51 protein-coding genes (2 of these 51 running past the window's edge) are annotated in these 57,671 nt (G+C 37.9%); 21 read left to right on the top strand and 30 right to left on the bottom strand.

Features of this window, described 5'->3' with window-relative positions; translation table 11 throughout:
• The 5 genes from FRZ67_RS07440 to uvrA all read right to left on the bottom strand — a co-directional run.
• Positions 1-250, bottom strand: partial view of a hypothetical protein gene (locus tag FRZ67_RS07440; protein WP_147188939.1) — the 5' portion only. It extends 80 nt beyond the left edge of the window; 250 of the gene's 330 nt are visible here — the first part of the coding sequence; the start codon lies at positions 248-250; its stop codon lies beyond the left edge, outside the window.
• A gap of 10 nt (positions 251-260) precedes the next feature.
• Positions 261-683 (bottom strand): VOC family protein, encoded by a 423-nt coding sequence (locus tag FRZ67_RS07435; RefSeq protein ID WP_147188938.1) that lies wholly within the window; start codon positions 681-683, stop codon positions 261-263.
• A 97-nt stretch (positions 684-780) separates the two neighbouring features.
• A complete protein-coding gene (locus FRZ67_RS07430; RefSeq protein WP_147188937.1) occupies positions 781-1,266 on the bottom strand; it encodes a PH domain-containing protein in 486 nt (161 codons plus the stop codon).
• A 750-nt stretch (positions 1,267-2,016) separates the two neighbouring features.
• On the bottom strand, positions 2,017-2,544 hold the full coding sequence (locus FRZ67_RS07425; protein ID WP_147188936.1) for a DUF922 domain-containing protein: 528 nt from the start codon (positions 2,542-2,544) through the stop codon (positions 2,017-2,019).
• Between the two features lie 159 nt (positions 2,545-2,703).
• The gene (gene uvrA / locus FRZ67_RS07420) at positions 2,704-5,535 is read right to left on the bottom strand and encodes an excinuclease ABC subunit UvrA (protein WP_317131456.1); all 2,832 of its coding nucleotides are present in this window, start codon (positions 5,533-5,535) and stop codon (positions 2,704-2,706) included.
• Between the two features lie 225 nt (positions 5,536-5,760).
• On the opposite strand from uvrA, the gene FRZ67_RS07415 reads away from it, so the two are divergent.
• From FRZ67_RS07415 to FRZ67_RS07375, 9 genes are all read left to right on the top strand, one after another.
• The gene (locus FRZ67_RS07415) at positions 5,761-6,342 is read left to right on the top strand and encodes an RNA polymerase sigma factor (RefSeq protein ID WP_147188935.1); all 582 of its coding nucleotides are present in this window, start codon (positions 5,761-5,763) and stop codon (positions 6,340-6,342) included.
• A gap of 236 nt (positions 6,343-6,578) precedes the next feature.
• Entirely contained in the window at positions 6,579-7,151 is a 573-nt protein-coding gene (locus tag FRZ67_RS07410) for a helix-turn-helix domain-containing protein (RefSeq protein ID WP_147188934.1), read from the top strand.
• Between the two features lie 348 nt (positions 7,152-7,499).
• Entirely contained in the window at positions 7,500-10,829 is a 3,330-nt protein-coding gene (locus FRZ67_RS07405) for a SusC/RagA family TonB-linked outer membrane protein (RefSeq protein WP_147188933.1), read from the top strand.
• 171 nt (positions 10,830-11,000) lie between these two features.
• A complete protein-coding gene (locus FRZ67_RS07400) occupies positions 11,001-12,581 on the top strand; it encodes a SusD/RagB family nutrient-binding outer membrane lipoprotein (RefSeq protein ID WP_147188932.1) in 1,581 nt (526 codons plus the stop codon).
• Positions 12,582-12,847: 266 nt separating this feature from the next.
• Positions 12,848-13,921 carry an alkaline phosphatase family protein gene (locus FRZ67_RS07395; protein ID WP_147188931.1) on the top strand — a complete coding sequence of 358 codons (1,074 nt, stop codon included), beginning with the start codon at positions 12,848-12,850 and terminating at the stop codon, positions 13,919-13,921.
• A gap of 7 nt (positions 13,922-13,928) precedes the next feature.
• Complete coding sequence (locus FRZ67_RS07390; protein ID WP_147188930.1) at positions 13,929-14,501, top strand: HD domain-containing protein; 573 nt, start codon at positions 13,929-13,931, stop codon at positions 14,499-14,501.
• Positions 14,501-15,193 carry an HAD-IA family hydrolase gene (locus FRZ67_RS07385; RefSeq protein ID WP_147188929.1) on the top strand — a complete coding sequence of 231 codons (693 nt, stop codon included), beginning with the start codon at positions 14,501-14,503 and terminating at the stop codon, positions 15,191-15,193. The genes FRZ67_RS07390 and FRZ67_RS07385 overlap by 1 nt, the downstream gene beginning before the upstream one ends.
• Before the next feature lie 220 nt (positions 15,194-15,413).
• Complete coding sequence (locus FRZ67_RS07380; protein ID WP_147188928.1) at positions 15,414-16,718, top strand: DUF5690 family protein; 1,305 nt, start codon at positions 15,414-15,416, stop codon at positions 16,716-16,718.
• Positions 16,711-17,835 carry a TIGR03364 family FAD-dependent oxidoreductase gene (locus FRZ67_RS07375; RefSeq protein ID WP_147188927.1) on the top strand — a complete coding sequence of 375 codons (1,125 nt, stop codon included), beginning with the start codon at positions 16,711-16,713 and terminating at the stop codon, positions 17,833-17,835. Before FRZ67_RS07380 ends, FRZ67_RS07375 begins: the two co-directional genes overlap by 8 nt.
• A 2-nt stretch (positions 17,836-17,837) precedes the next feature.
• On the opposite strand, the gene rpiA is transcribed toward FRZ67_RS07375, so the two are convergent.
• Both rpiA and FRZ67_RS07365 read right to left on the bottom strand, forming a co-directional pair.
• A complete protein-coding gene (gene rpiA / locus FRZ67_RS07370; protein WP_147188926.1) occupies positions 17,838-18,524 on the bottom strand; it encodes a ribose-5-phosphate isomerase RpiA in 687 nt (228 codons plus the stop codon).
• 89 nt (positions 18,525-18,613) lie between these two features.
• Positions 18,614-19,885 carry an alpha-amylase family glycosyl hydrolase gene (locus tag FRZ67_RS07365; RefSeq protein WP_147188925.1) on the bottom strand — a complete coding sequence of 424 codons (1,272 nt, stop codon included), beginning with the start codon at positions 19,883-19,885 and terminating at the stop codon, positions 18,614-18,616.
• 182 nt (positions 19,886-20,067) lie between these two features.
• Between FRZ67_RS07365 and FRZ67_RS07360 the strand changes: the two genes are divergently transcribed.
• Both FRZ67_RS07360 and FRZ67_RS07355 read left to right on the top strand, forming a co-directional pair.
• Positions 20,068-20,985 carry a sugar phosphate isomerase/epimerase family protein gene (locus tag FRZ67_RS07360; protein WP_147188924.1) on the top strand — a complete coding sequence of 306 codons (918 nt, stop codon included), beginning with the start codon at positions 20,068-20,070 and terminating at the stop codon, positions 20,983-20,985.
• Positions 20,986-21,017: 32 nt separating this feature from the next.
• Complete coding sequence (locus tag FRZ67_RS07355; protein WP_147188923.1) at positions 21,018-21,785, top strand: SDR family NAD(P)-dependent oxidoreductase; 768 nt, start codon at positions 21,018-21,020, stop codon at positions 21,783-21,785.
• Between the two features lie 81 nt (positions 21,786-21,866).
• Here FRZ67_RS07355 and FRZ67_RS07350 read toward each other — a convergent pair whose 3' ends face one another.
• The gene (locus FRZ67_RS07350; RefSeq protein ID WP_147188922.1) at positions 21,867-23,405 is read right to left on the bottom strand and encodes an OmpP1/FadL family transporter; all 1,539 of its coding nucleotides are present in this window, start codon (positions 23,403-23,405) and stop codon (positions 21,867-21,869) included.
• 83 nt (positions 23,406-23,488) lie between these two features.
• Positions 23,489-24,145: a hypothetical protein gene (locus FRZ67_RS07345; RefSeq protein ID WP_147188921.1), complete on the bottom strand. Its 657-nt coding sequence runs from the start codon at positions 24,143-24,145 to the stop codon at positions 23,489-23,491.
• Positions 24,146-24,481: 336 nt separating this feature from the next.
• Between FRZ67_RS07345 and proS the strand changes: the two genes are divergently transcribed.
• The 3 genes from proS to FRZ67_RS07330 all read left to right on the top strand — a co-directional run bounded on the left by proS (position 24,482) and on the right by FRZ67_RS07330 (position 26,796).
• A complete protein-coding gene (gene proS / locus FRZ67_RS07340) occupies positions 24,482-25,957 on the top strand; it encodes a proline--tRNA ligase (protein WP_147188920.1) in 1,476 nt (491 codons plus the stop codon).
• Between the two features lie 108 nt (positions 25,958-26,065).
• A complete protein-coding gene (locus FRZ67_RS07335) occupies positions 26,066-26,377 on the top strand; it encodes a CD225/dispanin family protein (protein ID WP_147188919.1) in 312 nt (103 codons plus the stop codon).
• 2 nt (positions 26,378-26,379) lie between these two features.
• Complete coding sequence (locus FRZ67_RS07330) at positions 26,380-26,796, top strand: DUF2752 domain-containing protein (RefSeq protein WP_147188918.1); 417 nt, start codon at positions 26,380-26,382, stop codon at positions 26,794-26,796.
• Positions 26,797-26,995: 199 nt separating this feature from the next.
• On the opposite strand, the gene ilvA is transcribed toward FRZ67_RS07330, so the two are convergent.
• The 14 genes from ilvA to FRZ67_RS07260 form a co-directional block, all read right to left on the bottom strand.
• Positions 26,996-28,252 carry a threonine ammonia-lyase gene (ilvA, locus tag FRZ67_RS07325; RefSeq protein ID WP_147188917.1) on the bottom strand — a complete coding sequence of 419 codons (1,257 nt, stop codon included), beginning with the start codon at positions 28,250-28,252 and terminating at the stop codon, positions 26,996-26,998.
• A 3-nt stretch (positions 28,253-28,255) separates the two neighbouring features.
• On the bottom strand, positions 28,256-28,834 hold the full coding sequence (locus tag FRZ67_RS07320; RefSeq protein WP_147188916.1) for an O-methyltransferase: 579 nt from the start codon (positions 28,832-28,834) through the stop codon (positions 28,256-28,258).
• A 136-nt stretch (positions 28,835-28,970) separates the two neighbouring features.
• Complete coding sequence (ilvC, locus tag FRZ67_RS07315) at positions 28,971-30,020, bottom strand: ketol-acid reductoisomerase (RefSeq protein WP_147188915.1); 1,050 nt, start codon at positions 30,018-30,020, stop codon at positions 28,971-28,973.
• Between the two features lie 225 nt (positions 30,021-30,245).
• A complete protein-coding gene (gene ilvN / locus FRZ67_RS07310) occupies positions 30,246-30,833 on the bottom strand; it encodes an acetolactate synthase small subunit (protein WP_147188914.1) in 588 nt (195 codons plus the stop codon).
• A gap of 116 nt (positions 30,834-30,949) precedes the next feature.
• Complete coding sequence (gene ilvB, locus FRZ67_RS07305) at positions 30,950-32,692, bottom strand: biosynthetic-type acetolactate synthase large subunit (protein ID WP_147188913.1); 1,743 nt, start codon at positions 32,690-32,692, stop codon at positions 30,950-30,952.
• A gap of 103 nt (positions 32,693-32,795) precedes the next feature.
• Entirely contained in the window at positions 32,796-33,287 is a 492-nt protein-coding gene (locus FRZ67_RS07300) for a DinB family protein (protein ID WP_147188912.1), read from the bottom strand.
• Between the two features lie 5 nt (positions 33,288-33,292).
• Positions 33,293-33,850, bottom strand: a complete 558-nt coding sequence (locus FRZ67_RS07295) for an ORF6N domain-containing protein (protein ID WP_147188911.1) — start codon at positions 33,848-33,850, stop codon at positions 33,293-33,295.
• An 82-nt stretch (positions 33,851-33,932) separates the two neighbouring features.
• Positions 33,933-35,618, bottom strand: coding sequence for a dihydroxy-acid dehydratase (gene ilvD / locus FRZ67_RS07290; protein ID WP_147188910.1), 1,686 nt, complete (start codon positions 35,616-35,618; stop codon positions 33,933-33,935).
• Between the two features lie 81 nt (positions 35,619-35,699).
• Positions 35,700-36,602 carry a branched-chain amino acid transaminase gene (locus FRZ67_RS07285; RefSeq protein ID WP_147188909.1) on the bottom strand — a complete coding sequence of 301 codons (903 nt, stop codon included), beginning with the start codon at positions 36,600-36,602 and terminating at the stop codon, positions 35,700-35,702.
• Positions 36,603-36,933: 331 nt separating this feature from the next.
• On the bottom strand, positions 36,934-38,049 hold the full coding sequence (leuB, locus tag FRZ67_RS07280; RefSeq protein ID WP_147188908.1) for a 3-isopropylmalate dehydrogenase: 1,116 nt from the start codon (positions 38,047-38,049) through the stop codon (positions 36,934-36,936).
• Positions 38,050-38,073: 24 nt separating this feature from the next.
• Complete coding sequence (locus FRZ67_RS07275; protein WP_147188907.1) at positions 38,074-38,481, bottom strand: GxxExxY protein; 408 nt, start codon at positions 38,479-38,481, stop codon at positions 38,074-38,076.
• A complete protein-coding gene (locus FRZ67_RS07270; protein WP_147188906.1) occupies positions 38,469-39,944 on the bottom strand; it encodes an ATP-binding cassette domain-containing protein in 1,476 nt (491 codons plus the stop codon). Before FRZ67_RS07270 ends, FRZ67_RS07275 begins: the two co-directional genes overlap by 13 nt.
• Positions 39,945-40,631 carry a class I SAM-dependent methyltransferase gene (locus tag FRZ67_RS07265; protein ID WP_147188905.1) on the bottom strand — a complete coding sequence of 229 codons (687 nt, stop codon included), beginning with the start codon at positions 40,629-40,631 and terminating at the stop codon, positions 39,945-39,947. It abuts the gene before it with no gap.
• Between the two features lie 159 nt (positions 40,632-40,790).
• A complete protein-coding gene (locus tag FRZ67_RS07260) occupies positions 40,791-41,960 on the bottom strand; it encodes a 2-isopropylmalate synthase (RefSeq protein WP_147188904.1) in 1,170 nt (389 codons plus the stop codon).
• 200 nt (positions 41,961-42,160) lie between these two features.
• Between FRZ67_RS07260 and FRZ67_RS07255 the strand changes: the two genes are divergently transcribed.
• Positions 42,161-43,723, top strand: a complete 1,563-nt coding sequence (locus FRZ67_RS07255) for a hypothetical protein (protein ID WP_147188903.1) — start codon at positions 42,161-42,163, stop codon at positions 43,721-43,723.
• A gap of 201 nt (positions 43,724-43,924) precedes the next feature.
• Here the strand turns inward: FRZ67_RS07255 and FRZ67_RS07250 are convergent, their stop codons facing one another.
• From FRZ67_RS07250 to FRZ67_RS07240, 3 genes are all read right to left on the bottom strand, one after another.
• Positions 43,925-44,419 (bottom strand): GNAT family N-acetyltransferase, encoded by a 495-nt coding sequence (locus tag FRZ67_RS07250; protein WP_147188902.1) that lies wholly within the window; start codon positions 44,417-44,419, stop codon positions 43,925-43,927.
• The gene (locus FRZ67_RS07245) at positions 44,419-46,308 is read right to left on the bottom strand and encodes an Nramp family divalent metal transporter (RefSeq protein ID WP_147188901.1); all 1,890 of its coding nucleotides are present in this window, start codon (positions 46,306-46,308) and stop codon (positions 44,419-44,421) included. The genes FRZ67_RS07250 and FRZ67_RS07245 overlap by 1 nt, the downstream gene beginning before the upstream one ends.
• 97 nt (positions 46,309-46,405) lie before the next feature.
• On the bottom strand, positions 46,406-47,071 hold the full coding sequence (locus FRZ67_RS07240; protein ID WP_147188900.1) for a metal-dependent transcriptional regulator: 666 nt from the start codon (positions 47,069-47,071) through the stop codon (positions 46,406-46,408).
• An 80-nt stretch (positions 47,072-47,151) separates the two neighbouring features.
• Between FRZ67_RS07240 and FRZ67_RS07235 the strand changes: the two genes are divergently transcribed.
• The 3 genes from FRZ67_RS07235 (at position 47,152) to FRZ67_RS07225 (ending at position 51,058) form a co-directional block, all read left to right on the top strand.
• The gene (locus FRZ67_RS07235) at positions 47,152-48,120 is read left to right on the top strand and encodes a hypothetical protein (RefSeq protein WP_147188899.1); all 969 of its coding nucleotides are present in this window, start codon (positions 47,152-47,154) and stop codon (positions 48,118-48,120) included.
• Positions 48,121-48,125: 5 nt separating this feature from the next.
• The gene (locus FRZ67_RS07230) at positions 48,126-49,022 is read left to right on the top strand and encodes a cyclase family protein (protein WP_147188898.1); all 897 of its coding nucleotides are present in this window, start codon (positions 48,126-48,128) and stop codon (positions 49,020-49,022) included.
• A gap of 215 nt (positions 49,023-49,237) precedes the next feature.
• Positions 49,238-51,058, top strand: a complete 1,821-nt coding sequence (locus tag FRZ67_RS07225) for a serine hydrolase (RefSeq protein WP_147188897.1) — start codon at positions 49,238-49,240, stop codon at positions 51,056-51,058.
• A gap of 234 nt (positions 51,059-51,292) precedes the next feature.
• Here the strand turns inward: FRZ67_RS07225 and FRZ67_RS07220 are convergent, their stop codons facing one another.
• The 4 genes from FRZ67_RS07220 to FRZ67_RS07205 all read right to left on the bottom strand — a co-directional run bounded on the left by FRZ67_RS07220 (position 51,293) and on the right by FRZ67_RS07205 (position 54,400).
• Positions 51,293-52,408 (bottom strand): acyltransferase family protein, encoded by a 1,116-nt coding sequence (locus tag FRZ67_RS07220; RefSeq protein WP_147188896.1) that lies wholly within the window; start codon positions 52,406-52,408, stop codon positions 51,293-51,295.
• A 181-nt stretch (positions 52,409-52,589) separates the two neighbouring features.
• Positions 52,590-52,940, bottom strand: a complete 351-nt coding sequence (locus FRZ67_RS07215; RefSeq protein ID WP_147188895.1) for a hypothetical protein — start codon at positions 52,938-52,940, stop codon at positions 52,590-52,592.
• A 28-nt stretch (positions 52,941-52,968) separates the two neighbouring features.
• Positions 52,969-53,820: a DUF4440 domain-containing protein gene (locus FRZ67_RS07210; protein ID WP_147188894.1), complete on the bottom strand. Its 852-nt coding sequence runs from the start codon at positions 53,818-53,820 to the stop codon at positions 52,969-52,971.
• 52 nt (positions 53,821-53,872) lie between these two features.
• Positions 53,873-54,400 carry an ester cyclase gene (locus FRZ67_RS07205; RefSeq protein ID WP_147188893.1) on the bottom strand — a complete coding sequence of 176 codons (528 nt, stop codon included), beginning with the start codon at positions 54,398-54,400 and terminating at the stop codon, positions 53,873-53,875.
• A gap of 920 nt (positions 54,401-55,320) precedes the next feature.
• Between FRZ67_RS07205 and FRZ67_RS07200 the strand changes: the two genes are divergently transcribed.
• From FRZ67_RS07200 to FRZ67_RS07190, 3 genes are all read left to right on the top strand, one after another.
• A complete protein-coding gene (locus FRZ67_RS07200) occupies positions 55,321-56,313 on the top strand; it encodes a polysaccharide deacetylase family protein (RefSeq protein WP_147188892.1) in 993 nt (330 codons plus the stop codon).
• A complete protein-coding gene (locus FRZ67_RS07195; protein WP_147188891.1) occupies positions 56,303-57,088 on the top strand; it encodes a class I SAM-dependent methyltransferase in 786 nt (261 codons plus the stop codon). Before FRZ67_RS07200 ends, FRZ67_RS07195 begins: the two co-directional genes overlap by 11 nt.
• Positions 57,089-57,159: 71 nt before the next feature.
• Positions 57,160-57,671, top strand: the 5' portion of a protein-coding gene (locus FRZ67_RS07190) for an FkbM family methyltransferase (protein ID WP_147188890.1). 247 nt of this gene lie beyond the right edge of the window; only the first 512 of its 759 coding nucleotides appear in the window; the start codon lies at positions 57,160-57,162; its stop codon lies beyond the right edge, outside the window.

Here is a 57,671-nt window from a genome sequence, read left to right as displayed (position 1 = left end):
CTTTTTTCTTTGGTAGGTAATACGCATGAATGTACAGGAAAGGAATTATGAAAGCAGACAGCACAAGCATAGCAACAGTTCTTCCAAAGTAAACGGAGAGTGCAATTACAATAACCAGCGTAAGAATGTATTTACCTATCCTGCGCCATTTGGGTGTTTGTTCTTCAAACTGGCCAAAGAGAATATTGCCCGCTGCATATATAATGCTAACGATGGCTATCTCAAACCATAATGTATCTGTGTGCCACATGCTGTTGATTTTATAATTTCAGATTATCGTTTTCATCAAGCTCCCAAAAAGGATTATGTGCAACTTCAATTACATAACCATCAAGGTCTTTAAAGTAACCACTATAACCGCCCCAGAATACTTTTTGTGCAGGTTTAATAATTGTTGCACCAAGTGTTTCAACTTTTGCCAAAACCTCATCTACCTCTTTTTCTGATTTGGTGTTATAGGCAAGCGTTAAGCCTGAAAATGTTGTTGGCTGGTATTCTACTGTTACATCTGCGGCAAGTTCTTTCCTGGGGTATAATGCAAGTGTTATTCCGCCTAAAGGAAATAATGCAAGATCGTCGATGCTTTTTTCAGATTTTTTCCAGCCAAACCCTTTTTCATAAAAGTGCAATGACTTTTCAAAATCATCAACGCCAAGCGTTATTAAATTTAGTTTCTGTCTCATAGTATTGCAGTTATTGGTGAAGTGATGTTTTTATTGAAGGTACATTTTGTTGTAGTAATTATTTTCGGTTGGTGGGGAAGACAAAGCAATAGAAACACTATTCACTAAATTCTTTTACGAATTTCTCTGGTTCATCTGGTGTGAGGATAATTTTTTTGTTGGCTGTGGTTGTGACTAAAACAGGTTTATCACGGCGGGTTGCATACCACGTCATACGGCCTAAAGAAAAATTTGCAAAGTTTCCATAATATCCAAATAGCCCGCCGTTGCCAAATGTGCGCAATGAACCTGCAATTTTATTCTTATCAATTAATTCTACGCTTTTAATGTCGGCTCTTTTTATATGAACATTCGAAAGTGGTCTGCGAACGATAATTTCTTCAGTAGTAACAATATAATTAACAGGCGTGAATGCAAATGCCAAAAAATAAATAAGCAGGCAGGCTGTTGTTGTGTAAATTGGAATGGCACTTCCTTCATCCTTGATGATTGCGAATTGCCCGATTATAATAAAGGCAAATAAAACAGTTACAGCAATTGTTATAATTATAGCAGTCTTATCTAAAGAAGTTTTATAAGTCATCGTTTAAAATTTTAGGGTGCTGCAAAATGCTTGTAGCTAACGCAAAGATTAATATTATTAAACGCAATGCCAAACGTAGAAATGGTTCGTGTGACACGAACCATGGCGGACGAGAATGTTTAGTCGGAATGTTTTGGTTTTAATTTAGAGCCCATGTACAACAACTGCTTCTTTTCTAAAATGGCAATTGTATCTCTATAATTTGATTTAGCAAATAGCAATGCACTATTCCATGTTGCCTTTGAATGTTCTATCAAGGGTTTTGCTTGTATTGAATCATCCTTGTTGTATCTGTATTTAAAAAAAATAGTATCCCCGAAGATTGAGTAAATGCCTGTGGCAGTATCAGACTTTAAATGGCTATGAAATAAAGTGCTAAAACTACTGTCGGAATTTAACGTAATGGAATAATTCCAATACGTTAAACCGCCTGAATATTATTTATAAAAAGATTTACTTGAACTACAACTAATAATAATTGAGCAAAGGGAAATTAAAAGGGTTGTTTTCATTGTTCTGTTTCTTATTTATATACTCACAAAGATTTAAGATATTCTACGCAACGCCAAATTTTCCTCCCCTCACTTCATCACAATCTCTTTCAGCAGATCCCTTTCTTTCTTTACATCTTCCAGTTCTTTTTGCAGTTTGGTTATTTATTTTTGTAATTTTTTTTTCTATCGGTTTTCTCCGCACAGACCGAAATTATTGAGTTATATTATTTCGATTGGAGGGTGGCACAGTGCCAGATTATTTGAATTCATTCAGATCATTAAGTTCCGTTGCGATCATTTCACTCCATTCAAGTTGTTTGGCTTTATTTATAGAGTGATCTGTTTCTTTATCGTAGCGTGCATCAAATGCTTTCTTCTCTTCCCATACTTTATTGAAAATTGCTTCGAGGTCTTTATTAACGCTTACAGGGTTAAACGAATAAGCTTTGAATGCTTTCTTTAGTTTTCTTGTAAACAATTCGTTTATATCAAAATGGCCTTGTTCATGTTTAAGTAATATAGTATCATCTCTGAATTTTAACCAAGATTTTGACCTTGTAAATAATGATGCGATCTTAAAAGAGAGTGAATCGTCTTTGTAAATAAAGCTGTATGATATACTGCAATCGCTTAACGCGCCAAATTCGGAAGCTTCGTCTGGTTTGGCCCTGAAATCCTGCCATGTTAATTTGTAAGAAGGCCGCCAGTTAATGGTATCCTGGCAAAAAATTTTATGTGGCAGGATTGAAAAAATGATTGAGATAATTATAAAAGCTTTTTTCATTTCGGTTGAATGTTGTACAATTTCAAAATTAAAAGTTGTTTGATCTTTTTTGATAATAGCATTGTTACAGTACAAGAGTGCGACGCAACAGAAGCATCATAGAGGTTCTGCAGACGGGTTCATAAAAATGTTTTTTACTTTATAAATACTCTTTAACTGTTACAGGAATTTTGCCGTATAGCTTTCTTTTACTTTCTTAAGATCGGCGGGCTTGCCGGCAAACACAAGATTGCCACCTGCATCTCCGGCTTCAGGACCAAGATCAATTACCCAATCTGCATTCTTTATAACATCTGTGTTGTGTTCTATAACGATGATGGAATGACCCTGCTCTATCAGCGCATTGAAGGAAGTAAGGAGCTTATTGATGTCGTGAAAGTGCAGTCCTGTTGTTGGCTCATCGAAAATGAACAGCACATTGCCGCTTGCTTTGCCTTTGCCAAGAAAAGATGCCAGCTTTACACGCTGTGCCTCGCCGCCGCTAAGCGTATCGCTGCTCTGGCCAAGCTTTACATAACCAAGACCAACATCCTGCAATGGCTGTAATGCTTTTGTCAATGTTTTTTCTTCTTTGAAGAATTCTATGGATTCATCAACGCTTAGTTCCAGCACATCAAAAATGCTTTTGTTTTTGTACTGGACTTCTAAAACTTCTTCTTTGAATTTTTTTCCACCACATACTTCGCAGGTGAGGTGCACATCTGCAAGAAACTGCATTTCAACCACCTGTTCACCTTCTCCTTTACAAGTATCGCATCGGCCACCATCTACATTGAAAGAAAAATGTTTGGGCTGAAAACCACGAATTCTGGAAAGCGGTTGATTGGCATAGAGGTCGCGTATCTGGTCGTATGCTTTTATATAAGTAACAGGATTGCTGCGGGATGATTTACCAATGGGATTTTGATCAACGAGTTCTACCTGCGTAATGTAATCAACATCGCCGGTAAGTGCTTTGTGAAAACCAACTTTGTCTGCAAACTCACCTTTTATTTTTTTAAGTGCCGGGTATAAAATTTGTTTTACCAATGTTGTTTTACCACTGCCGCTAACGCCGCTAACCACGCAAAGCATATTTAATGGAAATTCAACTGTGATATCTTTTAAATTGTTATGCCTTGCATTTTCAACACGCAGGTAACGTAAATATTTCCTGCTCACTTTTGGAATGCTTACCTGCAGCTCACCTTTGAGATATTTACCGGTAAGACTTTCGGGATTACTGATGATCTCATTATAATTGCCTGCTGCAATTACTTCGCCACCCAGATGAGAGGCGAGTGGCCCCATATCTATAATATGGTCTGCTTCACGCATCATCATTTCATCATGTTCCACTACTACAACCGTGTTGCCAGCATCACGTAATTGTTTTAATACATTGATGAGCCTTTCTGTATCTCTTGAATGCAACCCAATAGAAGGCTCATCTAATATATATAAGGAGTTAGTGAGGTTACTTCCAAGACTGCGCGTTAGTTGTATGCGTTGACTTTCACCACCGCTTAAGGAATTGGCCAAACGGTTTAAGGTGAGATAACCAAGACCAACATCGATCAATGTTTGCAAACGCTGATGTAGTTCTATCAATATTCTTTTAGCAATCTGTTTGTCATGATCGTTTAACTGTAATTTATTGAACCATTGCTTTAGGTCTTTGGTTTGCATCTGGCACAATTCACCAATATGTTTGCCGCCTACTTTTACATAGAGCGCTTCTTTGCGTAAACGAAAGCCATGGCAATCCGGGCAATTGGTACGACCCCGATAGCGGCTGAGCAAAACCCTGTATTGTACCTTATAAAGATTTTGCTCCACTTCTTTAAAAAAAGCATGAATACCATAAACATTTCCTTTGCCGTTCCATAAAAGCTCGTATTGTGCAGGGGTAAGATCGGCAATAGGTTTATGAATGGGGAAGTCAATGGATTTGGCGCCCTTTACAAATTGCTCTCTCCACCATCCAAGCTTTTCACCCTTCCATGGAGCAACTCCGGAATCGTACACACTCAGTCTTCTGTCTGGTATTACCAGGTCTTCATCTATACCCAGCACCTGGCTAAAGCCCTCGCAGGTGGGGCAGGCACCAAAAGGATTATTAAAAGAAAATAAATTAGGTACAGGCTCTTCGAATTGTATTCCATCGAGTTCAAACTTATTACTGAAGTGTAGTAACTCAACACCATTTACCTGTACATACATCTCACCTTCGCCTTCATAAAATGCTGTACCAATAGAATCAGAAATGCGGTGCAGGTCGTCTTCATCAAAGTTCCTGGTTACTATACGGTCAATTAAAATATAGGGTTGTAATTTTTTTGTATTTACTTTTTCATTAAGTGCTTTGTCATTTAGTTCCAGTAGTTCTTCAATTTTAACAGCCTGGTCATTGATGAATAGGCGTGAGAAACCTTTTTGTATAAGAATATTCAGGTCTTCCCTTATTTCTCTTTTGGCGTGCTGTTTAAAAGCAACAAGTATAATTACTTTTGAACCAACCAATAATAATTTGATAGCCTTAAGTACATCGGCAACATCATCTTTCTTAACTTCCCTGCCACTAACCGGAGAAATAGTTCTGCCAGCACGTGCATAAAGCAGGCGCAGATAATCATATATTTCTGTCATACTTCCAACCGTGCTTCGTGGTGTCCTTGTAATAACTTTTTGCTCAATAGCAATAGCCGGGCATAGACCTTTTATATAATCAACATCAGGCTTTACCATACGGCTCATAAACTGCCTTGCATAAGCACTAAGGCTTTCAGCGTATCTTCGCTGGCCTTCTGCAAATAAAGTATCTATAGTAAGTGATGATTTACCACTACCCGAAACACCAGTAACAACTATAAATTTATTTCTGGGGAATGAGACAGAAATATCCTTAAGGTTATGTACCCTTGCACCTTTAATAAAAATATCGTTTGCCGATTTGCTATGTTTATGCATTTTCACTTTCGCCGGTTTCTTTGCTATAATTCTATCAGACATAAATTTTATTTGAATTTAATATATCAAAGCACTATTTAATTATAGTAATTCACAAATTTTTTACAAATTGCATACAATTAAAATCAATATTCTATATATCTTCACAAAACCACACAATCTCATCCGCCTATTGTCAAATTTATACTCATCGCCACTTACTGTCCAAGAAAAACCGAAACAAACGTACTTTAAGCGGCATGCTTGAAATCCAAAAGCATATTTATTATGAGAAAGTTTAACGAATTCACCGACACCGAACTGGTACTATCTTTTCAAGATGGCAATTCCTATGCCCTTGAAGCCCTTATCAACCGCTATAAGGACAAATTGTTCAGTTCAATTCAGTTTATTGTGAAAGACAAATTTCTGGCAGAGGATCTCTTCCAGGAAACTTTTTTACGCATCATTGATACATTGCGCAGCAAACGTTACAATGAAGAAGGTAAGTTTCTTCCTTGGGCCATGCGTATTGCGCACAACCTTTGTGTAGATTATTTCCGCAAGGTTAAACGTACGCCAACTATTGTTACCGGCGATAACAAAGATGTATTCGATGTTATTGTAGTAGTAAACGAAAATGCGGAGCAAAAGATCATTAAGAAACAAGGTTATGATCGCATGCATCAAATGCTTTCTGCATTACCAGAAGAACAACGCGAAGTAATTGTACTGCGCCATTTTGGTGATATGAGTTTTAAAGATATAGCAGCAGTTACCAACTGCAGCATTAATACTGCACTCGGCAGAATGCGTTATGGATTAATAAACCTGCGCAAGATGATGCTCGAAAAACAAGTAAGCTTATAATAATAGGTATCTTATTGTCATTCTGTAGTGCGAATATGCACCACCGCTTGTCATAGCATATAAGTATTTCAGAATGACAGCCTATGTCTAACGTAAGGCCTCCCTTTAGGGAGGCCTTCATTTTTGATTAACGATTTAATAACCTGCCTGCCTGGGAATGGGAATTATTTTCGTTTCAAATAGTACGATGGATTTTATTTATCTTGTTCCTCTAATGAATATCCAAAAAATTTCTCATGAGTAACGACCTTATTCTTCAAATAAGTAACCGTATAAAAGAAAAAAGAAAAGGCAAGAAAATAACCTTGCAGCAACTGGCCGAAGAGGTGGGAGTAACAAAAGGCCTTATATCTCAAATAGAAAACAACCGCACTGTTCCTTCTTTGACTGTATTACTTAGTATCATTAAATCATTGCATGTAGACCTGAATGATTTTTTTGATAAGCTTGATACCACAGAACCCAATGAGCCGCTTATTATAAAAGCCTCGGCACAACAGTCTATCGAAAAGGAATATACTAAGGGCTCATTTTATTATCGTATAACATCTTTCAAACTACATGGCAAACTGGTAGATGTTGTTTTATACCGTCAGGAAAAAGATGCACGTAAAGGGTATGTGTCTACACAGGCTCATGAATTTGACTATATGATCAAGGGTAAAATGCAATACACAATCGACGGTAAAAAATATATACTTGAAACAGGTGATTCTTTTTATTATAATGCCCGCAAACAGCACCACACAAAATGTTTGAGCAATGAGCCTTATGAAATGTTGGTTATATATTTTTTTGATGAAGAATAATTTATGTGCCCGTCTGCTGAATAGCGGTTTAGCTTTTGTTCCGGTGTGCACCCGTGCAATTGAGTGGTGAATAACAGCAATTTCTTATTCACCATTTACAATTGATCATTAACGTTCCGAACGTACAAGAGAGTGACACAACAACCGATGCCATAAAGATTATTGCCGGCTAAAAAAATCTTTTCTCTTTATTTTACGAAACAATTTTAAAGTTTAGTATTACTGCACATTAAGTAATTGTTAACGCACAAAAAGTTTACAATTGCTTTACTATTTGTTAACCAACTTTCTTGGGAAACAGTATGCATACACAGGTAGTTTTGCCGCATCAATAACCAAATTAACGTTATGAAGCAGCATTTTAACCAGGTACAAAAGAGATGGATTATTGGATGTTTGTCTCTTTTTTTATTGCTGCATGTTCATGCACAGAGCATGCAGTTGAAAGGCCATATTACAGATGCAGCAGCCAAAAAGCCTGTCGCATCTGCAACTGTTGAAAACACTACAACAAAAAAATCTGTGCTTACGGATACGGAAGGTAATTTTTCTATTGCAGCAAATAAGAATGACCAGCTTTCTGTTTCTTATGTAGGTTATCAAACAAAAAAAATTACAGTAAATGACGATGCTTTTTTGAGTATTGAAATAATTTCAAACGAAAACCAGCTTACAGATGTTGTGGTAACAGCTTTAGGTGTAAAGAAAGAAATTAAACGTTTGGGTTATTCTATACAGGAAGTAAAAGGAGAAGATCTTATTAAAGCCAGAGATCAAAATCCAATAACCGGTTTAACTGGTAAGGTTGCCGGGTTATCAGTTGGTGCTTCCGCAGAATTGTTAAGAAAGCCAACCGTTATTTTACGTGGCAATGAGCTTTCTTTATATGTTGTAGATGGGGTGCCCATTAGTTCAGACACATGGAATATAAGCCCTGACGATATTGAATCATATACTGTACTAAAAGGCCCCGCTGCAGCTGCATTATATGGTAGCCGTGCACAATATGGCGCTATACTTATCACAACCAAGAAAGGATTAAAAACAAAGGGATTTACGGTTGAATTGAATTCAACAAATTCGATTGACCAGGGGTTTCTTGCTTTTCCAAGATTGCAGGATGAATACGGTCCTGGTGAAAACCAGTTATACGCTTTTGGAAATGGTAAAGGTGGTGGTTTATTTGATAATGACTATGATGTGTGGGGTCCACGTTTTGATGGACGTCTTCTTCCGCAGTACGATGGCAAATACGATCCTAATACAACTTATACCACTACTTACCCCGGAGGATTGACGTGGACGGGTAATATAGAGCCTACACCATGGATTGCACGTGGCAAGAATAACCTGGGAAATTTTTTAAGAACAGGTTTTCAGACAACGAATAACATTGCTTTAAACGCAACAGGAGATAATTATAGTCTTCGTTTTTCTTTGTCACATTCCTACCAGCAGAGCATGATTCCAAATATGGAGTTGAATATTACCAACTTCAACATGTTTGGATCATACAATGTAAGTAAACGATTAAAGATAGATGCCAATCTTAATTTCAACAGGCAGTACACGCCAAACTATCCTGATGTGGATTATGGCCCTAACAGTTTATTATATAATGTTGCTGTATGGACTGGTGCGGACTGGGATGTGAATGCACCGGATATTCGCGGTGAATGGCAAACCGGGAAAGTGGGTACACAATCTGTATTCGCGGAATACCAGCGTTATCATAATCCATGGTTTATGGTGAATGAATGGCTTCGCGGACATTACAAAAGTGATATTTATGGCTATGTATCGGGTAATTACAAAATTGACGATCATTTAAATGTAAACCTGCGTACCCAAATATCAACTTATGATTTGTTGAGAACAGAAAAAATGCCTTTTTCTGCTCACCCATACGGTCGTGAAGGAAACATGGGCGATTACAGGGAAGATAGGCGAAATCTTTTTGAAAGCAACTCTGATATCCAGTTAAACTATAATTATACTGTCGCAAAATTCCTGAATCTTTCAGGCCTGGTAGGAGGTAATGCAAGATTGTTTAATTATAATTCTAGCTGGACATCTACTGATTATCTTAATATCCCCAATGTATACAGTTTTAGTAATTCGTTGAATCCAATACAGGCAAGCAGTTTTAATGCTGATATGCGTGTGTATAGTGCATACTATTCTTTAGATGCATCCCTTGGTAAATATGCAACAATCTCCGTTACAGGTCGTGTTGATAAATCATCGGCATTACCTAAAGGAAATAACAGCTATTTCTATCCAAGTATTTCTGCGTCATCAGTTATTTCAGATTACGTAAAGATGCCGGATGTAATTTCTTTCTTAAAAGTAAGAGCTTCTTATGCGGCCGTACATGGCGATGCCACTTCATCAACCGTTGGTACTGCTCCGTTTAATTCTATTACCGCTTTTGGAACAAGCCCATCAGGAAACTCATTGTATGATTATCCACTGGATTATGGCAACAATTATTTGTCTCCTTACGGCGGACCAGATTATTCCCTCGTTGCATTATATAATACCAGTAAGCCGTACAATAATCAAACCGCTGCCTATTATTCAGGAAACCTTTACGACCCTAATATCAAAACCTTTAACCGCGTAAGTTATGAAGCTGGTATAGATGTTAAATTCCTGAAAAACCGTTTAGGTTTTTCAGCAACAGGTTTTCAATATATTGATGGACCAAGAATTCTTCAGAACCCTATTTCATCTGCAACGGGTTATAATTATTATTACCTGAATGCTTTAAAGACCAAGAAAACAGGTTATGAATTATCATTATCCGGTACACCCATCAAAACAAAGAGTGGTATTAACTGGAATGTGCTTGTCAACTGGAGCACTTTTCAGGATAAGTATGATGAATTACCACCAGGACAAGCAACCTATAATACCTTCTTCCATGCAGGTGACCGTGTGGACGCATTTTACAGCAGTGCATTTGTAAAAACAACAGACGGCAAAATAGTATTTGATGCAGCTGGCAAACCATTGGTAAATCCTGTGTCTCAATTCCTCGGGTACTTAAATGCGGATTTTCAGTGGAGCATCTATAACAATATTAGCTGGAAAAATCTTTCTATCGGTTTTCAATTTGATGGTAGTGTAGGTGGTGTTACCACAGATTATATGCACAACAAAACAATGCGTGGTGGCAGAAATATTGAAACAGTACAAGGTGCATTCGGTGAAGCAAGGCTTTCTGATGATGGACATGCAGGGGATGCTTCTTACCCGGGTATTTATGTTGGTGATGGGGTTGCTGTAAGTAATGGAGTTGCTATCAACTACAATTCAGAAACAGGCGAAATATTAAATTATAAGGATCTTCAATTTGCGCCTAACACGCAGGTTACATTGGTACAGGATTACATAAGTAAGTATTACAATGTATCTGAAGCGAACCTAATGAGCAAATCTTATGCAAAACTGCGTGAGGTAACTATTACTTATAACTTCCCGCAACAGTGGATACAAAGAAGTTTTATCAACAAATTAAGTGTTTCATTAATTGGCCGCAACCTGCTGTATTTCTACGCAGATAAACGTTTTAAAGATGTAGACCTTGACCAGTATAATTATAGCACTGGCGGTACGGGTTTACAATCTCCCACTACACGCAGATATGGTTTAAATATCAATGTGGTGTTTTAATATGGGCCGGGCTAATGAACAGGCATTAAGCTCCTGTTGCGTCGCACACTTCAGCGTTAAGATCAACACTGTGCAGTAAGTACAAGTGAGTGACACAACAAAGATGCTATGTAAAACAAGAGCCGGTAAACAAAAAATAAACTTCGATTCATTTATAAAATGAACAAACAAATGAAAAAATATTCAGGCATACTGGTTGTAGCTGTAATGGCAGCAACGTTAATGACCAGTTGTAAAAAAAGTTTTGATGAGTTATATCAAAACCCCAATAAACCAACTTCGGTGCCCTCTTCTTTATTAATGAATGGCATATTAAATGACCTTTATGATGGGCCTGCCGGCATGTATGAACGCTGGAGCCAATATTATTGCATCAACTATGATTATTATGGAAATAACCGCTACGATTTTGAATCTGGTGCAGATTATTATGCCACTTTAAAGAATGTGATCAAAATGGAACAGGAAGCGCAGAATGCAGGTCTTGCAACTGTCAATCCATATAGTGCAATGGCAAAATTTTTCAAAGCTTACTTCTTTACAAAGATGAGTCTTGAAATGGGTGATATACCTATGACACAGGCATTGCAGGGCCTTGACAATTTAACTCCTTCTTACGATGCGCAGAAAGATGTTTTTAAGCAATCATTTGCATGGCTTGATAGCGCCAATACAGAATTGGCCTCTTTAATTGAAGCAGGCGAATCTATATCGGGTGATATTTATTTTGGTAATGATCTTTCCAAATGGCAAAAAACAGTAAATACCTTTCGGTTGCGTTTATTGATCGAATTAAGCAAAAAAGCAGATGACGCAGATCTTAATATAAAATCTCAATTTGCAGCTATCACAGGCGATCCTGTTAAGTATCCTGTAATGGAAAGTGCAGAAGATAACCTGCAGTTTATTTATACACATCCTACGAATGACTATCCCAACAGTCCCGATAGCTATGGTTTTGATGGGTTGCGATATAATATGTCTTCAACCTATCTTGGCTTGCTGACTGCATTTAAAGACCCCAGGGTATTTATTGTTTCAGAACCCGCTACAGCATTGGTAGATGCGGGTACCAGCCCAACAAGCTTCGATGCATTTGTTGGTGCTAATCCTGGTGAGGATCTGGGTATCATGTTTAATAAAGCAGGCAATGGGCAATATTCCCAGTTAAATCGCTGGCGTTATTATCAAACCTATACTGCAGAACCATCTGTGCAAATTGGTTACGCTGAAATGTGTTTCAATATAGCAGAAGCAATTAACCGCGGCTGGATCAGTTCGGGGAAATTAGGCGGTGCAGAAGATTATTATAAAGCTGGTATCAAAGCTTCTATGGCTTTTTATGATATTCCTGAAAACGGCGATATGACAACACATGTTTATGAATCAGGCAGCCCGGGTGGTGCAGATGTTAAATACAGCACTTATACTGTCAGCGTAAATTTTGATAATTATTATGCGCAGCCTTTAATTAAATATGCTTCAGGAGAAACAGGTTTGAAACAGATTCTGCAGCAACGATACCTGGCATTGTTTCGCCACTCAGGTTTGGAATCATATTATGCATGGCGCAGAACAGGTGTGCCAACCTTTACAACAGGCCCCGGTACAGGCAATAGTTCGAGGATCGCATTACGTTTTCAATATCCTTATGATGAGCGAACTTCAAATGCCACTAATTACGAAAGCGCATTACAAAACCAATATGGTGGCAATGATGATATCAATGCGCAGATGTGGCTGATAAAATAATTGAATGTCCACTTAAACCATGGCAAAGCCGAAAGGCTTTGCCTCTTTTCATTAACTTTCGTTTTGTTTTTATGTTCCCGGCTTTAGTAAAAATATTAAGCTTTGGTTGTGTCACTCACTTGTACGTTCAGATAGGTATGGACTATCAGGCATCAGCATTCAGTTGCAACTGTATTTAGCTGAAACCTGATCTTCAGTACAGGAGTGCGACGCAAGGAACGATGAGTAATAAAAAAAAGTTTGGCTCAAAAAAATAACTGACACAAATGAAGAAAATATTTTCAATAGTATTTTTTATTGTTATCGTGCTGCATTCTTTTGCCCAGCATAAAACAGAAAATGTGGTCATCGTTACTCTCGATGGTATGCGCTGGCAGGAAGTGTTTAAAGGGGTTGATTCTGCTATCATCGTCAACAAAAAATTTACCAGCGATTCCGGGCAGATAACAAAAAATTTCTGGAGTAATGATATAAATGAACGTCGCGCAAAACTGTTTCCATTTCTTTGGAACACTGTTGCACAGCATGGTCAACTGTATGGCAACCGCACAAAAGGCAGTGAAGTAAACAATGCAAATCCCTATAAATTCTCATATCCCGGCTACAATGAAATTTTTACAGGCTATCCTGATACGGCTGTAAATTCCAACGATAAGATTCCAAATAAGAATGAAAATGTGTTGGAGTTTATCAACAAACAAAAAGGTTATACAGGCAAGGTTGCAGCATTTGCAACCTGGGATTGTTTTCCATACATACTCAATAAATGGCGCAGTAATATTTATGTAAATGCAGGTGTGGACACATTTAATTTTTCATCGCCTTCTTTTCAGTTGTTGAATGATCTGCAATTTCTTTCAGCCAAGCCGATTGATGTTCGTTTGGATGTCAATACTTACCTCGCAGCAAAAACATATCTCAAAGAAAACAAACCAAAAGTGCTGTATGTTGCTTTCGATGAAACGGATGATTTTGCACACTCGGGTATGTATGATCAATATTTGAAAAGTGCACATGCAGAAGATGCCATGATTGCTGATCTTTGGAATACTTTGCAGTCAATGCCTGAATATAAAAACAAAACAACATTGATTGTTACCTGTGATCATGGTCGGGGTGATGCTATAAAAGAACAATGGACCTCTCATGGTAAAGACATAGCAGATGCAGGCCAGATATGGATTGCAGCGATGGGCCCTGATACAAAGCCAACCGGCGAAGCAACTAACACGGAGCTGTTATACCAAAGACAAATTGCAACAAGCATTGCAGCATTGCTTGGGCTTAATTTTACACCTGCGCATCCAGTAATGCAGCCTATTGGTACTATACTTAAATAATTGTTACATGAGTAAAGCAGATATGGTTACGAATGAGATTATGCACCTTTTTGAGAATTACGGTAACGAAGATTATGATGGTGAACCCGTATCGCAAACATCACACATGATACAATGTGCCATGCAGGCAATGGAAGAATGTGGTGATATGGAATTGATATTAGGCGCATTCTTGCATGACGTTGGCCATTTATTACGTCATGAACAAAACACAGATGCAATGGGTGGATATGGTGTGGTAAATCACGAAGGGCTTGGTGGAGAATACTTACGTCGTAAAGGTTTTGCGGAGCGTGTTTGCGCAATGGTAGAAAAACATGTTGATGCAAAACGTTATCTTGTTGCAACAGATCCCTCCTATAAGGATAAATTATCAGAAGCGAGTTTGCAAACATTGAATATGTGGCAGGGCGGCCCCATGAGTGAAACAGAAATTATTTTGTTTAAACAACATCCTTATTTTGATGATATTATTAAAGTGCGTTTATGGGATGAATGTGCAAAGAATCATGAAATGATCATGCTGCCACTCAATCATTTCCGTCATTTGATTCATGAATATTTAAAAGAAAGAAGTTAATGTATAAAAATATTCAGCTTGTAGTATTTGACATTGCAGGCACTACCGTAAGAGACAATGGTGAGATTGCTGCGGCATTTCATGATGCGATGAAAGAAAGAGGTTATGATATTCCACATGAAAAAATCTATCCGCTGATGGGGTATAAAAAACCTGAGGCAATAAGAATGATGCTGGAAGAATACGAATCAGATGTGGCGGGCATTACAGCAGAATACATCAATATTATTCATGACCGGTTTATTGAACTGATGGTACAATATTATTATAATGCACCACAGTTAGAACCATTGCCACATGCAGAAGAAATATTTGCCTGGCTAAAAGCGCATGATATAAAGGTTGGTCTTGATACAGGGTTCTCTACGCACATCACCAATGTTATTATCGAAAGATTGCGTTGGCTAAAAGATGGTAAAATTGATTATGTAGTTTGCAGTAACGAAGTGCCAGCAGGCAGACCACAGCCATACATGATTCAAAAAATGATGCAGGCTGCAGGCGTAGCAGATCCAAAACATGTTATTAAAATCGGAGATACTGAAGTAGATGTGAATGAAGGAAAGAATGCAGGTTGTTTATATTCAATAGGAATAACAACAGGTGCTTTTACAGGAGAAGCATTATTACCTTATCACCCCGATTTTATTATTGATGATTTGAAAGAGTTGATAGGGATCATTGAAAAATAATTTTGTTACAGGCTTTCGGTTTTCATGGCACCGGTTGTTGCGTCGCAATCACTTCATCGTTCGGAACTTTATTGAGCAATGTTTACAAGTTTACCCGTTGTTCAAATGCAGAGAACTCGTGAACATTTTAACTCGTAAACCGCTGAAACTTTTGCTTGTGTACAAGCGTGCGACGCAACAAAAGCTAAATAGTAATTCCACCGCTAAGTACATATAATAGATGTTTATATCGCAACCACTTAAAAGGAAATTAGAGAAAGCCCCTGTATGGGCACTATCTGGCTATGCAGCGCTTGTTTCTTTTTGTGTGTACTTCTGTATGTATGCTTTTCGCAAACCCTTTACTGCTGCTGGTTTTAGCGGGATAGAATATTTGAATATTGATTATAAAGTTTGGCTGGTTACTGCACAGGTTATTGGTTATATGCTGAGTAAATTTTATGGCATTCGTTTTATTTCATCCATGACAGGGGAGAAGCGGGCTGTAACTATTATCAAACTTATTATTACGGCATGGATGTCTTTATTACTATTTGCAATAGTTCCTGCGCCATATAATATTATTTTTCTTTTGCTTAATGGTTTTCCATTAGGTATGGTATGGGGCCTTGTATTTAGTTTTCTTGAAGGAAGAAGAGCCACGGAATTTATGGGTGCAGTATTATCTATTAGTTTTATATTTTCTTCCGGTGTTGTAAAAACAGTAGGTAAATCTATTTTACTTGATTGGCATATAACTGAGATGTGGATGCCTTTTATAACGGGTGGATTATTTGTTTTGCCCATGCTTTTGTTTGTATGGCTTTTGAATCATGTGCCACCACCAACGGAAAAAGATATTGCACTGCGAAGTGTGAGGCCTCCTATGACTAAAGAAGAACGCAAAGCTTTTCTTACAATGTTTATGCCGGGTATAGTTACCATTGTTATCACTTATGTTCTATTAACAATACTCAGGGACTTCAGGGATAATTTTGCAAATGAACTCTACACTGAATTAGGATATGGTAATAATGCTTCTATTTTTACTATTACAGAAATACCTGTTTCGCTGATCGTATTGTTATGCATGAGCCTGCTGATATTAGTGAAGAATAATTTTAAAGCTTTTATGATCAACCATTACCTCGTTATTGGTGGTTATGCTTTAGCATTATTATTTACTTTTTTGTTTATGGGTCATTATGTAGGTCCCATTACATGGATGACAATGATTGGGACAGGATTATACCTGAGTTATGTTCCATTCAATGCTTTGTATTTTGAACGTATGATTGCTACATACAGAATGAAAAGTAATATTGGTTTCCTGATGTATATAGCAGATGCGTTTGGTTATTTAGGGAGTGTGGCGATCTTGTTTGCAAAAGAATTTATCGGTGTGCAACTTTCCTGGACAAGTTTTTTTACGCATGCAGTAATATTTATTTCTGTTGTTGGCATTGCCGGAACAGCAGTTGCTGCTATTTATTTTAAACGAAAATTTTTATCTGTTCAATCAATAGCTCCTACTTTTTATGGCTAAGAAAAATGCGATTGTAATTGGTGCCGGTATTGTTGGTCTTGCCATGGCAAGAAGCCTTGCTGAAAATGGGTTTGCTGTAACTGTCTTTGAAAGAAACGAAAAAGCAGTTGGTGCATCGGTAAGAAATTTTGGTATGGTGTGGCCCATCGGTCAGCCTGTTGGTAAATTGTATGAAAGAGCATTACGTTCAAAAGCAATCTGGAAAAAGGTTTGCACCGAAGCGGGTTTGTGGCACAATGAAGTAGGCAGTTTGCATCTTGCTTATAACGATCTTGAATGGAAAGTGCTGCAGGAAATAGCAGAAGCCGAGAAAGCACACAGACCAATTGCTGCAATCACTGCTAATCAGGCATTGCAAAAAAGTGAAGCAGTAAATCCTTTCGAATTAAAAGGCGCTTTATGGAATGAAGATGAGATGATCGTTGAATCAAGAGTGGCTATTGAAAAATTACCTGCTTATATAACAGAGAAGTATGGAATTGTTTTTTATTTTAATACAGCAATAAATGAGATCAATTATCCTTCAGTAAAATCAGGCAAACAAACATGGCAGGCTGACCTTATTTATGTCTGCAGCGGTCCTGATCTTGAAACTTTATATCCTGAAGTATTTGCTGCGAATTATTTTACGAAAAGCAAATTGCAGATGATGCGTTTGATCATGCAGCCTGGTGGCTGGCGCATCGGCCCATCATTATGCGGTGGCTTATCTCTTATCCATTACAAAGGTTTTCAATCAGCAGCATCATTACCTGCATTGAAAGAATATTATGAAACAACTATGCCTGATTATATCAAATGGGGAATTCATGTAATGGTGTCTCAAAATGCGGAAGGTGAATTGACAATAGGGGATAGCCATGAATATGGATTGGTATTTGATCCTTTTGATAAAGTATTTATCAATAAACTGATCATTGATTATATGCAAAAATTTGCTGTGTTCAAAGACTGGAGCATAATCCAGAGCTGGCATGGCATTTATCCCAAACGTACCAATGGGGAAGTTGAGTTTATTCATTCTCCTGAAAATGGTGTAACCATTGTAAATGGACTTGGTGGCAATGGAATGACATTAAGTTTTGGGTTGGCAGAAGAAGTGGTTACTGCTATTTAAAATCAGCTTTTGTTTATTTCTTTTATACTGCCATCCTTATATGCAATAACAGCACTGGTTGCTATATTTATAAATAAGCCATTTTCTGCAACACCCGCAATATTGTTTATCTGGTGGTGCAATTGTGCGGCATCTTTTATTTGCTGAAAATAGCAATCAAGTATATAATGTCCATGATCTGAGACAAATATTTTATCATCCTTTTTCCTGAGTACGATTCTTTCACAACCCAGTTGCTGTAGATGTTTCATCGTGTGCTTCCAGCCAAAATCAATTACTTCTACAGGTAAAGGAAATTTACCAAGTGTTTGCACGTATTTGCTTTCATCTGCTATAACGATCATTCTTTTTGAGGCGGCTGCTACAATTTTTTCCTGCAGTAATGCGCCGCCACCGCCTTTTATCAATTGCAGTTGCGGATCAATTTCATCAGCGCCATCAACAGTAATATCAAGTTGGTCAACATTATTCAAATCAACTAAAGGAATATTTAATTCCGTGGCCAGTTCCTGGGTTTGTTTTGAAGTAGGAACTCCCTTTATAATTAATCCTTCCTGTATTTTCTTTGCCAATGCCTGTATAAAAAAATATACGGTAGAGCCTGTGCCAATGCCAATCGTCATTCCAGGCTCTATTAATGTGGCGGCATATTCACCGGCCTTTTTTTTGGCAATATTTTGATCGCTCATTTTATTTTGGTTTATAAAAATATTTGTTGCAGTACAAGTGTGCGACGCAACGAAAGCCTGATGCTTATTCAATTGCTTGGTTCAAAAAATTAAATAGTTGTGGCATACACCATATACTCCCATGCCTGCAATTCAAATTTTTCTGTATTGTTTATGGTATGTTGTATGCCGGAAAAAAGATTGTAATAATCTCCAAAAAGAAGATCATGTTTTATATTACATATCACTTTATCATTGGGAGAAAGATTGAGTATTACAAATACTTTTGATTCATTGTTAACAAGCAAATAAGCAAGTACTTTGTCATCAACACCTGTTTGTAAAGTGAACAATTGAGCATGATTGTGTAAAGCAGCATTTACATACAAGAGATGAAATAATTTTTTATAAAAATCATGCAGTAAAATTTTGGGTTGCCATTCTATACAATCTTTTTCGAAAAATTTTAAACGTTTATGATTGGGCAATTCCTGCCCGCTATAGACCAAAGGAGTTCCCGGCCATGTAACGGTAAACACAGCCATTGCTTTAGCCGCAGCACCATACTTTTCATACTCTGTACCGTTCCAGCTATTCTCATCATGATTTGAGGTGAAAAATAATTTGTTGGCGCCTTTTGGGTATTGAGAATATTTAAGCAGCACATCTCTTTTTGTTTGCAGCGGTAAACTTTTCTTCACTATCTCTTCTGTAATGCGCATCCACTCCCATGCATAAGTAACATCAAACACTTTGTGATACTCCATTACATCGCATTCTGCAAGCCAGAACAATTGTTTCAGTGCATCGCATTGCAATCTTGCATCAACCCAAAAATCAAGCGGCACAAGATGCGCCATATCGCAGCGAAAACCATCAATATCACATTCAGTAACCCAATAACGCATTGCATCAATTAAAGCATTGCGCATGTCATTATTTTTGTAATCAAGATCAATTACATCTTCCCATCCATTAGGATCGTAGAATCTTCCAAGCTCATCATGCAAATACCATTCAGGATGCTCTTTTGTCCAATGATGATCCCATCCCGTATGATTTGCCACCCAATCAATAATCAATTTCATGCCTGCATTATGTGCTGCATGCACAAGATTTTTAAAATCATCAAGCGTGCCATATTCACGATTGATAGCAGTATAACTGCTGCATGCATAATAACTGCCCAGTGTGCCTTGTCTTTTTTCCAAACTAATTGGTGTTACCGGCATTAACCATAAAATTTTCACACCCATATCCTGTAATCTTGGTAAGTGTTTTGCAAATGCCGCAAAAGTTCCTTCAGGTGTATACTGTCTTATGTTCACTTCATAAATATTGCTGCCATACATCCAATCCACGCGGTTAAATAAGTCTGCCATACTCAACAAATAATTTTATTGCCTTACAAGATAAAGAATCAATAGTTTTAAATGATAATAAGTTTAATTCTTTAAAGTTTTTATGAACCGGATTGTAGAATAACTATTAAACTTTCGTTGCGTCGCACTCTTGTACATCCTTATCTTTATGCAGCAATGAAATAACCACCAAATAATTTGCCATGAGACCATATTCAAGAAGGAAATTTATAGGAACCGCTGCAAGTATTGCCGGCGCTGCATTTGCAGGCCCTTTGATGAGCTTTAAAAAGCAAACGCCATTACTTTCTTTTTCTACATTGGGCTGTCCGGACTGGAGTTTTGATGAGATAATAAATTTTGCGGCTGCCAATAATTATAATGGCATTGAAATACGCGGCATTAGGAAAGAGTTGGATCTTACCAAATGCAATGAGTTTAGTACTAAAGAAAATATTGCCGCATCAAAACAAAAACTAAAAGATAAAGGGCTTGCTTTTGTTTGTCTTGGCTCATCTGCAACCATGCATTATAAAGAAGAGAAAGAAAGACAAAAAAATCTTGACGATGGAAAAAAATTCATTGATCTCGCTAATGAATTGGGTTGTCCTTACGTAAGGGTTTTTCCAAACAATTTACCTAAAGAACAGGATAAAAATGAAACCCTGGAATTGATAACACAAGGACTACTTACACTTGGTGATTATGCAAAGAACAGTAATGTAACTGTACTTATGGAAACGCATGGTGATCTTACAAAAACGGAAGATATTGTAAAGGTTATTACCCCTGCTGCAGGTAAACATGTTGGTCTTGTTTGGGATGTTGCGAATATGTGGAATGCAACAAAAGAGTCTCCTTCAAATGTATACCCGCAATTAAAAAAATATATCCATCATACACATATTAAAGACAGCCTTACTGTTGATGGTAAAATAAATTATAAATTCCTGGGTAAAGGTGAAGTACCCATCTTCGAGGCAATAGATTTGTTGCATAAAGGTGGATATAAAGGTTACTACAGTTTTGAATGGGAGAAATTGTGGCACCCGGAAATTGAGGCGCCGGAACTTGCTTTTGCAGATTACAGCAAGGCCATGCAACAACATTTTGGGAAATAAATTAACACGATTGCTTTACATAAAACTCAATTATGCCTTCAACATTATTTAGAGGAAAGGTTGCCATAGTTACCGGCGCAGGCCAGGGGATAGGTTTTGAGATATGCAGGCAACTTGCATTCCAGGGCGCATCTGTATTATTGAATGATATAGATGAAGCATTAACTGCTGAAGCTGCGGTAAAAATAAAGACAGAAACGGGCAATTGCATTGCCCTGCATGGCGATGCCGGTGATGTGAAATTTATACAGCAAATGGTAGATACTGCCATAAATGAATTTGGTAAGCTGGATATTGTTATAGCCAATGCTGGCATTACGCTCTTTGCCGACTTTTTTGAATACACACCTGACTCTTTTTACAAAGTAATGCAGTTAAATCTTGGTGGCAGTTTCTTCCTGGCACAAGCGGCAGCCAGGCAAATGAAGACGCAACAAACAGGAGGAAGTATATTATTTATGAGTTCTGTTGTAGGTCATCAGGCGCATAAAAATTTAGCAGCTTATGCCATTACAAAAGCAGGCCTGGAAATGCTGGCAAAGAATCTAGTGATAGAATTATCTCCTTACAGTATAACTGTAAATGCAATTGCACCGGGCGCAACACTTACAGAAAGGACGTTGCATGATAAAGATTATGAAGCAACATGGAAGCGTATTACACCGCTTGGCAAACCCGCTACAACAAAAGATATTGCTGATGCCGCCTTATTCATGGTGTCGGATAATGCAAAACATATCACGGGTCAAAGTTTGGTAATTGATGGTGGCTGGACGAGTGTTAGCCCATCGCCGTATTAGTTGCAAAATGATTTAAAAGTACAAGCGTGCGACGCAACAGGTGATACACTATGGAATACAAAAGCCCGGCTCAAAATATTTTTAAAATTTAAAGCCAATAGTGGCAAGAATATTTGCACGATTGTTTTTCGTTTCTGCAAAAACGTTTGCTTTATCATTTAAACGGTATGGAAAGTTCACATCTTTATTAAGGGTTTCTGATAGTGTAAGATCAATAAAGAAGCCACGGTTGCGATAGCCTATACCACCGGAAGCCATGATACGGTTAGCTTTTAGCGTTTTGTCTGCGTAAGGGCTGCCATAATAAGCGCCACCAAGTCTTATAGCCCACGGATCAAATTTTAATTCTCCACCCACGCGCACATTGATGTTTCCCTTATAATAATCTTTTATCACATCATTAAGCGCTTTATAATAATCAATACCTGACTGGTCGCCGGAATTATCTGATGAAACAGAATAACGCACACCACGATAATTTACATATTCAAGATCTGCAGTTATAAAACCTCTTTGCTTTTTTGTTTCTTCTACAGGGTTCAGTACAAAACTAATGCTGCCGATAGCACGGTAAGGTGTAGTAACCTGGTAACTTACTTCGCCGGCATTACCACTGTTTAATTCATCGCTGGTAACTTTTCGTTCGCCTGCATATGCTTCTGTGTTAGTGGTCATTTCTGATCTTATCTTATCGGTAAGTACCATTATAGAAGGTGTGTGAAAAGCAAAGCCCAGCCTGAAACTGTTACTGCTTTTATAAATAAGACCAAGTTTTGCATTTACACCTGCCCCGCTTGTTTCATAATGTTCTTTGTAATTAAAGAAAGAAAAATTATTGTTGGTGTTACCGCTTATATCGGTTTCACTAAAACTAAGGTCCCGTGTGTAATACATTATAGGAACATTCAGGCTAATGCCAAGGTATAACCTGTCCTGCACATTACTTGCAAAAGACAGGGAAACTTCGTGAAGACCACCTTTTGTGTCTTCATCTCTCTCCTGAGCAACGCCGCTTGCAATAGGTACCAGGCTTTTAAAACCGGTAAGTTGTCCGTTTGTATTTACAGTATCTACAAGATAGGTTCTGTACGCGAGTGAGGATCCAAAAATGTAATTGCTTGCAGCGGCATAATCATTTGCGCCATCTCTTACCAATTCTTCGAGGTATTTTTCTGAATAAGAGCTGTAGTTGTTATATCCCTTATAATGTGTGTGATTATTGTAAGTGGCCAGTTGTGTTAGTGAAATAGAAAAAGCCGTACTTACAATAGCTCCTTTATAACGGCTGGGCATACCAAAAATAACGCCGCTTGTGCCATAGGCAAATGCATTTCTTGTTTCCTTGCTTTGACTGTCGAGAAAATTGATCTTGTTATTGTTGAGATTAATACCCGGAGAAAATACAAACTCTCTTGTTTTAAACAGGCCAAGGCCCGCAGGATTAATATGATTGGTTGATATATCACCACCCAACGAAGCCATTGCCCCGCCAATGGCAATATTTCTTGCAGTACCATTTGGCGTAAACCAGCCAAAACGTAATGCATCATCAGGTTGCTGGGCAACTATTATTTTCGACAAACAAATAGTAACTAAAAGAAGAAAAGAAATTTTTTTCATGTTGTCGGGTTATGATACAGCATTATCTGTAACACCACAAACGGATGTTCTCTGTTGATTTATTGAATCTCAAAATTTGAGTGTTATCTTGGAGGTCTTGGGCTTGATGAACTGCTTCCGCTGCTGTTAAAGCCGCCACTGCGCCCACCTGCACTACCGCTTGGCGTAGTACCTGTACTAAATGATCTGGTCGGGTTAGTGCTGTTAAAATTGTTATTGCTGTTGTTATAATTGTTGGTACTAAATGCACTTTTTAACAAGCTGCCAAAGCTTTGCCTGTTTGGATTGTAATAGTTGGTATTTCTGTATGCAGAAAGATTGCTTTTAGAAGTATTTCCGTAATAGGCTTTTGGCGTTTTATAATAAACAACAGTATAGACCGGGTTATACCAGGCACCCCATGGTCTTAGATAATAAGGGTTCCAAACGCTTACACCATAATAAGGGTTTATCATCACCTCACGGGAAGGGAAACAACTATAGCCAAAATCATAACGACTGTCATTCCAGTAACTATAATCATCTATACCGTTCCACTGGTAGCGGTTACGCACTTTCATGCGCAGGTAATTGTCATCACTGTTAGAAGAATAATCTTCATACCTGTCTTCGTCAACACGATCCACTGCTGTCTTTGCCGGAGAATAATATACATCATCGGGCGTACGGCTGGCTTTATAAGCAGCACAACCACTTAAGAGCAGTACAACAGCTATACCTAGGAGTATAAAACTTTTCATATAACAGGTTTTATAGAAATAATAGGTGAAGTTATTACTTTTGCCGCGCTTTTTCCTCTATTAAAATTACGCTTGTTTGTTTATGATGTTGGCTTTGCAATGTTAAGGTTACACTAAAAACGAACAGGTGTTTGTTGTGGATTAGAAGTAGTTTTGTTGCCCGGCTGAAGAAAAAGCATAACGCTTTAGTTGCGTCGCACACTTGTACGCTTTTTTCTTCGGTCGGCTGTCGACAGATATTAAGAATGTACAAGTGAGTGACACAACAGGCGATGAATAACGGATTTGACGCCAGTCACATAAAAATTAAACTTTAAACAATCATAAAGGAAGATAATGGCAAAAGAAATTACAACAAGAGCGCAGGATTACTCGCAATGGTACAACGATGTTGTTTTAAAATCAGACCTTGCAGATTACAGTGCTGTACGTGGTTGCATGGTTATAAAACCGCATGGTTTTGCACTGTGGGAAAAAATGCGTGATACGCTCGACAGAATGTTTAAAGATACCGGACATGTGAATGCATACTTTCCATTATTTATACCAAAAAGTTTTTTAAGCAAAGAAGCTGCGCATGTAGAAGGTTTTGCAAAAGAATGTGCCGTGGTTACACATTATCGTTTAAAGAACGATCCTGATGGCGGAGGAGTAGTGGTAGATCCTGATGCAAAGCTGGAAGAAGAATTAATTGTTCGCCCAACTTCTGAAACCATTATCTGGAATACATATAAAACATGGATTCAAAGTTATCGTGATCTCCCACTGCTCATTAATCAATGGGCAAATGTGGTGCGTTGGGAAATGCGCACGAGATTATTCTTACGCACAGCAGAATTTCTGTGGCAGGAAGGTCATACGGCACACGCTACCAAACAGGAAGCGGTTGATGAGACAATTCAAATGCTGAATATCTATGCAACGTTTGCAGAAGAATATATGGCATTACCTGTAGTGAAAGGAGTAAAAACAGAAAGCGAACGTTTTGCGGGTGCAGAAGATACCTATTGTATAGAAGCATTGATGCAGGATGGAAAAGCATTACAGGCTGGTACATCGCATTTTTTAGGTCAGAATTTTGCTAAGGCGTTCGATGTAAAATTCAGTGATAAAGAAAACAAACTTGATTATGTATGGGCTACAAGCTGGGGTGTAAGTACCCGTCTGATCGGTGCACTCGTTATGGCGCATAGTGATGATGAAGGTTTGGTACTACCACCAAGAATTGCTCCGTTGCAGGTAGTGATTGTTCCAATCTTTAAAGGGGAAGAACAATTGTCCATGATCTCTGAAAAAGTTGCTCCAATAGTAAAAGAATTGAAAGGCCTGGGCATATCTGTTAAGTATGATAATTCAGACAATGCAAGACCGGGCTGGAAATTTGCAGAATATGAGAAGAAAGGTGTTCCTGTGCGTATTGCCATTGGTGCAAGAGATTTAGAGAATAATGTTGTTGAAGTTGCAAGAAGAGATACAAAAGAAAAGCAAACGGTCTCATTGAATGGAATTGCTGCACATGTAAATAAATTGCTGGAAGATATTCAGCAAAACATTTATGACAAAGCAAAGGCTTATCAGCAGGCTCATATAACAAATGCAGACAACTGGGATGAGTTTGTAAAACTGCTTGATGAGAAAGGCGGTTTTGTTGCAGCGCATTGGGATGGTACTGCAGCAACAGAAGAAAAGATAAAGGAGCTTACCAAAGCAACCATACGTTGTATTCCTTTGGAGAATAAAATGGAAGATGGCAAATGTATCCTTACAGGTAATGCATCAACCCAAAGAGTTTTATTTGCGAGGGCGTATTAATTCGCAGGTATGAAATAAAAAAATGCCACGAATTTTTTTTGTGGCATTTTTTTGTTGTTGAAAAAAACTTTTATATTACCCTGTTATTTAAACCCAAAACAAACTACTATGGAAAATTTTTCACAGCAACCGTACTATCAGCAGCAACCTGTAAATCCTCCAAAGAACTGGCTTGTGGAATCTATTCTCGTAACTATTTTTTGTTGCTTACCCTTTGGCATTGCAGGTATAGTCTTCGCTTCCCAGGTAAATTCTAAATTTGCGGCAGGTGATTATGCCGGCGCAGAGCAAGCTTCAAAAGAAGCTGCAAAATGGACTAAAGTTGCTTTCATCATCGGCATCGTACAGGCGATATTGTCAATCTTGTGGGTAATGTTTTGGGGTGGCATGGCATTTCTTGGCATAAGGCACGATATGTAAAAATGTATATTGTAAGAGTAATATCAAATTATGTAAGTCTTGTTATCGCAGCAGCGGTGGCTTTATCGCTGCTGTATTTTTTTGTATATCCAGCTTACCAGCAATATTTTCCTAAATGCATTTTTTACCTTACTACCGGTTTGCATTGTCCCGGTTGTGGTTCGCAAAGAGCAATGGTGGCGTTATTGCACGGCGATGTTCTTACTGCCATGCACGATAATTTGTTGGCTGTTATATTCCTGCCTTTTTTACTATACGCACTCTTTGTTTTCTTTTACAATAAGTTCAATTCCCGGAAAAAACTGCAAAAAATATTCTACACTTCTTTAGCCGCTAAAATTGTATTGATAATTGTTTTAGTTTTTGCGGTTGTAAGAAATATTCCTTTTTATCCATTTACATTATTGGCTCCTTTGTAAAAGCTATTTTTTTTGCCGGCCTGTAATGCTGCCATCATCGTCTCTTGCGTCGCACACTTGTACTAAAAAATCTTAGCGCAGCATTTCACGAACAGCCAGCGCTATAAGACAGTGCAGGGTTTTAATCTCTATGCGGTTGATTATGTTGTAAAGCCTGTAGAACTTATGATGTTTTTAACAGGTAAAAATGCTTTATAAATTACACGAGATAACTAAAGAGTGTATCATCTTTATTCAGTTCGGTATAATCAATATTATATTGCTGCATTTTATTCATCAGCTCTTCATAATCGTGTCTTGATCGCAATTCTATTCCAACTAATGCAGGTCCGCTTTCTTTGTTTGTCTTTTGCATAAATTCAAAACGGGTTATATCATCTGTAGCACCAAGTACATTATTTACAAATTCTTTTAGTGCACCGGGCCGTTGTGCAAAGCGTATCAGGAAATAGTGTTTCAATCCTTCATACTGTAAAGAGCGCTCTTTTATTTCCGGCATGCGATCAATATCATTGTTGCCACCGCTGACAATACACACAACTGTTTTGCCTTTTATTTTCCAGGCATAATCATCTAAAGCAGCGATGGACATAGCTCCTGCAGGTTCTGCAACAATTGCATCCTGATTATATAGTTGAAGAATGGCAGTACAAATTTTTCCTTCGGGCACAAGATGCATGTCGTCTAATACATCTTTACAAATATTGTAAGTTAAATCCCCGGCACGCTTTACTGCAGCACCATCTACAAAGCGGTCTATTTCATCAAGGGTAACAGGATGACCAGCTTTGAATGCGGCAAGCATACTTGGTGCTCCTTCCGGTTCAAGACCTATAAGTTTTGTTTGTAGCGAGTGTATTTTGAAATAAGTTCCCACACCCGCACTTAAACCGCCACCACCAACCGGAACGAATACATAGTCTATGTCTTGTAATTCTTCAAGAATTTCAACTGCAACAGTTCCCTGACCTTCAATGATCTTATAATCATCAAAAGGAGGAATGAAAGTCATACCATTTTCTTCTGTATATTTTTTTGCAGCAATTGCACAATCGTCAAAGGTATCGCCGATAAGTTTTATCTCTATATTCTCTTCACCAAACATTTTTGTTTGTGTAATCTTTTGTTTTGGGGTTATTACAGGCATGAATACAACTCCTTTTATATTCATTTTTCTACAGCTATATGCAAAACCTTGTGCATGATTACCTGCACTTGCACAAACAACGCCTCTGTATAATTGCTCCTGAACTAAAGTACTGATCATATTATAAGCACCACGTAGTTTATAGGAGCGTACGATCTGCTGATCTTCTCTTTTTAAATAAATATTTGCATTGTATTTACGGGATAGATTTTGATTGTATTGCAGTGGTGTTTTAATAACAACATCTTTCAACCTTTCTGCGGCAGCCTTGCTATCTATAACAATAATTGTATTGCTGGTTTCTTTCATTGCTCAATTTATTTTAGCAACTATGATAAGGCCGGTTGACCAATTCATTTTTGTTAATCGTATACCTTTTTTTGCTTCCAGCTCACTGATAAGTCTTTCTACATTTTCTTCATGCCCTGCGGGCCAATTTGGTTGTGGCAACATATCATCTATAATATAAAAACCACCGCGTTTTACTAAAGCTAATGTTTCTTCAAATGCTTCGTATTTTCCTGGCCAAGCATCTGCAAAAATGAGATCGAACTTTTCCTGTTGATTATTTTTTATCCATGTAATTCCATCTTCACACATAATTATTACCCGATCATCTGCATCAAAATGCTTTTTTGCAATAACCTGATAGGCTTCATTGGTATCAATTGAAATAACTTTTGAATTTTCATCCATAGCATCAACGATCCACGCAAGTGAAAGCCCTGTTCCTGTACCAAGCTCTAAAAATTTCCCGTTTGGTTTTGATGTAACAAGTGTGCTTAATATACTTCCTGTCTGCAGATCAGAAGACATATTGAAATTTATTTTTTCGGATTCTTCTTTTATTGCAGTGTAATTTTTTGGAAGTACAATTTGCTGATCGTTCATGAAAATATTTTTAAAAAGAAGGCGCAAAGATCTTTATGCTTTGCGCCTTTGCTATAAACTGTTAAATAATTTGTTGCAGTACAAGGGTGCGACGCAACGAAAGTTCAATGCATGCACAAATGCCTGGTACAAAAAATTATTTCTGATTTTCCGGACGAAGCGAGCGAACAGTTTTACCTGCCTGCCACATTTCGCTTTCGCGTAGTTCCTTCAATTCTTCTTCCAGCTTTACGCGATAATCTGGTTTGCTGTTGCTGTCGATCGAGCGTTGAGATTCTTTGCCGGTTGCAACGCTGGTGTACAATTCATTGAACACAGGCAATGTAGCATCGCGGAATTTTTTCCACCAGTCAAGCGCACCACGCTGTGCAGTTGTGGAACAGTTTGCATACATCCAGTCCATTCCATTTTCTGCAACGAGTGGCATTAAGCTTTGGGTAAGTTCTTCAACAGTTTCGTTGAACGCTTCAGAAGGTGAATGACCTCTTTCGCGTAACACCTGGTATTGCGCAGCAAATACGCCTTGTATGCAACCCATCAATGTGCCGCGCTCACCCGTAAGATCGCTGTACACTTCTTTTTTGAAATCTGTTTCAAATAAATAACCACTTCCTACCGCAATACCCAGCGCAATTACACGCTCTTTTGCTTTGCCTGTTGCATCCTGGAAGATGGCATAAGAGCTATTCAAACCACGACCTTGTAAAAACATTCTGCGCAAAGATGTACCTGAACCTTTTGGCGCAACCAGAAACACATCAACATCTGCAGGAGGAATAATTCCTGTTTGCTCTTTAAATGTTATACCAAATCCATGAGAAAAATATAATGCTTTACCCGCAGTCAAGTGTTTTTTAACTGTGGGCCACAATTCAATTTGTGCAGCATCACTCAACAGGTAACAAATAATTGTTCCGCGTTGCAATGCTTCTTCAATTTCAAACAATGTTTCGCCCGGCACAAAACCATCTGCAACTGCTTTGTCCCATGTCTTTGAATTCTTACGCTGACCAACAATCACGTTAATGCCGTTATCACGCTGGTTCAGTGCCTGACCTGGTCCCTGCACGCCATAACCAATTACTGCTATTGTTTCATTCTTTAAAACTTCCTGCGCTTTTGCAAGTGGAAATTCTTCACGTGTTACTACGTTTTCTTCCACTCCGCCGAAATTTAACTTTGCCATCTTTTTAATTTGAAAATTTGATGATTTGAAAATTTGAAAATTTTTGGTTGCTCTTTTTGTTTTATGTACTAAACTTTTTTGCTACTATTAAACATTTGTTGCGTCGCACTCTTGTACTTTCTGATCTTGTCTGAACAGGAATTTGGGATGATCCGGAGGATTATTAAATAGATGTATTTAAATCCTCAAAATCATTTAACATACCCCAATCAGGGTTCTTGCAATTTACATCGTAAACACTTCTTCCTGTTTGCCCAGAAACACATTTTCGATTACTTTTTCACCCGCATCTTTAGCTTCAAACTCTTTCAGTTTTTCGTGGAAACCCGCACTGTTCTTAATGATAGCAACTCTTGCACTGCGTACGAATTCAATTAAGCCGTAGGGTTCAAGCGCTTTCATTAAGCTGTCTATTTCTTCGCGGTGACCGGAAGTTTCGAATACTGTATAATCATGACGGATCACAACTGCATTAGCACCGTACTGGCGTAATAATCTTTCCACTTTTACTTTCTCTGCAATAACATCTGTAGGTACTTTGTACATAGCAAGTTCCTGCCATACAATTTCTTCGTTGGTATTGTAGTATGCTTTCAACACTTCAACCTGCTTTTCTATCTGGCGGCAAAGTTTGCGTACCACGTCTTCTGTTTCGTTAATGACGATGGTGAAACGATGAACGCTATCCACTTCCGAAGGAGAAGTGTTGAGGCTGTCTATATTTATTTTACGACGCGTAAATATGATCGCTATACGATTGAGTAAACCAATCTGGTTCTCTGTATAAACTGTTATGGTATATTCCTGTTTCATTGTTTTAGCGTTTGGCTATTCGCTTTTAGCTGCCAGCTTTTTGTTGAGTTTATTGTTTCAGTACAAGCGTGCGACGCAACGGAAGTTTAATGCTTGTTATGTTGCACGGCTCATAATTATTTCAATCTTATTTCCGCAACACTGCAGCCCTGCGGCACCATTGGGAACACGTTGTTTTCTTTGCCCACCATTACTTCCAGCAGATAAGCACCATTGTGCTCAAGCATTTCTTTCAACGCTGCTTTCAGATCTTTTCTGTCATTCACTGATTGTCCTGCAACACCGTATCCTTTTGCAATGGTAACAAAATCGGGGCTCTGAATATCTACAAAAGAATATCTCCTTGAATGGAAAAGTTCCTGCCACTGACGCACCATGCCAAGAAAATTATTGTTGAGAATAATAATTTTTACAGCCGCACCAAATTGCATAATGGTGCCAAGTTCCTGCAATGTCATTTGAAAACCGCCATCACCAATAATGGCAACAACAGTGCGATCAGGTGCGCCATACTTTGCGCCAATGGCAGCAGGCAAAGCAAAACCCATCGTGCCGAGACCGCCACTCGTTACATTGCTTTTACTCTTAATAAATTTTGCGTAGCGGCAAGCCACCATCTGGTGCTGACCAACATCTGTAACAATTACTGCATCGCCTTTTGTAAGATCGTTCAATGCATCAATTACTTCAGCCATACTCATTTCATCTGACGCAGGGTGCATTTCATGATCAATCACAAGCATCTGTTCTTCCTTCATCATATCTTTAAAACGTTGCAGCCATGCATTGTGTTCTTTCTTTTCAACAAGTGCCGTAAGCATGGGCAATGTTTCTTTGCAATCGCCCCAAACAGGCACAGTTGCTTTTACATTTTTATCGATTTCCGCAGGATCAATATCAAGATGAATAACTTTTGCCTGTTTTGCATATTTATCTAAGCGACCTGTAACTCGATCATCGAAGCGCATACCAATTGCGATCAATACATCGCATTCATTCGTTAATACATTTGGTCCGTAATTGCCATGCATACCGAGCATTCCCACATTTAGCGGATGATCTGTTTCCAACGCACTCAAACCAAGTATGGTCCATGCTGCAGGTATACCTGTTTTCTCAATAAATGTTTTGAATTCTTTTTCTGCCCCACCAAGAATTACACCCTGTCCAAAAACTACAAATGGTTTTTCTGCAGCGTTGATGAGCTTTGCAGCTTCTTCTACATACTCTTTGCGAATGATTGGTGTTGGGCGGTAACTGCGAATATGATTGCATGGCTCGTAGCCATTGTAATCAAATTTTTGTATCTGCGCATTCTTGGTAATATCGATCAAAACAGGGCCGGGTCTTCCGCTGCGTGCTATATAAAATGCTTTTGCAAGCACAGCAGGAATTTCTGTTGCATCAGTAACCTGGTAGTTCCATTTTGTAACAGGCGTTGTAATATTTATCACATCAGTTTCCTGGAATGCATCTGTACCAAGTAAGTGCGCAAACACCTGCCCCGTAATTGCTACAACAGGTGTGCTGTCTATCTGTGCATCAGCCAAGCCTGTTACAAGATTTGTTGCACCGGGTCCGCTTGTTGCAAATACAACACCAACTTCGCCAGACGTTCTTGCATAACCCTGCGCTGCATGTATGCCACCCTGTTCATGACGAACCAATATATGTTTCAACTTATCTTCATAATCAAAAAGAGCATCATAGATAGGCATAATAGCACCACCAGGATAGCCAAAAACTGTATGCACATTCTCTGCTATTAATGCTTCCAATACTGCCTGTGAGCCTGAGATAGAAGTATTTTTCTTATCCGCCCACGACGGTTTTTCTTTTACTAATTCAAGTGTTTGCATAACACAATTTTTATTTTTATGAACCCAGCGAAAGAATATCAATTAAACTTCCGTTGCGTCGCACTCTTGTGCTTACTATTTTTATTCAACAATAATCGAACATTTACTTTTTCCTATAGACTCCCAATAAGTCAGTTGATCCAACACCTGAGAATCCTGCCTGCCGCAACATAGTCACCAACTGTCCCCGATGATATGTTGCATGGTTGACGACGTGTGCAAACAATTGATAAAAAGGCATTGAGTAGGCATCACCGTTCAATCTTTTGAAATCGAGATTTGTATCAAGTTCATTTTCATCAAATGCATCAATGAATGCTTTCAATTCTGTTGATGTTTCTTTCCAGAGTTTAATATGATCTTCTTTTGATCCTTTATATGTTGATTGCAGCCATTCTACAGGTTCTTTTTTAAATCTCTGTAACCATGCATTTTCTGCGCTGATAACATGCAATACAGTTTCCTGTATGCTGTTGAAGCTGCTGATGATCTCACGGTTCCATTGCTCGTCATTAATTTGTTCAAGCCAGCCACAAACAATGGTATTTGCCCATAAATTATATCCTGCTGCTTCTTTAAAATAATCTTTAGTCATTATTTCTATTTTTTAAAACCAATCCTTTCTCTTTCTCCCCATTTGCGCTGCGCTGCTTTTTCATCTAATAAGTTTTCCATCGCGTCGTAAATCTGGTTCAGTTGTACATCATGTTCGCCTAATCTTTCTTTTATTTCTTTCATTTGTTCTTTTACATCATTTTCTTTTAATAGTATTCTTCTTATTTCAACAAAAGCCCTCATAATAGCAATGTTCATGTTGATGGCTTTGTCGCTGTTTAGAATACCACTTAGCATTGCAACACCTTGTTCGGTAAAGGCATAGGGTAAATATCTTGTACCGCCTCTTTTTGAGGTTTCATTTTGCAACCTCAAAGGATATTGTTGCTTTTCTAAGGTTTCAATTTGAAACCTCAAACTATCCCATTCTTCTTTTGTAAGCTGAAACATGAAATCTTTAGGAAAACGTTTTAAATTTCGCTTTACAGCGAGATTTAAAGATTTTGTTTCAATTTCATACAAAGCAGCTAAATCTCTGTCGATCATAACTCTTTCTCCACGTAGTTCATAAATTCTGTTTTGTATGCTTTGTATGATCTGCATGTTTATTTGTTGCTTTATATTCTTCAGTACAAGGGTGCGACGCAACTATGTTTAATGCTTATTCAATTGCCTGGCTCAAAAATTAATCTTCATCTGTCACACAACCTTCTGCTGCAGTCTTTACAACCTTTGCATATTTATATAAAATTCCTTTTATTGCTTTCGGCGCAGGTTTCTTCCATGCTGCTTTTCTTGCGGCAATAACATCATCTGCAACTTTTAATGTCAATGTATTTTTTGTTGCATCAATTTCAATAATGTCATTGTCTTCAACAAGACCGATCAAGCCACCTTCAACCGCTTCAGGCGTAATGTGACCAACCACAAAACCATGCGTGCCACCGCTAAATCTGCCGTCTGTAATGAGTGCAACAGATTTGCCCAAACCCGCGCCAATAATGGCTCCCGTGGGTTTCAGCATTTCAGGCATGCCTGGTGCACCTTTTGGTCCGATGTTCCTGATCACCACCACATCACCTGCATGTACACGACCAGATTGAATACCTTTTATAAGATCATGTTCGCCATCAAATACACGTGCAGTGCCTTCAAAACGTTCACCTTCTTTACCGCTGATCTTAGCAACGCTGCCGCCCGTTGCAAGATTGCCATATAATATTTGCAAATGCCCGGTTGCCTTTAACGGCGTTTCCAACGGCATGATTATTTTTTGTTTTTCAAAATCAAGATCGGGAGCCTCTTTTAAATTCTCTGCAACAGTTTTGCCTGTTACAGTTATACAATCGCCATGCAACAAACCTTTGCTTAATAAATATTTCATTACTGCAGGTACACCACCATGTTGATGCAGATCTTCCATCAAATATTTGCCACTTGGTTTAAAGTCTGCAAGCACAGGAATTTTATTGCTGATCGCCTGGAAATCATCCTGTGTTAAAGGTACATCAACACTTTTCGCCATTGCAATCAAATGCAATACAGCATTGGTACTTCCGCCCAGCACCATGATAACGGTAATTGCATTTTCAAATGCTTTGCGTGTCATGATATCTTTTGGCTTGATATCTTTTTCCAACAATAATTTTATCGCTGCACCAACTGACGCACATTCTTTTTGTTTGTCTTCACTCAAAGCAGGATTGGATGATGAGTTTGGCAGACTCATGCCCAATGCTTCAATAGCAGAAGCCATTGTGTTTGCAGTGTACATGCCACCACAGGCACCTGCACCGGGACAAGAATTCATTACAATCCCTTTAAAATCTGCTTCGCTTAAATTGCCTGCGATCTTTTGACCCAATGCTTCAAACGCACTTACAATATTTAAGTCTTCTCCTTTATAATGACCTGGCGCAATCGTACCACCATACAACATAATTGAAGGGCGATTCAATCTTCCCATCGCCATAATAGTGCCGGGCATATTTTTATCACAACCCGGAATACAAACCAATCCATCATAATATTGAGCACCTGCATTTGTTTCAATGCTGTCTGCAATTACATCGCGACTAACCAAACTATAACGCATACCATCTGTGCCCATACTAATACCATCGCTAACGCCGATGGTGTAGAAACGCAGTCCCAGCAAGCCTTCTGTGGCATTCACACTTGCTCTTACAGTAGTGGCAAGATCATTCAAATGCATGTTGCAAGGATTACCATCCCACCCCATACTTGCAATGCCAACCTGCGCTTTCTTAAAATCTTCTTCTTTAAAACCAATTGCATAATACATTGCCTGTGCACCAGGTTGTGTAACATCCTGTGTTAACGTCTTCGAGTATTTATTCAGTTCAGCCATTTGATATTTTATTTATTATGAGCCTGTCTTTATTACTACTATGATGCTTTTGTTGCGTCGCACTCTTGTGCGCTTTGTTATTTATTCAGCAATTACTTCCGTTAAAACTTCTGCCTCTGTAACTCTTGCCAAATATGCTTGTTGAATTTTTCTGCTCGCAGTTTCTTTCCAGTTCTTTTTAAATTTTACATCGTTGAAGCTTTCCCAACCTATTACTTCTGCTGCTGTGCCGCAGAAAAATGCAGCATCAGCTTCATTTATCTCGTCAAGTGTTATTTGTTTTTCTTCTACTTCGATGCCAAGCTCATTACATAATTCTAAAACTGTTGCTCTTGTTATGCCGGGAAGAATATTTCCTGTTGCCGGTGTAAATAATTTTCCATCTTTTTCATAAAAGAAATTTGCACCAACACCTTCTGCAGCAAAACCATTCATATCCGTAAGCAATGCTTCATCATAACCTTTTGTTTTTGCTTCCTGGCTTGCGAGAATAGAATTTACATAATGACCACTTGCTTTTGCAGTGATCTTAAATGCTTTTGGATTTGGTCTTTGAAAAGATGAGGTCATTATTCTTAAAAGCTTGTCTCCAAAGAATGGCGCCATTTCCCACACTTCAATAAAAATGTATGACACTTCATTTTGTACAAAACTCATATTCATTGGTGCATATACAACAGGGCGTATATAAGCATCCTGGAAATTATTTCTGCGGAGCACTTCATAAGTAGCTTCAATCAATTCTTCATTGCTCCATGTGTAAGGCATATTCATCGACAAAGCAGAATTTCTTAAACGGTCATAATGTTCTTCTGCTTTGAAAATTTTTGTTTCGCCGCTTGCCGTTTTATATGAACGGATTCCTTCGAACACTGCATAACCGTAATGCAAAGACTGGCTATAGAAGTCCATCTTTGCCTCAGAAGCCTTTACAAATTCTCCGTTTAGCCAGAGCACCGTTTCACTGTTGTAATAATTTGCCATTGTTGTTGTATTTTTCTTTGTTGAATAATGTTATAAACGTACAAGTGAGTGACACAACGAAAGCTTAATGCTTATTCTGTCGCCCGAAAACAAAAACATATAAAACAAAAAACCCACCTCTTTGGGAGGCGGGTCTATGAAAAATTGTTTATTGTTTTACATGTAAGAACCACCTCCGACTGAAGCAGGAATAATAACGACAACGACAAGTAGCACGAGTGCCAAAGTGTTGCTTATATTTAAAATGCTTCTGTACATCAAGTGTGATTTGATGCGAATATACGCCCACCATTAATACAAACAAAGAACTAGAATGATTTTTAGATCACAATTATATGATCGTTGATTTTCTCAACTCGATATTTGATTGATTTACTTCGCCGGTGATCTTATTAGTGATACAATCTGAAACAAGATCTCCGATGGTTGAAGTAAAATAAAAGTTGATCGGATCAATATCTTTTGTTACAAAACGATTTTGTAAGGTCCATTCTACTGCGCTTCTTACTATAGCCGCTTCTTCATGCATCTGCATATACTCAAGCATCATAGCAGTTGAAAGTATTGACCCTAGCGGATTTGCAATGTCTTTGCCTGCAGCCTGCGGATAAGAACCATGAATAGGTTCGAACATTGCAGTGCCAGTGCCAACAGAAGCAGATGGTGATAAACCTAATGAGCCTGCTAATACACTTGCTTCATCGCTTAGAATATCTCCAAACATATTCTCTGTAAGAATTACATCAAATTGTTTTGGATTCAAAATGATCTGCATAGCAGCATTGTCTACAAACATATAATCAACCGCAACAGTTGGATATTGTGGTGCAATTTCTTTTACAACCCTTCTCCACAATCTTGATGTTTCTAATACATTTGATTTATCAACCAAAGTAAGTTTACGTTTACGGTTGCCTGCAAATTCAAAAGCAAGTTTTGCAATACGAACAACTTCATCGCTTGTGTAAATACATTCATCAAGTGCAGTGTTCTGATCTTCGCTTAATTCTTTTTTGCCGAAATAAATACCGCCTGTTAACTCGCGGAATATAATAAAATCTACACCTTCCAGGTGTTTTGGTTTAAGCGGGGAAAGATGTTGCAATGCTGCGTAAGTTGTAATAGGTCTTATGTTAGCGTATAACTGCAATGCTTTACGCAATTTCAACAAACCTTGTTCAGGACGAACTTTTGCAGTTGGATCATTATCATATTTTGGATGACCGATTGCACCAAACAAAACAGCATCGCTGTTTAAGCATGATGCAATAGTTTCATCAGGAAGAGGGCTGCCTGTTTTATCGATAGCATCAGCACCCATCAGGCAATAAGTATAATTGAATTCATGATCGTAACGATCAGCAATGGCATTCAGTACTTTGATTGATTGTGCTGTTACTTCAGGTCCGATGCCATCTCCATTAATAACTGTGATGTTCTTTTTCATTGTCTGAACCAGGATTTATAGGATTTATGGATTTACAGGAATATTGAATGATTGATATTTTTGATTGATCAATCTTTTAAATTGAAGACTGGTACTACCAAAATTTATCAATAATCCAATTTCCATATTGTATGCTTCTAAATAATTTTTTGCTTGTGCCAAATGAACATCTTCTAATTGCACAATTGCTTTTAATTCAACCATAATTTTTTGCTCAATAAAAAAATCAACTCTTCTCTCACCAATCTCTTCATTCCGATAATAAATTTTCATGTTGTGTTCTCTTTCAAACGAAAGATCAGCATATCGCATTTCAATTGCCAACGCTCTTTGATAAATTACTTCCTGAAAACCATTGCCAAGTTCGTTATGCACTTTCATAGCTGCTCCAATTATTTTTTCAGTTATGTCTTTATATTTTAATTCAGACATACTAAATCATTAACTGCCGTATTAACAAATTTCCTGTCAATCTTATCATCCTTCAAATCCAGGTTCAGACATTTATCTATGCATGAAGGAATTTCATTATCGTAATGACTTATATAAATAAGTGTTTTATTTAGCTGAATACAAAGGTCATCTATTAATTGAACAAAGTGAGTTGTTTGTTTTTCATCCAAACCCTGGCATGGTTCATCCAAAAGAAGCAATGGCGGATCTTTTACTAAAGCCCTTAACAGCAAAGTCAATCGTTGCTCACTCGCTGAAATTGTTGAGAGAGGCTTGTGGGTCACATGAGAAAGTCGCAAAAGATCCAACCATTGTTCAATTATGTTTTGTTGTTCAGCCGTTAATTTTCTGAACAAACCAATTGTGTCATAAAATCCAGAACCTATTGCATAGTAGACTGTTGTGTTTCTATCAAAATACCATTGCAACTCGGGCGATACATAACCAATATTTTTTTTGATATCCCAGATGCTTTCGCCGCTGCCTCTTCTTTTATCAAAAAGATAAATAGAATTAGCATAAGCTTGTGGATTATCTCCATATATTAAACTGAGTAGAGTTGATTTTCCCGCACCATTATGACCTCTCAATAACCAACGCTCACCTTGCTTAACGGTCCAATTGATATTATCTAAAACTTTCTTCTCTCCATAAGCTATAGAAACATTTTCCATTCTTACGGCATTTGAAAATTGCTTTTCTTCTTTATTTGTTAAAGCAGGGAATGAATATACGGGCTGGTAATCTGCAAATAAATTTTCTTTTGAAAGTTCAAAAACTTCTTTCGTTGTAAACTGTTTCAGCTTTCCTTCCTCAAGGTAGGCTATATCTGTGATGCAGTCAGGAATTTCATTTATATCTGTAATACAGATGATCTGTGTGCCTGATGCTGCAACATTTGACAAGATATTATTGAGTTTTTTTCTGCTTGTAATATCAAGACCAACAAATGGTTCGTCCAAGATCAAAATATCTGTATGTGCAAGCAATGCCTTGATCAATTGAAAGCGTTTATGCTCACCACTTGATAAATGCAATAATGGTGATTGTCTTCTATGCTCCAATTGCAATTCTGATAAAAGCGAATCAATCTTCGTTTCATCGGTTGAAACAAGTTGCAATTCTTCTTCAATAGTTAATGCATCATTGTTATCAAAACTATTATAGCGCTGCTGGTAATAAAAGTCCTGGGTATTAGATCTTGTTTTGAAATGATAATGTTGCTCAACAAAATTGATAGAACGCTTATTTGCAAACTCAACAATTCCATGATGAAAAGCTCTGCTACAAATTACTTTTGCTAAAGTTGTTTTGCCACTTCCTGATGCGCCTGCGATAGCAAGATGCTGATTTGATTGTAAAGAAAATGAAATGCCATCCAGCAAGGTATTGCCTTGCAGTTTTACACTTATATCTTTTAATATAATGGATGGTTGTTGCATTTATTTCCTGCCAGCAAAAACTACAAAATTGAAATATTGATAATAGCAATTTGCCTGTTCAAAACCTGCATCTTTTAACCAATGTAACTGATCGTTCAATGGCGCCATTATGTCTAACTGAATTCTTTTATATGCACTTTGCTTTGCATCTTCTGTTAATGGTGATTGCTCAACTTTCTTTTTCCAGTTGTCACGATAAATGTAATCTGCTTCTTCGGTTCCACCTTCTACCTGATCTGCATTTATGAACCAACCACCCGGCTTCAATGCTTTATAAATCTTTGAAAACAACTCTTGTTTTAAAGAATGTTCCAAATGATGAATTGCCAAACCAGAGATCACTAAATCGTATTGTTGTTCGCCAAAATCTGTAGTTGAAAAATCCGCGCTTAAATAAGTAAAATTTTCATTTTGTTTTTCAAAACGCTCTTTTGCTTTTGCAAGCATATCATTTGATAGGTCAACCAAAGTAAAAGAAGCTTCCGGGTATTTTTCGTAAAAGAATGCACTCATTAAACCTGTGCCCGCACCAACATCCAAGACATTTTTTACTTCTTCAATTTCTTCAGAAAGTTCCAGTGGTATGCTATAGAAATCGTTGAAGCATGGAATCAAATGTTTTCTTTGCGTATCGTATTTTTCAGATACAGCTTTGAATTCATTTTGTATGTTGAGGTTTGATGCCATTACTTTTTTCTTTGTTAGCAAGCTTTCTGTTCTTTACTCATCGCCTGTTGTGTCACTCACTTGTGCGTTCGGGTTAACTGCTGAACTAAGAACAAACCGTACAAGTGTGCGACGCAAGAAAAGCCCAACGCTTTGTCTGCAGTTGGGCTTATAATTATTTTATACTTCTACCGTATGTTGCTTGTATTGCTTCGCCATTTCGTGCAAGTCATCATCTTCAACTTCTTTCTTTCTGTCTGCAACCTGTAAGAATTCCTGGTACAAAACATCAACATCGTTGCGTGTATATTGGTAACCTAATTTCTGGAAACGATGTGCCAACGCACTGCGACCGCTGCGTGCAGTCAACACGATCTTAGAACCATCTGCACCAACTTCTTCCGGCGTGATGATCTCGTATGTTTGAGAATCTTTTAAGAAACCATCCTGGTGAATACCGCTGCTGTGTGCAAATGCATTGCTGCCCACAATTGCTTTGTTTGGCTGCACCGGCATACGCATTGTATCACTAACAAGACGGCTCATTGGATTGAGCTTTTCTGTTTTGATGTTGGTGTACAAACCAAGCGAATGATGTTGTTTCATCACCATCACAACCTCTTCAAGAGATGTATTGCCGGCTCGTTCGCCTAGCCCGTTTATAGTGCATTCTATTTGACCTGCACCGGCAATAACTCCTGCGATCGAATTAGCAGTAGCTAATCCAAGATCGTTGTGGCAATGGCATGAAATCGTAGCTTTATCAATGTTTGGAACATTGTTCACGAGATAAGCGATTTTCTCACCGTATTGGTGAGGTAAGCAGTAGCCCGTTGTATCAGGAATGTTTACAACAGTAGCGCCTGCGGCGATAACTGCTTCAACAACTCTTGCGAGATAATCGTTGTCTGTGCGACCGGCATCTTCTGCGTAGAACTCCACATCGTCCACAAAATTCTTAGCCCATTTTACACATTGAATGGCGCGCTTTAAAATATCTTCCCTGTTGGAATTGAATTTCGATTTAATATGAAAATCAGAAGTACCTATACCCGTGTGGATGCGCGGACGAACTGCATATTTTAATGCATCAGCAGCAACCTCAATATCTTTCTGCACTGCACGGCTTAGGCCCGCTACTGTTGCTTTTTTAATTACTTTGGTTATTTCACGAACGGAATTGAAATCACCGGGACTTGAAACAGGGAAACCTGCTTCAATAATGTCTACACCAAGATCTTCCAAAGCAATTGCTAACTCGATCTTTTCTTTTGTATTTAATTTACAACCCGGAACCTGCTCGCCGTCTCTTAAAGTAGTGTCGAAAATGTCTATCTTTTTACCCGGCATTTTGGATATTTTAGAAATGAAAAATGCAGACTGCTTAATTTTGGATTGCCTGCCATTATATTTAAGCAGCCTGCAAGAACAAATATAGTATGGACCAGTTTCACCGGGAAGTCAAAATAGCTGTTATTTTACGGTTGATAAACAGTTGTAATTGTGTTAAAATGCAATGATAGTAAGGGTTTTATAAAAATGAAATTACGATGCCTAACAGGAGTACAGATGAACTATTTCAATTAATAAAATCGCTGGATAAGGGTGAAAAGCGATCATTTAAGTTATATATGAAGCGTTCTTCAGGTGGAGAAGACCTGAAGATCATCCGGCTTTTTGATGCTTTGGACAGGATGGATGAGTATGATGAGAAGGTTTTACTTAGCCGCAACAAGAGCATACTGAAGCAACAGCTATCTAATATGAAGGCAAGCCTTTACAAACAATTGTTAGCGAGCCTGCGACAAACAAAGGATGATGAGAACATAGACATATACCTGAATGAACAAATGGGTTATGCCCGCATATTGTATAATAAAGGCCTGTATCACCAGGCTTTAAAAATTCTTGATAAGATAAAGCAAACCGCTAAAGCCAATAACCAGGTCACTTTTCAGTTGCAGGTACTGTTCTTTGAAAAGAAAATTGAGGCATTGCACATAACCCGAAGCATAGAGAACAGGGCTGAGCAACTGAGCCATGAAGTGGATGAAGTAAATACACAACTTTCCCTGATGAGCAAACTCTCCAGTCTTTCCCTGCAGTTATATAGTTGGTATATAAAAATGGGGCATGCCAGGGATGAAAAAGATGTGACTGCAGTAAAAATGTTCTTTGAAGCAAACCTTCCACCCTGTAGTGTATCAAGGATGCATTTTTATGAGAAGATGTATTTATACCAGAGCCATTGCTGGTATGGATTTATTTTGCAGGACTTGCTGATGTATTATCGTTATGCGCAAAAGTGGGTGGATATTTTTGAACAGGAACCATACATGAAAAAAGTGGAAGCTGTTCAATATATCAAAGCGATGCATAATTTATTAAGTGCGCATTTTGATACAAATAACTACACAAAATTCAATGAAGCGCTGGCACAGTTTGAAAAATTTTCTCATTCTGAAAATGCCAACATGAACACCAATGTGCGGATTCAAACTTTTGTGTATTTAAACATCGCAAAAATTAATAAACACTTTTTGGAAGGCACCTTTACAAAGGGTTTGGAGCTTGTGCCTGAAATAGAAGAGAAACTGCAGGAATATCATTTGCAATTGGACAGGCACAGAATACTTGTGTTCTATTACAAAATTGCCTGCCTGTATTTTGGCAGCGGCGATAATGAAAAGGCGATCGATTATTTAAACCGTATCATTAACTGGAAAGTTGACCTGCGTACAGACCTGCAATGTTATGCACGGCTGCTTCACCTGATTGCTCATTATGAACTGGGTAATTATCAACTGCTCGAATATCTTATCAAATCTGTGTACCGGTTTATGGCAAAGATGAAAAACCTAAGTGTGGTAGAAGAAGAGATATTCCGGTTCTTACGCAAGTCATTTTCATTGGCGCCCAATAAAATGATTCCTGCATTTAAATCGCTGAAAGAAAAACTGCAGCGCTATGAAGGCAATCCTTTGGAAACACGTTCCTTTATGTACCTCGATGTTATTGCATGGCTCGAAAGTAAAATTCAAAATGTGCCTGTAGAAGAGGTGAGAAGAGATAAATTTAAAACAGGCAGGAAAGTAAAAGCTGTAGTGGAATAATTTTTTGTGACGAGCTTTGTTCTTTGTGGCATCGCCTGTTGTGTCACTCACTTGTACGGTTGGAAATTAAATGAGCAATTGAGACACGAATTTTAAGTCACGAATTACACGAATTGAAACTATTGTTTAATTCTTTAATAAAGAACTAAACGTACAAGAGTGCGACGCAACGAAGGTTTCATGCATATTCTGCAGCCTGAATCATAACTCTTTTATCATCCATATATCACAACCAAAATGCCCTGAATTACCCAGTGGTCCTTTCAGATAAGTAAAGCCCATTTGCTCATACATGCCAACGGCAGTACTTAGCTCGGGCATTGTTTCAAGGTACATACTGGTGTAACCCAATTCTTTTGCTGCATTAAAACATTGCTGCATCAATGCCTTGCCAATCCCCTTGCCTCTTGCAACAGGAGAGAGATAAATTTTTACCAGCTCGCAGCAACCTTCCGGAAGATTGGGCGTGGGATACACACCGCTGCCACCAACAATTTCATTGTTGACTGTTGCAACAAAATATGCAGAACGCGGTGTTTGAAAAAGTGTAAACAAATCATCTGTTGTAGGATCATAATAAACAGTGCCGGGCTTATTGGCTTTAAACTCTGCAAGTACAGAACGTATGATAGCTGCAATTGCTTTGTTATCTTCTTTGGCAAGTTTTCTTATAATGTAAGTATCCTTTGCAATCATTAGTTAACAATTAAGACAGGAATAGAAAGTTTATGCCTTACCTGGTCAACAGTTGCACCGTAAAAAATATCTTTTAGCCCACTGTGTTTGTGTGCACCCATTACTAACATATCCGCTTTTGCCTCATTTACAATGCGTACAATTTCCTGCACCCTGCTGTTGTATCCAAGATGAATTTCTGTTTTGTAGCCCATATTTCTTAATTGTATTGCATAAGCTTCGAGACGTTCCATATCTTTTCTTGTTTCATAATCATCAGATGAATCACCAAGGTATTTTGCGGAAGCAGTTTCTACAATATGCATTAATAAATAAGTGGCTTCATGTTTTCTTTGCGCTATAGCATAAGCAATGATCTTTTCATCTTTGTCACTAAAATCCAATGCCACAGCTATTTTGTGAGGCTCAGGTATATTTGCTATAGTAAGCGGCTTTGCTGTACTATGCATGCTGATTGCTGCAGATGCATCTGCTTTTTCTTTTCTTCTGCGTAAGAGTGGAAGTAAGGTCATACTTGTGAACAACCATGCAAAGATCAACCATCCAATGATAATAATTGTTTTCAAAATGGGTTGGCCACCTTCCTGAAATTTATCTACTGATGCATCCGCTACCAATTTTACATTCAGGAAAACAAGGATGCCTGCAACGATCCATGATAATATTTTTGTGTACGTTTTGATCGCAAATTTCCCCATCGTTTTTTTATCACTTACAAAATGTATCAATGGAATGATCGCAAAGCCCAGTTGAAGACTTAATATAACCTGGCTGAACACAAGTAATGCATCAAGCTTGTCATCGCCATAAATCACAATTACCAATACTGCAGGGATAATGGCGATCAGCCTTGTGATCAATCTTCGTATCCACGGATTGATGCGCAAATGCAAGTAACCCTCCATAACAATTTGCCCGGCCAATGTTCCCGTAACTGTTGAGCTTTGCCCCGCAGCAATTAATGCAATAGCAAAAAGTATTGGAGCTAGATCCCCAAGCATTGGTTTTAATAAAGCATGTGCATCTTCAATCTTCGCAACATTTGTATTCCCGCTGGTAAAAAAAACGGATGCTGCTAAAATAAGAATAGCCGCATTTACAAAGAATGCTGCATTTAATGCAATGGTGGTATCAAATAAATTAAACTTGAGTGCTCGTTTAATACCGGCTTCGTCATTTTTTATTTTGCGTGTTTGCACCAGCGCAGAATGCAGGTAAAGATTATGTGGCATTACTGTAGCGCCAATAATGCCAACAGCAATATAAAGCGCCTCACTGTTTAATGAAGTTGGCACAAAACCTTTTACTACATCGCCAAAATGTGGTTGCGCAAAAAACAATTCAATTAAAAATGATAAACCGATAATAGCTACCAGCGCAATAATAAATGCTTCCATTTTCCGCATACCATAACGTTGCAAAACCAATAGTAAAAAAGTATCCAGCACGGTAATACACACGCCGCCAAGAATAGGAAGCCCTGTTAATAGATGAATACCAATAGCCATACCTAAAACCTCAGCAAGATCACATGCAGCAATGGCAAGTTCCGCCAGCACATACAAACAGAAATTTACGGTGCGTGGGTATTCCTCGCGGTTGGCCTGTGCCAGATCACGGCGCCTTACAATACCAAGCCTTGCACTAAGACTCTGTAACAGCAATGCCATAAGGTTACTCATCAGTAAAACCCAGATCAATTGATAGCCGAATTTAGCGCCGCCCTGTAAATCTGTAGCCCAATTGCCGGGGTCCATGTAACCAACACTTACGAGATACGCCGGGCCCAAATACGGCAGAAATTTTCTTATTCCACTTCTGTGTTTTGTTGCATCAATCGTTTCATGCACTTCACTTAACGAGTTATCACTATGAAATCTTTCGAGCATGTTTGTTTGCTGTTTTATTTTTTTGTTACCGGCTTTTGAATAACTATTAAGCACCTGTTGTGTCACTCACTTGTACGTTCTTAACTTTTATCAACAATCACACAGGCTTTACAAATAATGACCTTGCCAGTTGCTCGCTTATAGTTACCGCCGGTTGATTTCTTATTTTTAGTTCCAATGAATTATCAAAGCTGAATTTCTTTTTTACTTCAAGCATAGTACCGATATGAATATTCTTATGTTTAAGCACTTCCAGTAATTCTGTTGATTGATTACCCACGGAAGTAACTTCTGCAGGTGTATTAAATTCAACAGATAATAAATTTACCTGTTGCTGTAAACTCATTTTGCCGTTGCTGTCAGGAATAGGATCTCCATGTGGGTCAAAACGTGGATGATCAAGAAACGCATCTAGCTTTTCTATCAGTAATTTGCTCGTAATATGTTCCAGTTCTTCCGCCACTTCATGCACCTCGTCCCAACCAAACTGCAATTTTTCTACTAAGAAAAATTCCCAAAGCCTGTGTTTCCTTATAATCCCTAATGCAATTTTTTTCCCCTGCGTACTTAGCTGAAATTCTTTATAAGGCTCATAGTTAATAATCTTTTTTGTCTTGAGTTTTTTGAGCATATCAGTAATAGATGCGGGCCTGGCCCTGATTGCAGCGGCAAGTTCATTGGTGGTTGTATAACCAGTTGCCTGCTGCAGGTGATAAATATTCTTGATATAATTTTCTTCTGTTGCTGTAAAATTAGGCTGCACGTAAAAATAATTTTAGACAAATCTAAAAAAACTTATCTTATATATACCATTAAAAATTTATTTTTATCAAAACATTGCCCATGCTCAGGCTTATTGTTATTTGTTTTTCGTCGTTGCTGCTGTTTTCCTGTAAGGAAAAAAAAGTTTCATTAGCGGGTAGTGATCCTGTGGATGCAAAGGACTTCATGGCAGCTTTTCCTGCATTGAAGCTGCCTTATAAAATTGCGGATACCAATATGGTAAAACTGGCTGATACTACCAACATTAGTTATGTCGTCTTTTCTGGATTTATACCTGACTCTGCACTTATTTCACTCTTAGGCAAAAATGTAAGTAAGAGTAAAATAAAGCCTGTGGGAAAGATCGAAACAGAAAAAGAAACTTATCTGCTCACCGAGTTTACGCAAAATAAAAAGGCTACACTGGTTACTTTTTTGCTTGATAAAAAATCAAGTTATCTCAGTGGGCTTGTATTGTTAAAGCAGGGAGATAAGGACGGATATCTACATTCTGTGAACATTACATCAGAGCCAACCTTTATCATCAGTAAGGAAAAATACAGCAGTACGAATGAGCTGATGTACACGCGTAATGGTTATGCATATAATAATGGATCTGCAGCATTTATTGCAGTAATGAACGACAGTAATGAAGATCTTAAACGTATCAACGAGGTCATTAACCCGATAGATACGTTTCCGAGGCTGAATAAACTAAGCGGGGATTATGTGCAGGATAAAAAGAATTATATTTCTATACGTGATGGAAGAAACACCAGTAAATACCAGTTCTTTATTCACTTCGAAAAAAATGATGGCGACTGTACCGGCGAGTTAAAAGGAATAATGACCATGCAGGATGCAACACATGGTTATTTCCAGGAAAGCGGCGATCCATGCGAAATTGACTTTAGGTTTACCACAAGCAGTATCATAGTGAAGGAACGTGGCAACTGCGGCAATCACAGGGGTATTAAATGTTTCTTTAATGATACTTACCGTAAAAAGAAAGACGCCAAGCCCACCTCTAAAAAGAAAACAGAAAAGTAAACTGTATGGACAAAAGGGTAATGTTTGATTTTGAAATATATTTCACCAATGGCGGAAGCATTAAAGGAGAAGATTTTCGACTGGATATTAATGGAGAAGATATTTCTGATAAAGAACTTGCTGATTACATTGTTGCTGATATGCATTTATTAATGGTCGGCCAAACGAAAATCCTGCACAAAGAAATCCTGCATGAAAAGCATAAACGACAACACATTGATGTTAAAATTGAAAACGAAGTTTTTATAGACCTCAGTCATGTAATAGAAAGCGGATTAATAACCTATAAAGGATTGCCCGCGCCTATTATCTGCGATTACCTGAGCAGGGAAGATTCAAAAAAATTTTATGAGGAAGGAACTGAATTTCAAATAGGCAAAATTGAAATGGTTTCTAATACAGGAACGTATATTGATTGTCCTTTTCACAGGTTTGAAAATGGCAAAGACCTTTCAGAGATTGGATTAGAAAGTTTTGCAGACCTGGAAGGTATTGTTATTCGTGTACCTTATAAAGAAACACTGGAAATAACAGCAGATCATCTAAAGAATTATGAAGTAAGAAACCGTGCTGTTCTTATAAATACAGGTTGGGATGAACACTGGAACACAGATAATTATTATACTGATCATCCGTACTTAACAAAAGATGCAGCAGAATATCTAAGGGATTGCAGTGTAAAATTAGTGGGCATAGACTCTCATAATATTGATAACACCAACGGTAAAAGCCGTCCCGTACATACTACACTTTTAGGCGCTGAGATTTTGATCGTTGAGCATTTGTGTAATTTATATTTATTACCACAGGAAGGTTTTTTGTTTAGCGCTATTCCGCCAAAGTTCAAAGGAGTGGGCACTTTCCCGGTACGCGCCATGGCAAAAATTGCAAAAGCAAAATAAACAGTAATAGTATTTTGATTGCCGCATAAAGTTTTGTAGTACAAGTGTGCGACGCAAGGAACGATGCCAACCGTATTGCAGCACGGCCCATAATCTTTCAAAACTTCTTTTCATTAATTATTGCCTTTGGTCATTTTCATAAAAGACAAGATTGTAATGTTTGTCTATCTTCATCTATATACCATCTAACTACTTTTATTCAAAAAAATATGCTCATGAGAAAGATTACCGCACTGTTTTTTTTAATTGTCATTACGACAACTGCATTTGCGCAAAAACAAAAATCCACAGACGATAAAAGATTTGCAGGTCTTGATACCGCATTTGCAAGAGTGCTGAAAGACTGGAAGGCCGCTGGCTTTGCTGTAGCGGTAGTTGAAAAAGATAAAGTGGTTTATGCAAAAGGTTTTGGCTACAGGGATGTTGAAAATAAAATTCCTGCAACAGCGAATACATTGTTTGCCATTGGTTCCTGCACTAAAGCATTTACAGCATCATTAATAGGCATGCTTAGTAAAGATGACAAAGTTGATATTGATAAACCTGTACGTGCCTATTTACCCGAACTGAAATTTTATAATGATGAAATGAATGATCACATCACGCTGCGTGATATGATGTGTCATCGTACGGGTTTGCCAAGGCATGATTACTCCTGGTATTATTTTTCTACGCAATCACGTGACAGCATTATGCAACGCATTGCCTATATGGAGCCTTCTGCCGGCCTGCGTGAAAAATGGCAGTATAATAATTTTATGTTCTTCCTGCAGGGTGTGGTTACTGAAAAGCTTACCGGGCAAAGCTGGGAAGACAATATCAAAGAAAAAATATTTAAGCCGCTGGGCATGGATAGCGCCACTGTTTCCATTGATGAAATGCAAAAGCATGGTGATATTGCAGTAGGTTATGGTTTAAAGAATGACAGTATAATTAAGAAGCTCGATTACTATCATATAGATGCGATGGCACCAGCAGGCAGCATTAACAGCAGCGTGAATGATATGGCCAAATGGGTAACCACGTGGATCAACGGCGGCAAGTATAATGGCAAAGAATTATTGCCTGCTTCTTATATAAACCAGGCTATGAGTTCACAAATGGTAATAAGTGGTGCGTTGCCTTCTAAAGAAAAGCCTGATCTGTATATGGCAAATTATGGTTTTGGGTGGATGCTGTCTTCTTATAAAGGTCATTACCGTGTAGAGCATGGTGGCAACATTGATGGATTTTCCGCCAGTACTTCATTCTTCCCTTCTGATAGTATTGGCATTATTGTATTATGCAACCAGGATGGTTCTTCTGTGCCATCTATTGTTAGAAATCTTATCGCGGACCGTATGCTGGGATTAAAATATTTTGACTGGGAAACAGACCTGAGATCAGCTGTTGTGAAAGCTAAAGCTGCTGCTAAAGATGCGGAAAAAGCAAAGACCACAACTGCAAAGAAAGAAACCAAACCAACACATGAACTTAAAGATTATGAAGGTCTTTATTCCAACAAAGGCTATGGCACTTTTGAAGTGGTTTTAAAAAATGATTCTTTGTTTGCTTTACCTGGTAAGCATACCTGGTGGCTAAAACATTTGCAGTATGATATTTTTATGCCGGTAGAAAAAGATAAAGAGGGCAACCTGGATACCAGTGAAAACAGCGATCCACTTCAATTCAATATGAATGTTTCCGGCGACATTGAATCTGTTGATATAAACTTTGAGCCCAGTTTAAAACCCATTGCATTTTCTAAAACGCCTAAAGGAAAGGAAATTACCAAAGAAGAATTACAGCAATACGAAGGCGAGTATGATCTTAGCGGCACTGCTATAAAAGTTTACCTGAAAGGAGAGAAGACCTTGTATCTTTTTGTGCCCGGCCAGCCTGAGTATGAGCTGGTGCCTGTAGATAAAGACAAATTCTCTATCAAGATCCTTAAAGGCTTTACGGTGCAGTTTAATCGTGATGATAAAAAAGAAGTGAATGAATTGTTATCGATTCAGCCAAACGGAACATTTAAAGCAACGAAGAAAAAGAAATAAGAAAATCGTTTTAATAAAAAACTCCGGTAATATTATTGCCGGAGTTTTTTATGTACTTAGTTTTTGAATTACTATTAAGCTTTGGTTGTGTCACTCACTTGTACGTTCTGTTGTTAAATAAGCTTTTAGCCTTTAGCTATTAGCTAAAAGCCAATTGTTAATAGCTATCCGATTGTACAAGTGTGCGACGCAAGAAAAGCCTCATAGCACTACTACAGCATGGCTCATAAAAAATTATACTCTTAAGAAAACTTTTTTCTGATACATAAAATATAAGAACACCCACTTTACCATTACATAACAAATAGCCATTACCACAATATTAAATGGATCGCCGATCAACTGGCCAAGCCATTGGAAAAGAGCGTTGGTTGTGTATTCCCAATTAATAAACTGGCCCGACATGTAAATCAATATCGAGTTCATTCCAATGATCTTAAAAAAGAAAGCCCATTTTTTATAACCGCGTACGTCTATGATGTAATAAAACAGTGCCAGTAATATTAAACTGTAACCACCCACATTTAACACAAATGAACTTGACCATAGATTTTTATTGATGGGAAAATCAAGATCCCACAAATGTGCCAAGGCAATAAAAATAATGCCTGTGATAGCCATATACAATGCTTTCTTTGCAGGCGCTGCAGGATTTTTTTTCAGGAAGTTTCCTGTCATAATACCCAGCAATCCCGTACTGATTGCGGGAATGGTACTCATTAATCCTTCGGGATCGTGAATGCCAAGATAAAGTTTGCCAGGCAGAATTAAGCGATCAACATAAGAAGCAAAGTTTCCTTCCATGGTAAGGTCACCGGGTGCAAAACCTGGGGCAGATGTAAATTTCAACAACAGCCAGTAACCTATAATGATACAAAAGAACCAAATGACCTGCGCTCTTTCTTTTGTGTAGATATAAATAATGTTGGCAAACATGTAAGCAAGGCCAATGCGTCCTAACACACTGCCAAAGCGGATCTCGGCAAGCGGCTTTATTTCAAGGCCATTGTTGTAAATAATGCCGAGCAAAACAAGTATCAGTCCGCGTTTTACCACGCGCCATAATACCTGTTTTTTTGTTTTTCCTTTTTCCAGTTCGCGGCCAACAGAATAAGGTGTTGCCACACCAGCCATGAAAAGAAACAATGGAAAGATAAGATCATAAAAATGAAAACCGTTCCATGCAGGATGGGTTAATTCATTTGAGATAGCTCCCCAGAAAGGCGAGCCTGTTGCTTTGAATAATGTATGCACAATTTCTTCGGCGCCCATGATCCAGAACATGTCGAAGCCGCGAAGTGCATCAAGCGAGAACAAACGTTCAGATGTGTTGGTTGTTGTAAGCGACATAAAATGTAAATTCAGAATAATAGTTGGAATGCTGATTAAGCAGACAATGTAATTACTTTGATCGAATCAACTGTGCAGGGTTGCTAAAGTTAAGCGGTTTATAATACTACTGTAAATTTTGTTTCGGTAATTATTTAGTCAGCGAATGAATTAACCAACTGTGGTAAATCCCTGTTGCTAACTATGTTTTTATTTCAACACTGATGATATGCAGATCTTGAAGGCCCGTATTGCATAGCGTATGTGGTGGCAGCGGCCCTGACCAAAATGCAGAAGATGTAGATGGCGATTTGGCGAGATTTTTTGAGTCCAGTACAATATTGCCATCGCTGTCGTATCGTACAAAATCAGACCAGCTGATCACATATAAAGAGGCCGGCCATTTATGCGTATGTAATTCAGTTGTTTCTCCGGATGGAATGCAGGCATCTATAACACGTACCTTTTCATTTTCAAATAACAGCTTATGATGTTTTGGTGCTGCCAGTAATGCATCCAGTTCTTCGGGCCATTGCTCTTTATTTGATTCCATTGCGAATAGCGTTTATTGTTTTCCTTTTTTATTTTTTATTTGCGCCCATACCGCCGATGATCAGCCACCCATTATCGGTTTTCTTCCATGTGTGTGTGATCTTGTAAGTGGTTTTTTCCAGTACTTCATTCTTATTATTCGTCCATGTTTCAGTTACATCATATAATACAATTACAATGTCGCCAAAAACATTTTCTACTTTGCGGTCGAGCCGGTAATCAAAATGCCTGCTCTTGTCTTTAAACATATCGGTGATCCAATCGGTGATATGATCTTTACCAGCTATTTTGTTGTTAGACGGGTAACCAATAAATTGATCATCCCATAAAGTGGCATATGATTTCAGATCCTGGGTCTTTACATAAGTCCAGTATTTTTCTTCCAGGTGCCACACTGTATCTTTTGACTGTTGCATGGAAAGCGGCGCAGCATAGCCATTGTTAACTTCAATCCAATAGCCATCGGGGTCCTGGAAATAAACCTGTTTTACACCATCTGCTCTTCTGTTGATAGCGGAAGCAGTGCCGGGCCAATTGGAGTAAGCGATATTCATTGTCTGCAGCCGCTTAAGAAATGCATCAAAGTTTTGCGTGGTTAGTGCAAGATGTAATGCTTTATTGGCTGTAACATTTTCTTTAATGATAGAAATAAGGTGCAACTCTTTGCCTTCTCCCAAAGAGAGCCAGCGGATGCCTTCTATTTTTGAGCGGTTGGTTATTTCTTTTAATTGAAACAGGTTCATGTAAAACGTTGCAGAGCGGCCCAGGTCTTTCACAGAAAGTGCCATATGGTTAAAGCTGAAATCAAAACGAATGCTGTCCTGTGCTTTCACTAAAGTTGTGGAAATAAGTACTGCTAAAATCAGCGCTATCTTTTTCATTTGTTGATTTTGTTAGTGATAGATTACCAAGCTTATTTAAAACGTGGTGCAATTATTTAGAGGCCGGTAATAATCCCAACTGTTGCATAAAAGCATAGTTGTCGAAGAAATCTCTTTCTTCTGCTATTTTCCCGTTTCTCATTGCTACCAATGTAACGCCATCAATACGCACCTGCTTGCCTGTTGGTGGAATGCCAAAGAATACGCCTGTATGTGTGCCTTTAAAATTCCAGTGCTTTACTAATTTGTTGCCTTGCCCGAACACATCAACAATAGTGAATGTAATGTTTGAGAAGCCGGTAAGATAATTTGCATAGTATGCCCTTGCGCTATCGATGCCCACAATGTCAGGGTTTGCATGCATTACCACATCGGTTGTAAAGTTGGAATCGTTGAACATGTCCAGTTTACCATGATTGATGATTTCATCCCATGTATGCGTGTACATTTTTATGTTAGCTGCAACGGAGTCTGCGGCCACTGTTTCTTTGGGTTGTTCCGGGGCATTGCAGGATGTTGTAAAGATACTTAATGCTACAAATGAAATAAACAAGCTAAGCATGTACGGATTTAGTTTCATTGTTATGTTTTGAGTTTTGAAAATACAATTTTTTTGAGCCCTGCTGTAGTATAATTTTGGCTTTGCTTGCGTCGCACTCTTGTACGTTTTGTTCAATAATGAGCAGAACGTAGAAGTGAGTGACACAACACCAGACAAATAGTATTTTCACAGCTTGTAAAATAATATTTTATTTGTACCGCACTATTGTATATCATATTCCTTTTTTATTTCGCTCAACAATGTTGTTGTATGTGATAATAACGTATCTGCAGTAGCAACAGGGTTACCCGCAGGGAACTCTGTGGTTAAAAGAACTATGTTGCGAACAACGTTTCTAAGTTTCTCGTTGATATCGCGATAGGTTATGAGCAATGAGCAATGGTACCTTGTGCCTTTTTATCTTCTAAATATGTTTCCAAAAAAGTGAGTGGTTATCATATTCAAATTCGATTATGAATAAAGAGAGCATTCCAGAAATTATTGATTACTTAATTGGCATAGGTCTCTTAATCACTTTACTTTTTGTTTTGAAAAATAAAAATGGGCTCTATCAAAAAAAGGTGTTTGGTTTTCCTATCAGAAATGTAGTTTATGCTGTTATTGTATATTTCATAGTTATGATTGCATTAGCTTTTTTCAAGTAAGTATTAATATAAGTTCCGAACGATAAGGTGAGTGACACAACAGTTGATACCATAAGAAGCAAAAGCGTGTAATATAATATCAAAAAGCATCATTTATCATAAGGCTTTGTTTGATAAATTATTATGCTTCATCAAAATTTTATTTACTCAATCATTTTTAAAATAAATGGAATACTGTCTATTTGCATTTAAACTGTTATGCAAAAGGCAATGTATTAAAGCATTCATCTCAAGCAACCTCCTTTCAAATATATTTTGATAGTTTCGTGAGATTAAATTTATAAGTAAAAATGTATGGCAGATCATGGAAAATTTATTATATCTGTAGATCTTGAATTAATGTGGGGTGTAAGGGATAAAATGAATATTAAGGAATATGGAGAAAACGTAAAAGGAGTTCATAATGCACTTCCCCGTTTATTGGAAACTTTTCGTGGACACAAAATAAGAGCAACTTTCGCAGCGGTTGGATTACTGGTTTTTGAAACAAAAGAGGAACTTTTAAAAAGCATGCCGGATACATTACCTGGCTATGCTAATGAAAATTTATCTCCCTACAATGGTTATTTTGATTTGGTTGGGAGGAATACAAAAGAGGATCCATATCATTTTGGCAGCCATCTTATAAAGCAAATACTACGATATCCCGAACAGGAGGTCGGTACGCATACATTCTCGCATTATTACTGTTTGGAAAAGGGGCAAACCATTGAAGCATTTAAAGCAGATATTTTGCAGGCACAAAAAGTGGCACAAGATAAATTTGGGCTTCACTTAACTTCTTTGGTATTTCCAAGAAACCAGTTTAATAACGACTATCTCGAGGTATGCAAAGAACTGGGTATTATTTGCTTTCGAGGAAATGAACACTCCTGGATCTATGCCGCAAGAAATATGGAAGAGGAAAGCCTTTTTCGGCGTGCATTAAAATTGGCAGATACTTATATTAATCTATCAGGAAATAATTGTTACAATGATCAATATTTGAAAAGTAAATTCCCTGTAGATATCCCTGCAAGCAGATTTTTGAGACCATATTCTCCACTTTTAAAATCATTGGAAAGTTTGAGACTGAAGCGTATAAAATCAGGGATGAGTTATGCAGCTAAAAAAAATCTTACTTATCATTTGTGGTGGCATCCGCATAATTTTGGCATCAATCAGGATGAGAATTTTTCCTTCCTGGAAAAAGTACTTGCTCATTATGATGATTTAAATAACCAGTATAATTTTCAGTCATACACAATGTCTGCTTTAGCAAAAGGAATTTTAACCAATGAACACTAAGCAAATAACAGAACTTGCAATCAGGCGCCACGACGAGGATGCGGAATTTTTTCAGAACGTTTATTCAGGCACGCTTCATTCAGCGCAGTCACAGGTATTTCTTTATGGAAGAAATATGATACTGGAGGAATTGGAAATTCTTTTACAAACGGTGCCAAAAGGCGGAAATATTTTAGATGTTGGATGTGGAACCGGTCATTTGACAAATTGGTTAAAAGAAAAAGGTTATCATGTTTGCGGGGTAGAGCCATCTGAAGAGATGTATCAATATGCCGTTAACAATTTCCCTGGTATTGATTTCAAAAAAAGCATTTCTTCCTCTTTGCCTTTTAATGATGAAAGCTTTGACCTGGTAATAGCACTTGAAGTTTTAAGATACCTGGAGGATGAAGAAAATAATGCGACTTATAAAGAGTTCTATCGTGTGTTGAAAAATGATGCAAGGATTTTTGTGACACACGTAAACCTGTTTTCAACTGATGGGTATTTTTTCTTTTACAATGCAATAAGCGTAATGCATAGTCTTAGCAATAAGCCGTATCATTTTTGCAATTTTACTACGCCCTCCAAACAAGTAAAAATGCTTATTGACAATAACTATAAAAACATTACAACGATTGGACGAATGGCTGGTGCTGTAAGGATATTTTATAAGTTCGGAAATTTTATTGGAAATAAGTTCGGTGAGTTAATTAAACGAACATCCGAGCAACGTTATACAAAAGGAGTTTTAAAATCAATGGCGGGTCATTTGATTGTTATTGCTCAAAAATAATCTGTAGTGTTGAATATTTTAATATCATGATACCTATCATATCTTAAACCGGCATTAAAGGAAGAATAATAATGAAATATAAATTCAGCAGGATAGCCTGCTTTATTGATAAATACGGAATATTTAAAGGAATAAGCCTGTATTTTGTTTTTAAATTTAAACACGCAACCAAAATTAAAGTTCCCGGAATAAGCAGTGCCTTTTTTCTAAGAAAAAATACTTCAGATGCTGCTGTGTTTGACCAGGTTTTTTTACATGGTGATTACAATATCAATTTTTCCTTTGTCCCAACTGTTATTGTTGATGCCGGTGCTAACATTGGTCTTTTTACAATAGTTATGAAAAACAGGTTTCCTGAAGCAAAAGTTATTTGTGTAGAACCTGATAAGGATAATTATGAAATATTAAAGAAAAATGTAAGTGGCTATAAGAACGTGGAACTTATGCATGCAGGATTGTGGAGCAGTGAGACAAAGCTTAATGTGGTTGATAAATATGAAATGGGTCATTCAGCATTGGTTGTTGAAGAAAATAAAGAGAAAGGAGATGTACAAGCTATAACTATTGATATGCTGATGAGAAC

Origin of the sequence: Panacibacter ginsenosidivorans (assembly GCF_007971225.1) — a bacterium.
Lineage (GTDB): Bacteria > Bacteroidota > Bacteroidia > Chitinophagales > Chitinophagaceae > Panacibacter > Panacibacter ginsenosidivorans.
Note: the sequence above shows the minus strand (reverse complement) of the source record. Positions and strands in the feature narration are given on the sequence as shown.

Bases quoted from the DNA above. Each gene is read 5' to 3' on its own strand.
- FRZ67_RS07320 (WP_147188916.1), bottom strand. From the start codon at position 28,834: ATGAACGATCAGCAAATTGTACTTCCAAAAAATTACACTGCAATAAAA.
- FRZ67_RS07425 (WP_147188936.1), bottom strand. From the start codon at position 2,544: ATGAAAAAAGCTTTTATAATTATCTCAATCATTTTTTCAATCCTGCCA.
- FRZ67_RS07385 (WP_147188929.1), top strand. From the start codon at position 14,501: ATGTATAAAAATATTCAGCTTGTAGTATTTGACATTGCAGGCACTACC.
- FRZ67_RS07260 (WP_147188904.1), bottom strand. From the start codon at position 41,960: ATGCCGGGTAAAAAGATAGACATTTTCGACACTACTTTAAGAGACGGC.
- FRZ67_RS07210 (WP_147188894.1), bottom strand. From the start codon at position 53,820: ATGAAAAAGATAGCGCTGATTTTAGCAGTACTTATTTCCACAACTTTA.
- FRZ67_RS07220 (WP_147188896.1), bottom strand. From the start codon at position 52,408: ATGTCGCTTACAACAACCAACACATCTGAACGTTTGTTCTCGCTTGAT.
- FRZ67_RS07275 (WP_147188907.1), bottom strand. From the start codon at position 38,481: ATGTCTGAATTAAAATATAAAGACATAACTGAAAAAATAATTGGAGCA.
- FRZ67_RS07265 (WP_147188905.1), bottom strand. From the start codon at position 40,631: ATGGCATCAAACCTCAACATACAAAATGAATTCAAAGCTGTATCTGAA.
- FRZ67_RS07200 (WP_147188892.1), top strand. From the start codon at position 55,321: ATGGCAGATCATGGAAAATTTATTATATCTGTAGATCTTGAATTAATG.
- FRZ67_RS07195 (WP_147188891.1), top strand. From the start codon at position 56,303: ATGAACACTAAGCAAATAACAGAACTTGCAATCAGGCGCCACGACGAG.
- FRZ67_RS07395 (WP_147188931.1), top strand. From the start codon at position 12,848: ATGAAGAAAATATTTTCAATAGTATTTTTTATTGTTATCGTGCTGCAT.
- FRZ67_RS07350 (WP_147188922.1), bottom strand. From the start codon at position 23,405: ATGAAAAAAATTTCTTTTCTTCTTTTAGTTACTATTTGTTTGTCGAAA.
- FRZ67_RS07355 (WP_147188923.1), top strand. From the start codon at position 21,018: ATGCCTTCAACATTATTTAGAGGAAAGGTTGCCATAGTTACCGGCGCA.
- proS (WP_147188920.1), top strand. From the start codon at position 24,482: ATGGCAAAAGAAATTACAACAAGAGCGCAGGATTACTCGCAATGGTAC.
- ilvD (WP_147188910.1), bottom strand. From the start codon at position 35,618: ATGGCTGAACTGAATAAATACTCGAAGACGTTAACACAGGATGTTACA.
- FRZ67_RS07215 (WP_147188895.1), bottom strand. From the start codon at position 52,940: ATGGAATCAAATAAAGAGCAATGGCCCGAAGAACTGGATGCATTACTG.
- FRZ67_RS07250 (WP_147188902.1), bottom strand. From the start codon at position 44,419: ATGATTGCAAAGGATACTTACATTATAAGAAAACTTGCCAAAGAAGAT.
- FRZ67_RS07365 (WP_147188925.1), bottom strand. From the start codon at position 19,885: ATGGCAGACTTATTTAACCGCGTGGATTGGATGTATGGCAGCAATATT.
- FRZ67_RS07345 (WP_147188921.1), bottom strand. From the start codon at position 24,145: ATGAAAAGTTTTATACTCCTAGGTATAGCTGTTGTACTGCTCTTAAGT.
- FRZ67_RS07255 (WP_147188903.1), top strand. From the start codon at position 42,161: ATGCCTAACAGGAGTACAGATGAACTATTTCAATTAATAAAATCGCTG.
- FRZ67_RS07330 (WP_147188918.1), top strand. From the start codon at position 26,380: ATGTATATTGTAAGAGTAATATCAAATTATGTAAGTCTTGTTATCGCA.
- FRZ67_RS07335 (WP_147188919.1), top strand. From the start codon at position 26,066: ATGGAAAATTTTTCACAGCAACCGTACTATCAGCAGCAACCTGTAAAT.
- FRZ67_RS07205 (WP_147188893.1), bottom strand. From the start codon at position 54,400: ATGAAACTAAATCCGTACATGCTTAGCTTGTTTATTTCATTTGTAGCA.
- FRZ67_RS07410 (WP_147188934.1), top strand. From the start codon at position 6,579: ATGAGTAACGACCTTATTCTTCAAATAAGTAACCGTATAAAAGAAAAA.
- FRZ67_RS07300 (WP_147188912.1), bottom strand. From the start codon at position 33,287: ATGACTAAAGATTATTTTAAAGAAGCAGCAGGATATAATTTATGGGCA.
- FRZ67_RS07375 (WP_147188927.1), top strand. From the start codon at position 16,711: ATGGCTAAGAAAAATGCGATTGTAATTGGTGCCGGTATTGTTGGTCTT.
- ilvC (WP_147188915.1), bottom strand. From the start codon at position 30,020: ATGGCAAAGTTAAATTTCGGCGGAGTGGAAGAAAACGTAGTAACACGT.
- FRZ67_RS07380 (WP_147188928.1), top strand. From the start codon at position 15,414: ATGTTTATATCGCAACCACTTAAAAGGAAATTAGAGAAAGCCCCTGTA.
- FRZ67_RS07405 (WP_147188933.1), top strand. From the start codon at position 7,500: ATGAAGCAGCATTTTAACCAGGTACAAAAGAGATGGATTATTGGATGT.
- FRZ67_RS07230 (WP_147188898.1), top strand. From the start codon at position 48,126: ATGGACAAAAGGGTAATGTTTGATTTTGAAATATATTTCACCAATGGC.
- ilvB (WP_147188913.1), bottom strand. From the start codon at position 32,692: ATGCAAACACTTGAATTAGTAAAAGAAAAACCGTCGTGGGCGGATAAG.
- FRZ67_RS07235 (WP_147188899.1), top strand. From the start codon at position 47,152: ATGCTCAGGCTTATTGTTATTTGTTTTTCGTCGTTGCTGCTGTTTTCC.
- FRZ67_RS07390 (WP_147188930.1), top strand. From the start codon at position 13,929: ATGAGTAAAGCAGATATGGTTACGAATGAGATTATGCACCTTTTTGAG.
- FRZ67_RS07285 (WP_147188909.1), bottom strand. From the start codon at position 36,602: ATGGCAAATTATTACAACAGTGAAACGGTGCTCTGGCTAAACGGAGAA.
- FRZ67_RS07270 (WP_147188906.1), bottom strand. From the start codon at position 39,944: ATGCAACAACCATCCATTATATTAAAAGATATAAGTGTAAAACTGCAA.
- FRZ67_RS07360 (WP_147188924.1), top strand. From the start codon at position 20,068: ATGAGACCATATTCAAGAAGGAAATTTATAGGAACCGCTGCAAGTATT.
- uvrA (WP_317131456.1), bottom strand. From the start codon at position 5,535: ATGTCTGATAGAATTATAGCAAAGAAACCGGCGAAAGTGAAAATGCAT.
- FRZ67_RS07400 (WP_147188932.1), top strand. From the start codon at position 11,001: ATGAAAAAATATTCAGGCATACTGGTTGTAGCTGTAATGGCAGCAACG.
- FRZ67_RS07245 (WP_147188901.1), bottom strand. From the start codon at position 46,308: ATGCTCGAAAGATTTCATAGTGATAACTCGTTAAGTGAAGTGCATGAA.
- rpiA (WP_147188926.1), bottom strand. From the start codon at position 18,524: ATGAGCGATCAAAATATTGCCAAAAAAAAGGCCGGTGAATATGCCGCC.
- ilvN (WP_147188914.1), bottom strand. From the start codon at position 30,833: ATGAAACAGGAATATACCATAACAGTTTATACAGAGAACCAGATTGGT.
- FRZ67_RS07225 (WP_147188897.1), top strand. From the start codon at position 49,238: ATGAGAAAGATTACCGCACTGTTTTTTTTAATTGTCATTACGACAACT.
- FRZ67_RS07430 (WP_147188937.1), bottom strand. From the start codon at position 1,266: ATGACTTATAAAACTTCTTTAGATAAGACTGCTATAATTATAACAATT.
- leuB (WP_147188908.1), bottom strand. From the start codon at position 38,049: ATGAAAAAGAACATCACAGTTATTAATGGAGATGGCATCGGACCTGAA.
- FRZ67_RS07415 (WP_147188935.1), top strand. From the start codon at position 5,761: ATGAGAAAGTTTAACGAATTCACCGACACCGAACTGGTACTATCTTTT.
- ilvA (WP_147188917.1), bottom strand. From the start codon at position 28,252: ATGAAAGAAACCAGCAATACAATTATTGTTATAGATAGCAAGGCTGCC.
- FRZ67_RS07435 (WP_147188938.1), bottom strand. From the start codon at position 683: ATGAGACAGAAACTAAATTTAATAACGCTTGGCGTTGATGATTTTGAA.
- FRZ67_RS07295 (WP_147188911.1), bottom strand. From the start codon at position 33,850: ATGCAGATCATACAAAGCATACAAAACAGAATTTATGAACTACGTGGA.